Annotated in this window: 49 protein-coding genes, 1 tRNA gene and 1 pseudogene (1 of these 51 running past the window's edge); 25 read left to right on the top strand and 26 right to left on the bottom strand. The window is 64.9% G+C overall.

Annotated elements, in window-relative coordinates; translation table 11 throughout:
- Window positions 1-364: the 5' portion of a helix-turn-helix transcriptional regulator gene (locus tag VDP74_RS07800; RefSeq protein WP_322999064.1), read on the bottom strand. It extends 479 nt beyond the left edge of the window; only the first 364 of its 843 coding nucleotides appear in the window; it begins with the start codon at window positions 362-364; its stop codon lies off the left edge, out of view.
- An 80-nt stretch (window positions 365-444) separates the two neighbouring features.
- On the opposite strand from VDP74_RS07800, the gene VDP74_RS07795 reads away from it, so the two are divergent.
- From VDP74_RS07795 to VDP74_RS07780, 4 genes are all read left to right on the top strand, one after another.
- Window positions 445-1,467 carry a bile acid:sodium symporter family protein gene (locus VDP74_RS07795; RefSeq protein WP_322999063.1) on the top strand — a complete coding sequence of 341 codons (1,023 nt, stop codon included), beginning with the start codon at window positions 445-447 and terminating at the stop codon, window positions 1,465-1,467.
- Between the two features lie 102 nt (window positions 1,468-1,569).
- Window positions 1,570-1,896 carry a 2Fe-2S iron-sulfur cluster-binding protein gene (locus VDP74_RS07790; RefSeq protein ID WP_322999062.1) on the top strand — a complete coding sequence of 109 codons (327 nt, stop codon included), beginning with the start codon at window positions 1,570-1,572 and terminating at the stop codon, window positions 1,894-1,896.
- A gap of 15 nt (window positions 1,897-1,911) precedes the next feature.
- Complete coding sequence (locus VDP74_RS07785; protein WP_322999061.1) at window positions 1,912-2,226, top strand: ferredoxin; 315 nt, start codon at window positions 1,912-1,914, stop codon at window positions 2,224-2,226.
- Window positions 2,227-2,237: 11 nt separating this feature from the next.
- Window positions 2,238-2,516, top strand: coding sequence for a 2Fe-2S iron-sulfur cluster binding domain-containing protein (locus VDP74_RS07780; RefSeq protein ID WP_322999060.1), 279 nt, complete (start codon window positions 2,238-2,240; stop codon window positions 2,514-2,516).
- A gap of 19 nt (window positions 2,517-2,535) precedes the next feature.
- On the opposite strand, the gene VDP74_RS07775 is transcribed toward VDP74_RS07780, so the two are convergent.
- Window positions 2,536-3,252 (bottom strand): GntR family transcriptional regulator, encoded by a 717-nt coding sequence (locus tag VDP74_RS07775; protein WP_322999100.1) that lies wholly within the window; start codon window positions 3,250-3,252, stop codon window positions 2,536-2,538.
- A gap of 113 nt (window positions 3,253-3,365) precedes the next feature.
- On the bottom strand, window positions 3,366-4,112 hold the full coding sequence (locus tag VDP74_RS07770) for a sulfite exporter TauE/SafE family protein (protein ID WP_322999059.1): 747 nt from the start codon (window positions 4,110-4,112) through the stop codon (window positions 3,366-3,368).
- 349 nt (window positions 4,113-4,461) lie between these two features.
- Here VDP74_RS07770 and VDP74_RS07765 point away from each other — a divergent pair, with 349 nt between their 5' ends.
- The 8 genes from VDP74_RS07765 (at window position 4,462) to VDP74_RS07730 (ending at window position 13,469) form a co-directional block, all read left to right on the top strand.
- On the top strand, window positions 4,462-5,985 hold the full coding sequence (locus tag VDP74_RS07765) for a hypothetical protein (protein ID WP_322999058.1): 1,524 nt from the start codon (window positions 4,462-4,464) through the stop codon (window positions 5,983-5,985).
- A gap of 98 nt (window positions 5,986-6,083) precedes the next feature.
- Entirely contained in the window at window positions 6,084-6,494 is a 411-nt protein-coding gene (locus VDP74_RS07760; protein ID WP_322999057.1) for a RidA family protein, read from the top strand.
- A gap of 243 nt (window positions 6,495-6,737) precedes the next feature.
- Window positions 6,738-7,868 carry a porin gene (locus tag VDP74_RS07755; RefSeq protein WP_322999056.1) on the top strand — a complete coding sequence of 377 codons (1,131 nt, stop codon included), beginning with the start codon at window positions 6,738-6,740 and terminating at the stop codon, window positions 7,866-7,868.
- Window positions 7,869-7,915: 47 nt separating this feature from the next.
- Window positions 7,916-9,382: a gamma-glutamyltransferase family protein gene (locus VDP74_RS07750; RefSeq protein ID WP_322999055.1), complete on the top strand. Its 1,467-nt coding sequence runs from the start codon at window positions 7,916-7,918 to the stop codon at window positions 9,380-9,382.
- A 163-nt stretch (window positions 9,383-9,545) separates the two neighbouring features.
- Window positions 9,546-10,277 carry an iron-containing redox enzyme family protein gene (locus VDP74_RS07745; protein WP_322999099.1) on the top strand — a complete coding sequence of 244 codons (732 nt, stop codon included), beginning with the start codon at window positions 9,546-9,548 and terminating at the stop codon, window positions 10,275-10,277.
- 130 nt (window positions 10,278-10,407) lie between these two features.
- Window positions 10,408-11,868, top strand: coding sequence for an aldehyde dehydrogenase family protein (locus tag VDP74_RS07740; protein ID WP_322999054.1), 1,461 nt, complete (start codon window positions 10,408-10,410; stop codon window positions 11,866-11,868).
- 65 nt (window positions 11,869-11,933) lie between these two features.
- Window positions 11,934-12,413: a heme-binding protein gene (locus tag VDP74_RS07735; RefSeq protein WP_322999053.1), complete on the top strand. Its 480-nt coding sequence runs from the start codon at window positions 11,934-11,936 to the stop codon at window positions 12,411-12,413.
- Window positions 12,414-12,449: 36 nt separating this feature from the next.
- Window positions 12,450-13,469, top strand: a complete 1,020-nt coding sequence (locus VDP74_RS07730; protein ID WP_322999052.1) for a 2Fe-2S iron-sulfur cluster-binding protein — start codon at window positions 12,450-12,452, stop codon at window positions 13,467-13,469.
- A gap of 53 nt (window positions 13,470-13,522) precedes the next feature.
- On the opposite strand, the gene VDP74_RS07725 is transcribed toward VDP74_RS07730, so the two are convergent.
- On the bottom strand, window positions 13,523-13,771 hold the full coding sequence (locus tag VDP74_RS07725; protein ID WP_322999051.1) for a hypothetical protein: 249 nt from the start codon (window positions 13,769-13,771) through the stop codon (window positions 13,523-13,525).
- A 181-nt stretch (window positions 13,772-13,952) separates the two neighbouring features.
- On the opposite strand from VDP74_RS07725, the gene VDP74_RS07720 reads away from it, so the two are divergent.
- Both VDP74_RS07720 and VDP74_RS07715 read left to right on the top strand, forming a co-directional pair.
- Window positions 13,953-15,308, top strand: coding sequence for an esterase-like activity of phytase family protein (locus tag VDP74_RS07720; protein ID WP_322999050.1), 1,356 nt, complete (start codon window positions 13,953-13,955; stop codon window positions 15,306-15,308).
- A gap of 5 nt (window positions 15,309-15,313) precedes the next feature.
- Entirely contained in the window at window positions 15,314-17,365 is a 2,052-nt protein-coding gene (locus VDP74_RS07715; RefSeq protein WP_322999049.1) for a PhoX family phosphatase, read from the top strand.
- Between the two features lie 5 nt (window positions 17,366-17,370).
- Here the strand turns inward: VDP74_RS07715 and VDP74_RS07710 are convergent.
- From VDP74_RS07710 to petA, 6 genes are all read right to left on the bottom strand, one after another.
- A tRNA-Thr gene (locus VDP74_RS07710) sits at window positions 17,371-17,446 on the bottom strand.
- Between the two features lie 31 nt (window positions 17,447-17,477).
- Window positions 17,478-17,909, bottom strand: coding sequence for a ClpXP protease specificity-enhancing factor (locus tag VDP74_RS07705; protein WP_322999048.1), 432 nt, complete (start codon window positions 17,907-17,909; stop codon window positions 17,478-17,480).
- 1 nt (window position 17,910) lies between these two features.
- A complete protein-coding gene (locus VDP74_RS07700) occupies window positions 17,911-18,519 on the bottom strand; it encodes a glutathione S-transferase N-terminal domain-containing protein (RefSeq protein WP_322999047.1) in 609 nt (202 codons plus the stop codon).
- 54 nt (window positions 18,520-18,573) lie between these two features.
- Complete coding sequence (locus tag VDP74_RS07695) at window positions 18,574-19,422, bottom strand: cytochrome c1 (RefSeq protein ID WP_322999046.1); 849 nt, start codon at window positions 19,420-19,422, stop codon at window positions 18,574-18,576.
- A 30-nt stretch (window positions 19,423-19,452) separates the two neighbouring features.
- Entirely contained in the window at window positions 19,453-20,838 is a 1,386-nt protein-coding gene (locus tag VDP74_RS07690) for a cytochrome bc complex cytochrome b subunit (RefSeq protein WP_322999045.1), read from the bottom strand.
- 44 nt (window positions 20,839-20,882) lie between these two features.
- Complete coding sequence (gene petA / locus VDP74_RS07685) at window positions 20,883-21,530, bottom strand: ubiquinol-cytochrome c reductase iron-sulfur subunit (protein ID WP_322999044.1); 648 nt, start codon at window positions 21,528-21,530, stop codon at window positions 20,883-20,885.
- Between the two features lie 165 nt (window positions 21,531-21,695).
- Between petA and mscL the strand changes: the two genes are divergently transcribed.
- Entirely contained in the window at window positions 21,696-22,148 is a 453-nt protein-coding gene (gene mscL / locus VDP74_RS07680) for a large conductance mechanosensitive channel protein MscL (protein ID WP_322999043.1), read from the top strand.
- Between the two features lie 321 nt (window positions 22,149-22,469).
- On the opposite strand, the gene VDP74_RS07675 is transcribed toward mscL, so the two are convergent.
- Window positions 22,470-23,249, bottom strand: a complete 780-nt coding sequence (locus tag VDP74_RS07675; protein ID WP_322999042.1) for a Nif3-like dinuclear metal center hexameric protein — start codon at window positions 23,247-23,249, stop codon at window positions 22,470-22,472.
- A 46-nt stretch (window positions 23,250-23,295) separates the two neighbouring features.
- Between VDP74_RS07675 and VDP74_RS07670 the strand changes: the two genes are divergently transcribed.
- Window positions 23,296-24,459 (top strand): S1C family serine protease, encoded by a 1,164-nt coding sequence (locus VDP74_RS07670; RefSeq protein WP_322999041.1) that lies wholly within the window; start codon window positions 23,296-23,298, stop codon window positions 24,457-24,459.
- Window positions 24,460-24,511: 52 nt separating this feature from the next.
- Here the strand turns inward: VDP74_RS07670 and hemB are convergent, their stop codons facing one another.
- Both hemB and yihA read right to left on the bottom strand, forming a co-directional pair.
- Window positions 24,512-25,528: a porphobilinogen synthase gene (gene hemB / locus VDP74_RS07665; protein ID WP_322999040.1), complete on the bottom strand. Its 1,017-nt coding sequence runs from the start codon at window positions 25,526-25,528 to the stop codon at window positions 24,512-24,514.
- Between the two features lie 60 nt (window positions 25,529-25,588).
- Window positions 25,589-26,212, bottom strand: a complete 624-nt coding sequence (gene yihA / locus VDP74_RS07660; protein ID WP_322999039.1) for a ribosome biogenesis GTP-binding protein YihA/YsxC — start codon at window positions 26,210-26,212, stop codon at window positions 25,589-25,591.
- A 228-nt stretch (window positions 26,213-26,440) separates the two neighbouring features.
- Between yihA and VDP74_RS07655 the strand changes: the two genes are divergently transcribed.
- The 3 genes from VDP74_RS07655 to ccsB all read left to right on the top strand — a co-directional run bounded on the left by VDP74_RS07655 (window position 26,441) and on the right by ccsB (window position 30,720).
- On the top strand, window positions 26,441-27,130 hold the full coding sequence (locus VDP74_RS07655; RefSeq protein WP_322999038.1) for a c-type cytochrome: 690 nt from the start codon (window positions 26,441-26,443) through the stop codon (window positions 27,128-27,130).
- A 190-nt stretch (window positions 27,131-27,320) separates the two neighbouring features.
- Window positions 27,321-29,369 (top strand): cytochrome c biogenesis protein ResB, encoded by a 2,049-nt coding sequence (locus VDP74_RS07650; protein ID WP_416232953.1) that lies wholly within the window; start codon window positions 27,321-27,323, stop codon window positions 29,367-29,369.
- Window positions 29,370-29,409: 40 nt separating this feature from the next.
- Window positions 29,410-30,720 (top strand): c-type cytochrome biogenesis protein CcsB, encoded by a 1,311-nt coding sequence (ccsB, locus tag VDP74_RS07645; RefSeq protein ID WP_416232955.1) that lies wholly within the window; start codon window positions 29,410-29,412, stop codon window positions 30,718-30,720.
- Between the two features lie 6 nt (window positions 30,721-30,726).
- Here the strand turns inward: ccsB and VDP74_RS07640 are convergent, their stop codons facing one another.
- From VDP74_RS07640 to VDP74_RS07625, 4 genes are all read right to left on the bottom strand, one after another.
- The gene (locus VDP74_RS07640; RefSeq protein ID WP_322999036.1) at window positions 30,727-33,642 is read right to left on the bottom strand and encodes a bifunctional diguanylate cyclase/phosphodiesterase; all 2,916 of its coding nucleotides are present in this window, start codon (window positions 33,640-33,642) and stop codon (window positions 30,727-30,729) included.
- A 116-nt stretch (window positions 33,643-33,758) separates the two neighbouring features.
- A complete protein-coding gene (lysA, locus tag VDP74_RS07635; RefSeq protein ID WP_322999035.1) occupies window positions 33,759-35,030 on the bottom strand; it encodes a diaminopimelate decarboxylase in 1,272 nt (423 codons plus the stop codon).
- A gap of 8 nt (window positions 35,031-35,038) precedes the next feature.
- Entirely contained in the window at window positions 35,039-35,212 is a 174-nt protein-coding gene (locus VDP74_RS07630; protein ID WP_322999034.1) for a lipoprotein, read from the bottom strand.
- The gene (locus VDP74_RS07625) at window positions 35,212-37,653 is read right to left on the bottom strand and encodes a PBP1A family penicillin-binding protein (protein WP_322999033.1); all 2,442 of its coding nucleotides are present in this window, start codon (window positions 37,651-37,653) and stop codon (window positions 35,212-35,214) included. The genes VDP74_RS07630 and VDP74_RS07625 overlap by 1 nt, the downstream gene beginning before the upstream one ends.
- 182 nt (window positions 37,654-37,835) lie before the next feature.
- Between VDP74_RS07625 and VDP74_RS07620 the strand changes: the two genes are divergently transcribed.
- From VDP74_RS07620 to VDP74_RS07605, 4 genes are all read left to right on the top strand, one after another.
- The gene (locus tag VDP74_RS07620; RefSeq protein ID WP_416232954.1) at window positions 37,836-38,405 is read left to right on the top strand and encodes a shikimate kinase; all 570 of its coding nucleotides are present in this window, start codon (window positions 37,836-37,838) and stop codon (window positions 38,403-38,405) included.
- A 6-nt stretch (window positions 38,406-38,411) separates the two neighbouring features.
- Window positions 38,412-39,491, top strand: a complete 1,080-nt coding sequence (aroB, locus tag VDP74_RS07615; RefSeq protein WP_322999031.1) for a 3-dehydroquinate synthase — start codon at window positions 38,412-38,414, stop codon at window positions 39,489-39,491.
- 2 nt (window positions 39,492-39,493) lie between these two features.
- On the top strand, window positions 39,494-40,621 hold the full coding sequence (locus VDP74_RS07610; protein ID WP_322999030.1) for a deoxyguanosinetriphosphate triphosphohydrolase: 1,128 nt from the start codon (window positions 39,494-39,496) through the stop codon (window positions 40,619-40,621).
- Window positions 40,622-40,907: 286 nt separating this feature from the next.
- Window positions 40,908-42,383 carry a CoA transferase gene (locus VDP74_RS07605; RefSeq protein ID WP_322999029.1) on the top strand — a complete coding sequence of 492 codons (1,476 nt, stop codon included), beginning with the start codon at window positions 40,908-40,910 and terminating at the stop codon, window positions 42,381-42,383.
- Window positions 42,384-42,466: 83 nt separating this feature from the next.
- On the opposite strand, the gene VDP74_RS07600 is transcribed toward VDP74_RS07605, so the two are convergent.
- The 3 genes from VDP74_RS07600 to VDP74_RS07590 are packed head-to-tail and all read right to left on the bottom strand — an operon-like array spanning window position 42,467 to window position 45,445.
- Entirely contained in the window at window positions 42,467-44,011 is a 1,545-nt protein-coding gene (locus tag VDP74_RS07600) for a tripartite tricarboxylate transporter permease (protein WP_322999028.1), read from the bottom strand.
- On the bottom strand, window positions 44,008-44,445 hold the full coding sequence (locus tag VDP74_RS07595) for a tripartite tricarboxylate transporter TctB family protein (RefSeq protein WP_322999027.1): 438 nt from the start codon (window positions 44,443-44,445) through the stop codon (window positions 44,008-44,010). The genes VDP74_RS07600 and VDP74_RS07595 overlap by 4 nt, the downstream gene beginning before the upstream one ends.
- 19 nt (window positions 44,446-44,464) lie before the next feature.
- Entirely contained in the window at window positions 44,465-45,445 is a 981-nt protein-coding gene (locus VDP74_RS07590) for a tripartite tricarboxylate transporter substrate binding protein (protein WP_322999026.1), read from the bottom strand.
- A gap of 230 nt (window positions 45,446-45,675) precedes the next feature.
- Between VDP74_RS07590 and VDP74_RS07585 the strand changes: the two genes are divergently transcribed.
- Window positions 45,676-48,465 carry a diguanylate cyclase gene (locus tag VDP74_RS07585; RefSeq protein WP_322999025.1) on the top strand — a complete coding sequence of 930 codons (2,790 nt, stop codon included), beginning with the start codon at window positions 45,676-45,678 and terminating at the stop codon, window positions 48,463-48,465.
- Here the strand turns inward: VDP74_RS07585 and VDP74_RS07580 are convergent.
- The 3 genes from VDP74_RS07580 to uvrA are packed head-to-tail and all read right to left on the bottom strand — an operon-like array spanning window position 48,403 to window position 53,395.
- Window positions 48,403-49,830, bottom strand: a complete 1,428-nt coding sequence (locus VDP74_RS07580) for a sensor histidine kinase (RefSeq protein ID WP_322999024.1) — start codon at window positions 49,828-49,830, stop codon at window positions 48,403-48,405. The two genes, VDP74_RS07585 and VDP74_RS07580, sit on opposite strands and share 63 nt — an antisense overlap.
- The gene (locus VDP74_RS07575) at window positions 49,817-50,500 is read right to left on the bottom strand and encodes a response regulator (RefSeq protein ID WP_322999023.1); all 684 of its coding nucleotides are present in this window, start codon (window positions 50,498-50,500) and stop codon (window positions 49,817-49,819) included. The genes VDP74_RS07580 and VDP74_RS07575 overlap by 14 nt, the downstream gene beginning before the upstream one ends.
- A gap of 33 nt (window positions 50,501-50,533) precedes the next feature.
- Window positions 50,534-53,395, bottom strand: coding sequence for an excinuclease ABC subunit UvrA (gene uvrA / locus VDP74_RS07570; RefSeq protein WP_322999097.1), 2,862 nt, complete (start codon window positions 53,393-53,395; stop codon window positions 50,534-50,536).
- Between the two features lie 88 nt (window positions 53,396-53,483).
- Here uvrA and VDP74_RS07565 point away from each other — a divergent pair, with 88 nt between their 5' ends.
- Complete coding sequence (locus VDP74_RS07565; protein ID WP_322999022.1) at window positions 53,484-54,683, top strand: MFS transporter; 1,200 nt, start codon at window positions 53,484-53,486, stop codon at window positions 54,681-54,683.
- 34 nt (window positions 54,684-54,717) lie between these two features.
- Here VDP74_RS07565 and VDP74_RS07560 read toward each other — a convergent pair whose 3' ends face one another.
- From VDP74_RS07560 to VDP74_RS07550, 3 genes and pseudogenes are all read right to left on the bottom strand, one after another.
- Entirely contained in the window at window positions 54,718-55,746 is a 1,029-nt protein-coding gene (locus VDP74_RS07560; RefSeq protein WP_322999021.1) for a peptide ABC transporter ATP-binding protein, read from the bottom strand.
- Window positions 55,743-56,738 carry a dipeptide ABC transporter ATP-binding protein gene (gene dppD, locus VDP74_RS07555; RefSeq protein ID WP_322999020.1) on the bottom strand — a complete coding sequence of 332 codons (996 nt, stop codon included), beginning with the start codon at window positions 56,736-56,738 and terminating at the stop codon, window positions 55,743-55,745. The genes VDP74_RS07560 and dppD overlap by 4 nt, the downstream gene beginning before the upstream one ends.
- A 10-nt stretch (window positions 56,739-56,748) precedes the next feature.
- Window positions 56,749-56,936, bottom strand: a pseudogene (locus VDP74_RS07550) (dipeptide ABC transporter permease DppC); the annotation flags it as partial.

Here is a 56,936-nt window from a genome sequence, read left to right as displayed (position 1 = left end):
GCAGGGGAGAGACGGTCAGCACGCGCAAGTCAGGCCAGTTCAGGCCCAGTGCGTCGCTGTCCAGGTACAGGCTGCGGATGATGGCTTGCGGCGACTGATGGACCTGGTGCCTGGCGCGGGCAGGAATCCAGACGGCCCGGTGTGGGAGCGCGATGAAGTGGGCCTGGGGGGTCCAGACCTGGAGATGCCCCTGGATGGCGTAGGACAGCTGGGCCCATGGGTGGTGGTGCGGGTGGGTGCGGACGATATTGGGGTGCTGGTCCACGCTGCCGTAGATGGGCCGAGGCAGTGTCCTGGGTTGTGCAGCCGGCTTGTTTCCCGCCGGGAATCCGAGGGGACGGTTGTCGCTTTGGGAATGTTTCATTGTCATTTAGCGCCAGACGTATGCTCGATTGCAGTTTAAGCTGAATCCCCTGGTCCTGAAACTGCTGCGAGATCCATGGCATGTCCACCAAGCTACGTTTACTTTTTGATCGATTCACCCTGACGCTGGTTGCGGTCGTGGCGGCCGCCACCTTGCTGCCTGCACACGGGCAGGGGGCAGTGTTCTTCAAGCACCTGACCTCGGCCGCCATCGCCTTGCTGTTCTTCATGCACGGGGCCAAGCTGTCCCGGCAGGCCATTGTGGCGGGGGTGATGCATTGGCGTCTGCACATCGTCGTGTTCGTCTGGACCTTCGTCATTTTTCCGATTCTGGGGTGGGCTCTGCGTCCGGTGCTGGTGCCGCTGCTGGGCATGCCGCTCTATATCGGCGTGCTGTATCTGTGCGTGCTGCCAGGTACCGTACAGTCGGCGATCGCCTTCACCTCGATCGCCCGGGGCAACATCCCGGCGGCGGTCTGCGCGGCATCCGCGTCCAGCATCCTGGGCATCGTGATCACGCCGTTGCTGCTGCAGTTGCTGCTGGCCGCCGATACATCCGCTCTGGGGTCGGGATCCTTGCTCCACTCCATCGGGCGGATCAGCCTGGAGATCCTGCTGCCCTTCGTCCTGGGTCATCTGGCGCGCCCCTGGCTCGGTCGATGGATGGACGGCCACCGCCGTCTTGTTCGCAATGTCGACCAGAGTTCGATCCTGCTCGTGGTGTATACAGCGTTCAGCGAGTCGGTCATCGGCGGCTTGTGGCATCAGGTGGATACGGTTTCCCTGGTGCTGCTGGTGGTGGTCTGCGCAGTGCTGCTGGCTTTCGTGCTGTGCCTGAACACCTGGTCCACCCGGCGCATGGGATTCCGGCGCGAGGATGAGATCACAATCGTCTTCTGCGGTTCGAAAAAGAGCCTCGCCACCGGGGTGCCGATGGCTGGGGTGTTGTTCAGCGCCGGGGCCATCGGCCCGGTGCTGCTGCCGCTCATGATCTTCCACCAGATCCAGTTGATGGTGTGTGCCGTGCTGGCCCAGCGATACCTGCGCCAGAGCGAGCCTGAGGTGGTCGGATCGGGCGGATTGCCTGCCGGCGCAGGCCGCTGATGTCCCCGGGGGCGGATGCCCCTCAGGGATAGTCCCGATGCACTTCCCTCAAAACGGTATACAATATCCAGAAATCAACATTCTTGTCGTGAGATTGATTTCATGGTGAAAGTTACATTCCACAAAGATGGGCAGATCCATCGGGGCGAAGTGCAGGAGAACACCAATCTGGTCGTTCGTGCCGGCATCCGGCAGTTTCCGCATCCCAACCTGGCCTACAAGTGCGGCATGGGCAAGTGCGCCACGTGCGCCTGCAAGATTCTGGACGGGGCCGAGCATCTGCCCGTGCCGAACTGGAAGGAAAAGAAGCAGCTCGGAGGACTTCTGGACGAGGGCTATAGGCTGGTCTGCCAGCTATGGCTGACGCACGACATCGAACTGACCCAGGATGTCGAGCCAGTCCATCACCGCGTCGGGACCCCTGCCTAGTCTTGGAGAATGCTCATGTATGTCATTTTGACCAGCAAGCCCGGCTTGTATACCGCGACCCTGGAAGCGGAGGACGCCGTGGTGGAATCCTACAAGTATCTGTTTTATGGACGCTGCAAGGCCGTATTTCAGCTTGCGCGTCTGGATGCGGAGGCAAAGGTGCATATCGTCGAGGACGAGCCACCGCACGTTCGCAACGTTGTGTCGACCAAATTCCTGGATCATTTCGATACGTTGGACCAGGCCCGCGCGGAACTGAACCATCTGGTTCGTTTTGGCGGTCTGGATGCCGTTTTGCAGCGCTGCCAGGCCTCTGAAGTCGCTGTTTGAAGGAGGTTGGGATGGTGACGATTACGTTTCTGAATGGCAGCGCCAAAGCTGTGCAGGCGCCCGACAACAGCAATCTGTTGCGGATATCGATTCGCGAAAAAGGCGGAATCCCGTTCAAGTGCGGCGGGGGCCTGTGTGGCACCTGCAAATGCCTGATCGAGGAAGGGCAGGAAAACACCGACAAGATCAAGCCCAAGGAGCGTCGGCATCTGAAGCCGGAAGACTTCGAGGCCGGCTACCGGATGGCGTGCCAGACATTCGTCACGGGCGACATCAAGGTGTCCTGGTAGTCTCGCCGCCCGGGGGCCGTCAGCGCGCCCATTGCGGGGGCACGCCCCCGCGTTCCTCTACGTAGGCGCGAGCCGCGTTATGCACGTGCTGGGTGGCCAGCAGGCCGGCGAGTTCGACGTTGCCGGCGATGACGGCCCGCAGGATCTGTGCGTGGTCGGCCCAGTTTTCCTTGACCCGGCGCATGTTGCTGGGTGCAAACACCAGCGCGGTGCGGTCACGCAGGGAATTCATCAGGTCCATGAGCACCGGGTTCCCCGTCACGGTGGCCAGCGTCTCGTGGAAGATCCGGTTCAAGTGGCGGCAGGCGTCCGTGTCCTCGCGCTCGGCAGCCTGCATGCCTTCTTCCAGGATGATCTGGAGTTCCGCGATGGCGTCGTCGTCGCGGCGTTCCGCAGCCAGGCGGGCGTTCAGGCCCTCGAGCGCCGCGCGGACTTCCACCATGTTGTAGGCCAATTCGTCGGACAGGACGGCGACGGAAGCCCCTCGGCGGGGCTCGATCGTGACCAGTCCCTCGGCGGCGAGTGCTCTCAGGGCCTCGCGGATGGGGATCCTGGATACGGCCATCTCATCGGACAGACGACTTTCGACCAGGCGTGCGCCGGGCCTGAATTCGCCTTGCAGTATCCGGTCGCGCAGTTTGTCGCGGATGACGGCGAAGAGGGGTGAATACTGTTCACCGATCTTCAGGTCTTCACCCCCTCGGGTGTTGCCATGCGCGTAGTTGTTGAGTCTCATTGTTGTCGTGCCCATGGTCCAGCTCTCGACGCTTCTTGAACAATTTCTTAGTATACAAGTCCCCGGGCGGGCAGCCTGGGGAAGATGAGAAGGGCTATGACGGCAGCCCGTAGTCAATGCCAGAGCGTTTTGGCGATCAGGCCCAACGCGCTGAGCGCGCAGAACGTCAGCAGGCCGTAGCGCAGGGCGGGCCCACTGACGTAGTAGCGCGCCTTGTTGGATAGCCGGAAGCCGAAGAGCAGGAAAGGAACCAGGCTGGCGCTCAGCAGGACATCGCGCAGCCCGTAGTGTCCTGCGATGGCGAGGGCGACGAGCGACACTGTGGCGCCGCACGCAAGAATGGCGCCGATGGTGGCGCGGATGGTGGGCGGTGCGCTGTGTTGCATGATGATTGCCAGAGGGGGAGATCCGACGGAGGTCAGGGTGCCCATGACGCCCGAGATCAGGCCGGCAATGCTGGCGTTGGACGGGGACACCTTGAGTTTCAGGCCCGAAGCGCTCAGGATGACGGCCATCAGGATGAGGCCTGCAAATACCAGACCCATGGATCGTGGGGCCAGCTGGCTCAGTGCGAAGACCGCAATCAGTGCGCCGACGACCCGCCCCCCCAGTGCAAAGGACGCCGGCTGCCAGGCGATGTGCCGTCGCTCTCGCAGCGCGGTCAGCATTGTTGCCATGCCGCCCAAGGTGAGCAATGGGCCGGGAACCAGGTCGGGACTGACGATCAGGGCGATAGGAGCTGCGAACATGGTGAAGCCGACCCCGCCAATACCTTGAAGGAATGCCGAGCCGACGATCAGGCATGCCATCAGTGCGTAGATCCATGGGTCGGTGAAAGGCAGTAGGTCAAGAGATGTCATGGTGCTTCCAGACGAAAGGGACGTTCTTATGTTACTGGATTCTGTATACTATTTGCGTACATTGTTTAGATGCATATCTTTACTTCGCAGACCGATACATCACAGATGACATTGAGCGAGATTCTTGTAAGTACTTTGATTTATATATAATAATTATCAGACAAGATGCTTGAGGCTTGCAGGATCTAGGGGAAACCCCGCGTACACATCTTAAGCTTCAAGAATATAATATAAAGTATACAGGATACGAGATATCTATTCGTACCCTGATCTCCGCCGTCAGATTGTCCATCTCTGCAATTTCCATCCTCGAAATTCAATTCCGGGATTCGCCTACAAGGGGAGGCTCATGGGTTCAGAAGTCACACTCAACCTATCGCATTGGCTATATCTGGCCAGTGTGGTGGTCATCATCGTCACGATGATTTTTCGTGCCAACGTGGTTGTGCCGGCAGTGATCGGCACTTTTCTGGTTGTCACCTCGTTGATGGGCAATCCCATCAACGGGTTCATCGGGATTTTCTCGGCCAGTTTCGTGGCAGCGCGCGAACTGTTCAATATTTTCCTGGTCATCACATTCATGACGGCGCTGCTCAGCGCCTTGAAGGCCACCGGCGCGGATGTGCTGATGGTCCGGCCCTTTCAGAAAGTGATGCGGGGCGGGTTGTCGTCCTATATCGTCATCGCAGTGGTGACATACCTGTTTTCACTGTTCTTCTGGCCTACACCTGCGGTTCCCCTGGTTTCGGCGGTCCTGCTGCCGGCGGCGATCGCGGCCGGCCTGCCTCCGATCACAGGCGCGATGGTGATTGCGATTGCCGGCCAGGGCATGGCACTGTCTTCCGACTACATCATCGGCGTGGCGCCGGGCATCAGCGCCAAGGCGGCAGGTGCCGCCGTCAGCGCGCAGGCCGTGGCCGACAAGGCGCTGGTGCTGTCCCTGATCACCGGGGTGGTGGCCCTGGTGCTGGCCTACGTGTTCACTCGCAAGAGCATCCGCAAGCCCGACCCGGCTCTCCTCGATGAGTGGCAAGCCATGGCAAGCGACGGCAAGCTTGGCTCGGTGGAACGTGCGGGAACTTTCGACAAAGCCGAAATGGCCCAGAGCGCGGATGCCCCGGAAGAAGATGTGCCTGCTGCCTCGCGCGCCAGGACGCACCTGCAGAAATGTGCCCGGACCTTCGCAGTGGTGACGCCACTTGCGTTCCTGGGCGTCATCCTGGTGCTGGTGCTGCCCACCATTTATCCGTCGATGCCCGCGCTGCGTGGCGGCGACGCTGCCGGGCTGGTCGGCGGGGTTGGCTTCGTGTTGATGATGCTGGCCTGTCTGATGTTCGTCGGCCCGCGCAGGATGCTGGACCTCTGTCCGGATTACATGACCGACGGGTTTGTGTTCGCCTTCAAGGCAATGGGTTCTGTGCTGCCGATTGCAGGTTTCTTCTTTCTAGGCACCAGCGACGCGACTGCGCAGATCTTGGGTATTGCCGCCGACAAGGCGCCCAGCCTGCTCTTCGAACTGATCGCTGCGGGTCAGCACTATATTCCGAACAATCCCTTCATGATGGCCTTCGGCGAACTCATCGTCGGGATGGTCACTGGCATCGACGGGTCGGGATTCTCGGGGCTGCCGCTGACGGGTTCCCTGGCGGGCGCCATCGGCCCGGTGATCGGAATGGATCCGGCCACCCTGGCAGCCATCGGCCAGATGGGCGCCATCTGGACGGGCGGCGGCACCCTGATCGCCTGGTCCTCGCTGATTGCGGTGGCAGGTTTCGCCCGCGTGTCGGTGCTGGACCTGGTCCGGCTGCTGACCATGCCGGTGCTGATTGCCCTTGCCGTTTCGACCATCTACGCCTCCATCTGGATGGTCTAGCAGTCCAAAGCCGAGGGGGCGCGGCATGCATGTCGCCGTTCCTCCTGGCTGGCTGTCCGTCATGACCTCTTCAGGATCAAAAAATGTCTTCCTTGCCTGTGTCTCAAGGCCATTACAGCATTGCCTCCAGAATCGGAGAAACCATATTCACTGCCGGGATGACGCCACGAAACAACGGCGTCCTGTCGATGACCGGCAGGGTATCGATGCAGCGGCCGATCGAGGATTATCGGCAGCCGGTCGAACTGGCAGTAGGAAATGCATTGCGGGCTGCGGCCAGTCAATTGCGCCAGGGAGAAACGATCTCCCGAGTCATCAATATGGTGGTGTATGTCGCTGCGGAAGACGGATACGAAGCGCATTCGAAAATAGCCGATTTCGCATCCGATCATCTGTTTTCCGTTCTGGGCGACTCAGGCATCAGCAGCCGGACCGCCGTGGGCGTGCATTCCCTGCCGGGCGGCGCGCCGGTCGAGATATCCCTGGTGGTTTCCGTCAGGGACCCGTGACGACGCGCCCCTGATCCACGCCGTCCTTCACTGATTATCCAGTCGCGATTTTCTTGCGTGCAGGGCTTCTGCCTGCGTGCGGGACGGGTGTTTTCAATCAAAAGCCAAAGGGAGGTGATGCCGACGCAGTCTTGAGCAAAGGAGTGCAGCAGCGCTGCATGTCATTCATTGTTGGACTGGTGCTCCGGTTCACGGGAATCGGGCGAACAGCAATTTATAAATAAGATGGAGACTCGAAATATCATGAAGAGGGAAACTCTTATCCTGTCGCTGATCGGCAGTTTCGCGGCCATCGGCGTCGCACAAGCGGAAACGTCCGTGACCCTGTATGGCGTCGTCGATACCGGCTATGGTTACAGCCAGCGGACACTCAACAAATCGGGCATCGACTATTCCAGCAAGTCCTCTGGCTTGCACGACAGCTATTTGTCGGGCAGCCGGTTCGGCTTCCAGGGGGTGGAAGACCTGGGGGATGGCTTGCGCGCCGTATTCGTGCTGGAATCCGGCATCAACCCCAGCGATGGGACGACGGTGACCCCGCGGATGTTCCACCGGGAATCCAATGTCGGTCTGTCCAGCGATGACTGGGGGACGTTCATGATGGGGCGCCAATACAATCTTGCCGATCCGTTCTTCGGTATCAACAGCACCTCGTCGATGGGCGATATCGACAAGACCTTCGGGGCGGCATCCGTGCGTGTGGACAATATGTTCCGGTATACGACGCCCAATTTCTCGGGGTTCCAGGCAGGCATCGGCTATGCCGCCAATGGGGTGATCGTGCGCAACGACCAGGATCCCGACACCAACAAAGACCGCGACAGCTATCTGTCCTTGGGGGTGCAGTATACGGACCAGACGATCCACGCGGTGGCGACCTATGATCGGGCCGGTACGGGGAAATTTGAACACGCGGCGACCAGCTGGGCTTTGGTGGGCTCGTACGACTTTGCAGTTGCGAAGCTGGCCCTGGGGTACGGGCAGGATCGATATGCGAAGATCAACGGCGTGGGGGCCTTTGGTGACAGAGCCCTGTTCGCCCAGGTCTTTGCAAAGGCGGGGTCGCCCATCGCCGATTATGATGAATTCCTGATGGCGCATGACTTCAAGGCCAGCAACTACTACGTTGGTCTGTCCGTGCCGTTCGGCGGCGGGACCGCCGGTTTCGCCTGGGCGCGCACGGCATCCAATCTGGATGACGCGGACAAGCTGGGGGATTTCGCGGGTGACCAGACCATATACAGCGCCCGGTACGTGTATCCATTGTCCAAGCGCACCAGCGTGTACGTCTATGGCTCCTACGGTACGAACATCGCCTATATCGACAGCCTGAAGGCGACCGAGGCAGGCCTGGGCCTGAACCATAGTTTCTGACGATCTGGCAGGTGCGCAGCTCGCCTGCACGGCATGGGAGTGAAGTCATGAACGGAAGTCAAAGCAAGCCGGGCGCCATGGTGTCCACTGGCAACCCCCTGGCGGCGCAGGCAGCCCGGGAAATCCTGGAGGCCGGCGGTTCTGCCGTGGATGCCGCCATTGCGGCCGATGCCGTCATGGGGGTCGTCGAGCCCATGGCGACGAGCATTGGTGGCGACCTGCTGGCGATGATTCATCAGGCCGGACAACCTGTGCTGAGCTATAACGGGACCGGTCGCGCGCCTCTTGCGCTGGATGCCGGCATGGTGAGCGCGCTGCCAGGCGCCCGGATTCCCGAGCGCCACCCCTTGTCGGTCACCACGCCGGGTGCCGTCATGGGCTGGCGGGACTTGCACCAGCGCTTTGGTCGCCTGGAATGGCGTCGCCTGTTCGCCCCGGCGATTCGTCATGCACGTGACGGGTTTGCCGTGGCCAGCGTGGCCGCGCACGAATGGGCGATCTTCGACTTCGTCCTGCGCGCGGATCCCGTGTGCGCCCGGATGTTCCATGCCGGGCGGCCTCCGGCGCCGGGGGACCGCTTCCAGAATCCTGAACTGGCCGACTCGCTGGAACGCATCGCGATGGACGGCCCCGACTATTTCTATCATGGACCTCTGGCCGAAGCGGCTGCGCAGGCCGTCCAGCGGATGGGGGGGGTTCTGGCAGCCGAGGATTTCCAGCGGCATAGTGGTGATTTCGCGACGCCGTTGTCCCTGGATTTCCACGGAGCCCGGATTCACGAATGTCCACCCAACACGCATGGCATTGCGATTCTGGATGCGCTGTCGGCCATTCAGGATCAGGGCGGCGCCCCGGATGATCCAGGAACCTGGGTGCGGATGGTCCAGGCCACCGCAGCAGCAATGGAGAAGGCCAAGCGCACGGTCGCGGACCCGGCAGGCAACACCGTCTGCACTGTCGTGGTGGATGCGCAGGGCCTGGCGATCACGCTCATGTCCAGTGTCTTCAAGCGCTTTGGATCCGGCATTGCCGTGCCCGGTGGAGGGTTTTGCATGCAGAACCGAGGTTTCGGGTTTTCCGGACCAGGCCATGTCAATGGTCCGGCGCCGGGCAAGCGCCCCTACCATACCGTGGTTCCGGGACTGACGACCCGGGATGGCGAGTTCTTCCTGGGCATGGGGGTCGTCGGCGGCCTGATGCAGCCCCAGGGCCAGATCCAGATACTGACGCGAGTCCTGGCGTGGGGCTGGGATATCCAGAAGGCCCTGGATGCTCCGCGCTGGCGGCTGGAGGCGGGCGACGCCCTCGCAATCGAGAAGGGCTTTCCCGATGATCTGGCACGCGTGCTGCGGTCCGCAGGCTACGCAGAACCCCATGCCGCCGCCGGTGAATTGGCGGGCCGCAGCGATTTCGGGGGCGCGCACGCGATCCTTCGCTTGCAGAGCGGAGAGCTGCAGGGGGCGGCGGATCCGAGGAAGGACGGCCAGTGGCTGAGAGCCTTCAGGCTTCAATGATTCAGGGTTCGAAATTCTCGGGATAACCCTTATTTTCTATAACAGTATACGGTATACAATAGTCCGTACATGCTGCTCAATCGACCCGCTGGACATGCGGATCTTCCTGGGCGAGGTCTTGAGACCATCTACTTTTATGTTGTGTTTTGATACAGGAATGGAAATGGCTACATTGATGAACCAAGATGAATTCCGCACCGCCCTGGAATTGGCGATCAAGGGCAATAGCGCGAATAAGGCTCCCTTCAGCGTGGCTTGGGCGACCGGTAAACTGAGCCGGGCCCATATGGCACGCTGGGCCGAGAACCACTACCACTATGTCGGACCGTTCGCAGACTACCTGGCCTATGTCTATGCACGCATGCCCGACAATTTCACCGAAGCAAAGGACTTCCTGCTGGCCAATATGTACGAAGAGGAAATCGGCGGCGATCGTCATACCGATCTGCTGATCCGATTTGCCGAGGCCTGCGGCACGACGCGTGAACGCGTGGAAAGCCCGGACAATATGTCGCCGACGACGCGCGCGCTGCAGTCCTGGTGTTATTGCGTGGCGATGCGGGAGGACCCCATCGTCGCGGTGGCTGGTCTGGTGGTCGGGCTGGAATCCCAGGTGCCGTCGATCTACCGCAAGCAATCGCCAATCCTGAAGGATAAATACGGCTTCACCGACGAAGAAGCGGAATTCTTCGATCTGCACATCGTGTCCGATGAAATCCACGGCGAGCGCGGCTACCAGATCGTCCTGGAGCATGCCAATACCGTCGAGCTGCAGCAGAAATGCCTGCACATCTGCGAAATTGGCGCAAAGATGCGGTATCTGTATACCACGGCCCTGTACAACGATTACGTGAAGGACGAGATCTCTCTCGAAGAACTGGAAATGGCGGCGTAAATCGGATGGTGCGCGGCCGGCCTGGATTCAGTGGGGCCGTGCGCCGCCGACAAGTTCATTCCTCATGGAATCGATCCGGATTCCGCGACATCCATGGATGTCGCTTGGTCCGGCAACAGGATGATTGGCTGTGGGCAATATCAATACGCAGGTTTTCAAGAACTACATCGGTGGGAAGTGGCAGGCGGCGGCCTCGGGCGACACCTACCCCAACCCTAACCCGGCCGACACGTCGGATATCGTCGGTCACTTCCAGGATTCTGACCAACAGGATGCCCGGGCTGCGATCGAGGCGGCCCATGCAGCATTCCCGGCCTGGTTCGCCACGCCGATTTCCAGGCGCGCGGCCATCCTGATCCGGGCGGCTGAATTGCTGCGCGAACGAGTCGACCAGATTGCCGAAGAGCTCACCCGGGAAGAAGGCAAACAGCTGTCCCAGGCCAAGGCCGAAGTGCTCAGGTCCGCCAGCACATTGCAGTTCTATGCGATCGAGGGCCAGACTTATTCCGGTGAGACTTTCCCCCAGGACGATCCTGACATGGTGGTCTATACCCAGCGTGAGCCGCTGGGCGTCGTGACTGTGATCTCGCCCTGGAATTTCCCCATCTCCATCCCATCTCGCAAGATCGCTCCGGCGCTGATCATGGGGAACACCGTGGTCTTCAAGCCATCGACGGACACACCCCTGTCAGGCTATAGGCTGGCAGAAGCCCTGGTCGATGCCGGCATACCGGCCGGCGTCCTGAATTTCCTGACGGGGCGGGCGTCCAGGGTCGGCGGCGTCCTGACGCAGTCGGCCGAGGTCCGCGCCATCACCTTCACCGGTTCGACGCAGGCGGGCGAGGCCATTCATCGCGGCGCATCGATGACGACGCGCCTGCAGATGGAGCTGGGCGGCAAGAACCCCTTGATCGTGATGGCGGATGCCGATATCGATCTGGCGGTGGATCTGACCATCAAGGGCGGCCTGTCGCTGACGGGGCAGGCCTGTACCGGCACCAGCCGGGTGCTGGTCGACCGGGCGGTCAGCCAGTCGTTCACCGACAAGCTGCTGCAGCGGGTCGCCCTGCTGAAGGTGGGCTCCGGCATGCAGGCCGGCAACGACCTGGGGCCTTTGGCGACCGCCAGTCAGATGAAGACCGTCCTGGAGTACGTCGCAATCGGCAAGGCGGAAGCCACCCATCTGGTGGGAGGGGATCGTCTGAGTGGCGCCGCGTATGACAAGGGCTACTTCGTGACGCCGGCGATCTTCACCGACGTGAAGCCCGACATGCGGATCGCGCGCGAGGAGATCTTCGGTCCCGTCATCGCGATTCTCGTGGTGGACGGTTACGAGCAGGCGCTGGAAATCGCCAACGACACCGAATACGGTCTGTCGGCCGGCATCGTGACGCGCGACGCGCGGCTGGCTCATCGGTTCGCGCACGACATTCAGGCCGGGACCGTCAAGATCAACCGCACGACGACCGGGAATCTGGTGAATGCGCCGTTTGGCGGCATCAAGCGATCCAGCACGGCAACGTTCAGAGAGTCCGGGCGCGCTGGTCTGGAGTTCTTCACCCAGATCAAGACCGTGTATCGCGGCGTTTGAGCATTCATTTTGACGACGGCTTCGCATCGGAGCCATCGCAGCACTTATGTCATTGGAGGACAGAGATGAAAAAGACCCTGCAACTGGAACTGGAAGAAGCCCGACTGATGGTGGATGCGGCCATCGCGAGATCCAAGGAAATCGGAGTCCTGGAGACCGTATGCGTGGTGGATGCCGGTGGCTTTCCGATTGTGCTGGAGCGCATGAATGGCGCTCGGATCACCGGGCCGCAGATCGCCATGAACAAGGCATTCACAGCCGCAGGACACAAGCGCTCGACGCATTTGTTCACCACTCCGCCCAACGGGCCGGCACTGCCGGGCAACGAGGCCTTTGGCATTCAGCTCAGCTTCGAAGGGCGCTTTGCGGCGTTCGTGGGCGGCTTCCCGATTGTGGTGGATGACGAGGTCGTCGGTGGCCTCGGGTTGAGCGGCGGCAATGGCAAGCAGGATACAGAGGCCGGGCTGGCCGGCCTGCGGGCACTGGCTGACGCCCTGAAGGCCAAGGGCATGGCCGTGCTGGTGGAAGCCGACATCAAGAAATAAGCCCGTCAATCGGCGAGAACAGTCTGGAGAGTCGCCATGAGTCATCGGATAGTGGTATCGGATACCCAAGAGGCATTCGAAGTTGCGGGTCAGGAAACCATTCTGGATGCAGCCCTGCGGGCCGGCGTCAGGCTGCCGCACGAGTGCACCTTCGGGAGCTGCGGCACGTGCAGGATCAAGGTCCAGGAGGGATCTGCCCACTACGATGAGTTCCCGATGGCGCTCACCGAGGAAGAAGCGGCCCAGGGCTATGCCCTGGCCTGCCAGGCCCACCCCGATTGCGATATGGTGATCACGCCTGCCAGCAAGGGGCCGGAATTGCCGGAACCTATCCGTACGCAAGCCGAGGTCAGGGCGGTGGAACCGCTGACTGCCGATATTTCGCGCCTGGTGCTTCAGCTCCCGGAAGATCTGGATTGTGATTACCGGCCCGGCCAGCACATGAATGTACTGCTCGAAGGCATCGGCGAGCGCAGTTTTTCGATGGCTGGCGCGTATCCGTTTGGCAACGAGGTCGAGTTCCACATCCGGCGCGTGCCGGGGGGGCATTTCACTCAGGGTCTTCTGGGCTCGCTCGCCGCAGGCAGCATGTTGGACGTCGAAATCCCTCGCGGGACGTTCTGCTACCATGCCGAGGACTACCGGCCCATGATTTTCGTCGCGACAGGCACCGGCCTGGCACCGATTCGCGCCATCCTGGAATCGCTGCTGGACGACGAGGATTGTCCGCCGGTATCGCTGTATTGGGGGATGCGCACTGAAGACGATCTATATGCGCGCGAGGAACTCGATTCGTGGGCGGACCGGCTGTATGAATTCAATTTCGTGCCGGTCCTGTCCCGGGCTGCCGATACCTGGCAAGGCCGGTGCGGACATGTGCAGCAGGCCATTGCCCAGGACTTCGAGGATGTGTCCGAATTTGCCTTCTACCTGTGCGGATCGCCCGGAATGGTGACGGATACCAAGCGGCTGCTGCTGGGCTTGGGGGCCGAGCTGGACTACATCTATTCAGACAGCTTCACCTTCCATCACCGCGAGGATTCAGTGGAGGCCTGATGGCCCCCACCGAGAGAAGGGCAGGCAGGCGGGCTGCCCCGCCCCGTTTGCAATTACGAAGAGGCATGCGCGGGCCGGCGACTGCTGTGCGGTGCCACGGTCCGCTGGTGCGGCGTGCTGCCGGGAGTAGCGGGGGTGGATTGGCCGGGTTTCATGGCCGCTTCGCCTCGCAAGGCCTTGACCACGTCTTTTGGTGTGATGGCAAATAGCGGAATGGTGCGCCTGAGAACCGAGCGGTGATTGTAGAAGCGGCCCAGCAGTTCGCCCACGGGCGTGGAGGGGTAGGATTTAGGGGATGCCATGATGGTTCTCCTGTGCGGGTTCGTCCCGATTGACTTGTATTTAGTATACCGTTTGTTGGTGGGTTTGACTAGTGTTAACCCTAATATTTGTGGGTGATTTACCCGGTCAGCCTGTCACATGCGCGTCATATGCGCTCGCTAGACTGCATGCTCCTCTCTCAGTCATGTCAAGGACGAGCCCATGCAGTTTCGCCATTTGCCGATCATTGCCGCAATCATCGGCGCCCTTCCATTTGTCGCTGCCGCCCAGCAGGAAACCCCTGCCGAACTACAGGGGCATGCCGTGCTGCCCGCCAAAAGTGTGGTGTCGGCCCCGGCGGATGCGCCGGATGACCTGAAATCGTCCGGTAAATACACGACTGCGGTCCACGTCGAGAAGCCCGAGACCGTGATGGGGCGTTCGGCCGACCGGGCGACCGGCATGGCCTTGCCGATCCAGGGCCAGCCCCGCCAGGGGCATTCCGGCATCCGGGTGCTGGACGACGGAACGGCCTGGATTCTGACCGACAATGGTTTCGGCGCCAAGGCCAATTCCATGGATTCGATGCTGTACCTGAACCGGTATCGCATCGATTGGGCTGCCGGCACCCTGGCTCCATTGCAGACGGTCTTCCTGAGTGATCCCGACAAGAAAATTCCGTTTCGCATCGTGCACGAAGACACGAAGCAGCGCTATCTGACCGGCTCGGACCTGGACACGGAAAGCTTCCAGCCCATCGGCGATCATTTCTGGATCGGGGACGAGTTCGGGCCGTACCTGATCAAGACCGACCGCAGCGGCAAGGTGCTGGCGTTCTTTGAAACGGAGGTTGACGGCAAGGCAATCCGGTCGCCGGATCACTACCGCGTGGCGACACCCGGTGAGCCAGGGCAGTCGTACAAGGGCGTGAACCTGAAGCGCTCCAAGGGCTTCGAAGGCATGGCCGCTTCGCCGGACGGGAAGTTTTTGTATCCCCTGCTGAAAGGTCCTGTGTGGGACGAAGGCGCCGGAGGCTGGGAAATGAAGGACGGCAAGACGGTGCTGCGCGTCCTGGAATTCAGTGTGGCCGACGAAAAATGGACGGGCCGTTCCTGGTTCTATCCCCTGGAAGGCAAGAACCATGCCATTGGCGACTTCAACATGATTGACGCGAAGACCGCTCTGGTGATCGAGCGCGACAACGGCGAGGGCACGCCCGACAAGGCCTGCGCGCCTGCGGCGAAGGACACGACGGTCTGCTTTTCGAACCTGCCGGCTTTCAAGCGCGTCTACAAGGTCGTGTTCCCGGATGGGGATGCCGGCCAGGCAATGCGCAAGATCGCGTATATCGATCTGCTGAAGATCCAGGACCCCAAGGGCGTCGCCCGCAAGCCCCTGACCGACGGCGTCCTGCAGTTCCCGTTCTTCACCATCGAGAACGTCGATGTCGTGGACGCCGCGCACATCGTCGTCGGCAATGACAACAATTTTCCCTTCTCGTCCAGCCGAGAGCCCAACCGCCAGGATGACAACGAGCTGGTGCTGCTGCGCGTCGAACAACTGCTGAACAGCCGGTGATGACCATGAAAAAACTGGACCTGGACGATATCCCCGTCAACCCTTCGAGTCGGGAATCCCTGACGCAGCTGCAGGCGCGTCTCAGCCGTCGCCGCTTCCTGGCGGGCGGTCTGGGCATGGGGGCCGTCGGTTTCCTGGGCGGCATGCTGCCGGTCACGCAGGCGCTGGCCGCTGCCGGCTCGGTGCCTGCCGCGCCCGTGCTGGGTTTCAGTCCCGTGCCCATGAGCACGGCTGATACCGTGGTCGTGCCCCCGGAGTATGCCCATGCCGTGATCAAGCGCTGGGGGGATCCCCTGCATGCTGGCGCGCCGGCGTTTCTGGGCGATGCCAGTGACAACGGCGCCGCCCAGGAACAGCAGGTCGGCTACAACCACGACGGCATGCATTTCTTTCCCATCGATGGCAAGAACGGGGCCTCCGGCAGCAGCACGGAAGGCCTGCTGGTCACCAACCATGAATACGTCACGCCCCACTATTTCTTTCCTGCCGGGGTGCAGCCCGGCGGTCCCGGCTGGACGCTGGACTGGGTTCGCAAGGCTCAGCATGCGCAGGGCGTGTCCGTCACCCACATCCGTCTGGATACGCAGGGCCGGTGGCAACTGGTCGAGGATTCGCCCTACAACCGCAGTATCCACGCCAATTCCCCCATCGACATGGCCGGCCCGGCCGCCGGGCATGCGCTGCTGCGCACCCAGGCGGATGCTACCGGCCGGCGTGTGCGCGGCACTTTCGGCAATTGCGGCAATGGCTGGACGCCCTGGAACACCTACCTGACCTGCGAGGAAAACTTCACCGATTACTTTGGCGTCGGGCACCGGGATGCGCAGGCAGTCGACTACCCGGATGAAGCGTATCGCGGACACATGCAGCGCTACAAAGGCGGCGCCAAGGCCTCCGACCCGGACTATGCCTGGGATCTGCACGACAAGCGCTTCGATTGGACGCAGGAACCCAACGAATACAATCGCCACGGCTGGATCGTCGAGATCGATCCTTTCGATCCCAAGGCCGCGCCGCGCAAACTGACTGCCCTGGGTCGCTTCAAGCACGAGAATGCCGCCCTGTCGATCGCCCCCGACGGCCACGTGGTCGTCTATATGGGAGACGACCAGCAAAGCGAATATCTCTATAAGTTCGTGTCGGAGCAGACCTTTCGCTCCGGCGATGCGTCCCATAACCGACAATTGCTGGAACGGGGCGTCCTGTACGTGGCGCGTTTCGATGCCGGCGCGGATGGCCAGGGTGTTGGCCGCTGGATTCCCTTGGCGCTGGATACCGCCACGCCTGACGGCAGCCGGCTGGGCGCCCTGTTCAACGAGGACATGGGTGAATTGCTGATCAAGACCCGCCAGGCGGCCGATGCGGTGGGTGCGACGCCCATGGACCGGCCCGAATGGGTGGCCGTGCATCCGGACCGGCGCGAAGCCTATGTCACGCTGACCAACAACAGTGCGCGCGGCAGCGGCAAGCCGCGCTGGCCGGGAGGCCCGCTGCACCCCGGCGCTGATGCGGCCAATCCGCGCGAGAAGAACATCTACGGCCAGATCGTGCGCTGGCGCGAGACGGGCGAGAATGCATCCAGCCGGGCATTCACCTGGGACATCTTCCTGCTGGCGGGCAATCCGGGCGTGTATGGGCAGGGCGATCCCCGCCACGGTTCCCGGAACATCACGCCGGAGAACACCTTCAACAGCCCCGACGGCCTGGGGTTCGATCCGCAGGGTCGGCTGTGGATCCAGACGGACGGAAAATACGGCAACGATGGGGATTATGCCGGCCAGGGCAACAACCAGATGCTGGTCGCCGATCCGGCGTCCGGCGAACTGCGCCGCTTTCTGACAGGCCCCAGGGGCTGTGAAGTGACCGGCATCACCTGGACGCCCGATCAGCGCTTCGTCTTCATCAACATCCAGCATCCCGGGGAAGGTCCGGATCTGGACGAGGCCCAGGCCAGGCCGCTGTCCGCATCCCGTTGGCCGGATGGCGACCGGGCGACACGCCCGCGTCCTGCGACCGTGGTGATCTGGAAGCAGGACGGGGGGATGGTGGGCAGTTGAATTTTTGGTGCCGGCTAAAGGAATCGAACCCTCGACCTTCTCATTACAAGTGAGCTGCTCTACCAACTGAGCTAAGCCGGCGAAAGACCGCCATTCTACAGGAACGGCGGTCTTATTTGACGATCTTCAGATGGGACGGCTTGGGGCCCCCGGAGGGGGGAGTGTCGTCCGGTGCCAAGGCCGTAGAGGCAGTCTCGGGGGCTGCATCGCCGCCACCCGGGTAGGGCTGGGAGGCTACGACCTCGAAGCCCATGCCGGCGCCGGTTTCCCGGGCGTAGACCGCCGAAACCGCCGCCACCGGGATGAACAGATGCTCGACTGCGCCGTTGAATCGGGATTCGAATTCGATGTATTCGTTGCCCAGCGTCAGTCGGTTGGTGGCCAGGTGGCTGACGTTCAGCGTGATCTGCCCGTCGTGCACATGCGCGGCGGGCACGACCGTGTTGGCATCCACCGTGACGACCAGATAGGGCGTGTAGCCGTTGTCCGTGCACCATTCGTGCAGTGCACGGATCAGGTACGGTTTGGTCGAGGTTTCCTGCATATCAGCGGCGCATGACCTTTTCGGAAGGCGTCAGGGCTTCGATGTAGGCGGGGCGGGAGAACAGGCGCTCGGCGTACTTCTGGATCGGGGCTGCGCTTTTCGGCAGTTCGATGCCGTAGTGGGCCAGGCGCCATAGCAAGGGGGCCACGGCCACGTCCAGCATCGAGAACTCGTCGCCCAGCATGAACTTGTTCTTCACCAGCAGCGGGGCCAGCTGAGCCAGCCGGTCGCGGATGTTGGCGCGGGCGACGTCACGGGTTTTTTCATCCGTGATGTTGCGGTTTTCCAGCGTCGACACGTGGACGAACAGTTCTTTCTCGAAGTTGTACAGGAACAGGCGCGTGCGGGCGCGCATGATCGGGTCGGCCGGCATCAGCTGGGGATGCGGGAAGCGCTCGTCGATGTACTCGTTGATGATGTTCGACTCGTACAGGACCAGGTCGCGTTCCACCAGGATCGGCACCTGGCCGTAGGGGTTCATGACCGCGATGTCTTCCGGTTTGTTGTACAGGTCGATATCGCGGATTTCGAAGTCCATGCCTTTTTCGAACAGCACGAAGCGGCAGCGTTGCGAAAAGGGGCAGGTCGTCCCGGAATAGAGCACCATCATGTCGTGGATTCCAATACAGAAAAAGCAGGGGATGCGCCCCGAAGGGCGCACGGTTTACCGGACATGCTTCCAGTAGGCGTGGTTCATGCGGATGGCCACGAACAGGAACAGGAACAGGAACAGCATCACCCAGACGCCGATCTGCTTGCGTATCAGCTGGCCGGGTTCCGCCATCCAGCCCAGGAAGTTGCTGAGGTCGGCCACGTTGCTTTCGAACTGGCTGAAGGTCTTGGCGTCGGCCGAATCAAAGCGTCCGGACACGGAGGATTCGCCCTCGTAGCCGGGCATGGCTTCGTTCTTGACGGTGGGGATGCCGGAGTCGTCGAACACCGTGGTGGTGCGCGTCCAGTGGGCGGCGCCCTTGTCGTCGGACACTTCGTGGACCTGGACGCGGGTGTAGCTGCGCGGGCCTTCGAGTTGCCAGAGCACGTTGGGCATGGCGACGCTGGGGAACACGGTGTTGTCCCAGCCGGTCTTCTTCGTGGAGTCGCGGTAGAAGCTGCGCAGGTACGTGTAGATGTAGTCTACGCCCGAGGGGCCGAAGTTGCTGTTTTTCGCGCGGGCGATCACGGACAGGTCCGGAGGCGCGGCGCCAAACCATTTCTTGCCGTCTTCGGGGGTCATGGAGATCGTCATCAGATCGCCGACCTTGTCGCGCGAGAACAGCAGGTTTTTCTTGATTTCGGCTTCCGTCAGGCCCAGGTCCATGAGTTTGTTGTAGCGCATGGAGCTGGCGCTGTGACAGTTCAGGCAGTAGTTGACGAACAGTTTGGCGCCGTTTTGCAGGGCAGCCAGGTCGGTGATGCGGTCGGGGGCGCGATCCAGGTGCACACCGCCTTCGGCGGCGAAGGTCAGCGTGCAGGTCAGGGAAAGGGCCAGGGCACCGAGCAGTTTTTTGATCATGATCTTTCCGTAGCAGTCAGTGATGGGCCATTAGTGAGCGCGGAACGTAACGCGGTCGGGGACCGGCTTGAACGTGCCAAGGCGGCTCCAGACAGGCATCAGCAGGAAGAACGCCAGGTAGATCACCGTGCAGATCTGACCCATCAGGGTGAAGGTCGGGGTCACAGGTTGCGTGCCCAGCCAGCCCAGGATCAGGAAGTTGACGATGAAGACGCCATACAGGAACTTATGCCACGACGGACGGTAGCGGATCGATTTCACCGGGGAATGATCCAGCCAGGGCAGGAAGAACAGGATGACCACGGCGCCGCCCATGGACACCACGCCCCAGAACTTCGCATCCAGGGTCTTCATCAGGATGGCCACGACGATCAGGATGGCCGGGATGGCCAGGCGCCAGATACCCGAGAGTTTGCCCTTTGCGAACAGCGCCACGGCAGCCACGGCGGCAGCAGCCGACAGGACCCAGGTGAAGTCGCTGGTGGTGGCGCGCAGCATGGTGTAGAACGGCGTGAAATACCAGACCGGCGCGATGTGCGGCGGGGTCTTCAGCGGGTCGGCCGGGATGAAGTTGTTGTATTCCAGGAAGTAGCCGCCCATTTCGGGGCCGAAGAAGATGATGGCCGCGAAGACGATCAGGAAGCCCGCCACGCCCACGATGTCATGCACGGAATAGTAGGGGTGGAAGGGGATGCCGTCGACAGGACGCCCGTATTTGTCTTTGGGACCCTGTTTGATTTCCACGCCGTCGGGATTGTTGGAGCCCACCTCGTGCAAGGCGATGATGTGCGCCACGACCAGGCCGATCAGCACCAGCGGGATCGCGATCACGTGGAACGAGAAGAAGCGGTTCAGCGTGGCATCGGACACGACGTAGTCGCCGCGGATCCACAGGGACAGGTCGGGACCGATGAACGGGATGGCGGAGAACAGGTTCACGATCACCTGGGCGCCCCAGTAGGACATCTGGCCCCAGGGCAGCAGGTAGCCGAAGAAGGCCTCGCCCATCAGGCACAGGAAGATGCCCACGCCGAAGATCCAGACCAGTTCGCGCGGCTTGCGGTAGGAGCCGTAGAACAGGCCGCGCAGCATGTGCAGATAGACCACGATGAAGAACATCGAGGCGCCGGTGGAGTGCATGTAGCGGATGAACCAGCCGCCCGGCACTTCGCGCATGATGTATTCGACGGACTCGAAGGCGAAGCGCGCGTCGGGCTTGTAGTTCATCACCAGGAAGATCCCGGTGACGACCTGGATCACCAGCACCAGCAGCGCCAGCGACCCGAAGAAATACCAGAAATTGAAGTTTTTCGGAGCATAGTATTCGGACATATGCTCTTTGAACATTTTGCTCAGGGGGAAGCGGCGGTCTACCCAGCCCAGCAACCCGGTCGTCTCGACATTATTTTCGGCCATGAACGGCTCCTATCAGTATCACGAAAAGATGAACAGCGCGTTCATCAGGCCTTGTTGGGGTATTCGTCTACCCCGATCATGACGTGTGACCCGTCGGGAGAAAACGCGTAGGGCGGGACTTCGAGATTGTCCGGCGCGGGTTTGTTCTTGAACACGCGGCCGGCCAGGTCGAAAGTGGAGCCGTGGCAGGGGCACAGCCAGCCGCCTGGCCAATCGTTGGGCAGGCCCGGCTGGGCGCCTGGCTGAAGATGGGCGGTCGGCGAGCAGCCCAGATGGGTGCAGATACCGATGCAGATGAAATATTCGGGCTTGCGCGAGCGCCATTCGTTTTCGGCGAACGCCGGTGTGAAACCGGGGCGCTTGGACTGGGGGTCGGCGAGTTCAGCGTCGTGTTTGGGCAGGGCTTCGAGTTCGGCCTTTGTGCGGCGCACGATCCAGATCGGCTTGCCGCGCCATTCGACGACCATCATCTGGCCTTCAGGCAGAGCCGAGATGTCGGCCTCGACCGGCGCGCCAGCCGCCTTTGCCTTTTCCGACGGGGCAAACGATCCGACCAACGGAACCGCCGCCGCAACGCCAGCCACCCCGCCCAGGGTACAGGCCGAAGCCACCCAGAAGCGTCGAGAAGGATCGGGGGGCAGGTTCGGGTCGACTGCGCCCTGCTCGTCGGACTGTGTCGGATTCTGACTCATTTGTTATCCCTGATAGCCGCCCAGCGGGCGGAGCGGTTTGACAATAATCTGCGTACGCGTGGGCTACGGCGGCCAACCAGGCCCTGCCGACGCATTCCACGGAGGTCTTCAACCGCGTATTATAGCGTTACGACCAATGGGGTAAATGCCAAGGAGACACGCAACATGGCCGGAGCACGTGGTTTCATCAAGGAATTCCAGGAATTTGCCGTCAAAGGCAACATGATGGACCTGGCGATCGGGGTCATCATCGGTGGCGCCTTCGGCAAGATCATCGATTCCATCGTCAATGACCTGGTCATGCCGGTCATCAACTTCATCCTGGGCGGCCAGGTCAATTTCGACAACCTGTTCTGGGTCCTGCGCCTGCCCGCCGGCTACGCCGGCGCCATGACCGCCGCCGAACTCACCAAGGCCGGCGCCGTCGTCTTCGCCTGGGGCCATTTCCTGACCATCTTCGTCAACTTCATCCTGCTGGCCCTGGTGGTCTTCATCCTGGTGAAAATGGTGAACAACGCCCGCCGCCGCCTGGAAGCACCCCCCCCGCCCGCCGAGGCCCCCGCCACCCCCGAAGACATCGCCCTGCTGCGCGAAATCCGCGATTCCTTGAAGAAATAGCGACCCGTGCAGCCAGCGTCTCCATGATGGGCGCGCTGGCAGGCGCACACCGCTGCCCCCGCCGGTTGGCACCAATCCACACGCCGGCAGGGGCCGGAAGGAACTCATCTTCCGCCCTCTGCTTCTCGCTGCCCCCAACCAGCACCAGCAGCGCCCCAATGTGCGTCAATCGTCGTGCCCAGGGGCTTGCCGGCCCTGTTGGAGCTTACTCGTCCACGTCCGGCGCAGCCGCCAAATCGCGACCGGGGCCGGCAAGCCCCTGGGCGCGACGATGAGATCTCACACAAACGATCTCCCGCAAGCACCCTCCCGCAAGCACCCTCAAACCGGATTATCAATATCCACGAACGTGCAGCGAACCCCGAACTGCGCCTCGATCGCCGCCCCCAACGCCTGCACCCCATAGCGCTCCGTAGCATGATGCCCCGCGCTGATGTAGGCACTGCCCGTCTCCCGCGCCAGATGCACCGTCGGCTCGGAGATCTCCCCGCTGACATAACAGTCCGCCCCCGCCGCCAGCGCCGCGTCCATCATCCCCTGGGCCGCTCCCGTGCACCACGCCAGCCGACGCACCATATGGCCCAGTTCGCCGATCACCATCGGCTTGCGGCCCAGCCGTTGCGCAATATCGGTCGCCAGCTCGCCCACCGTGCAGTCCCAGGCCGGCGTCCCCAGCCAGACCAGATTTTCCGGCCCGCAGCGGCGTGGCGTGCCATCCGGTTGAATTTCGGGTGTCCAATCCATCACCCGCGCCAACTGCGCGTTATTGCCCCATTCCGGGTGCGCGTCCAGCGGCAGGTGGTAGGCGAACAGATTGATGCCCTGGGCCAATAGCGCCGACAGCCGCCGGTGCTTCGGGCCGCGAATGCAGGGGTCCTCGTTCTTCCAGAACCAGCCGTGGTGCACCAGGATCGCATCGGCGCCGCGCGCCACTGCCGCCTCGATCAGCGCCTGGGACGCCGTCACGCCCGTGACGATATGGCGGATCTCGGCGCGGCCCTCGACCTGCAGCCCATTGGGACAGTAGTCCTTGAAGCGTTCGGGATGCAGCGTGCTGCTCAGCCAACTTTCCAATTCCTGGCGGGAAATCTGTGGTTTCATTGCGGGTATGTCCATTTTGCGGCGGTATCGCCCGGAGTCTGTATCAATGAGACGATTGTGGCTGATTTTCACCCAGACCGTCACGGTGTGCCTGGGCGCCCTGTTTCTGGTGTCCACGCTGCGGCCGGGCTGGCTGTCTGGCCAGGACGTTCCATCTGCCGGTTCGACCGTCCTGCCGACCTCGGGTGCAGGCGCTGCGGCAGGGACGGCGATCCTCAGTTACGCCCCGGCCGTAGCCCGGGCCGCGCCGTCCGTGGTCAACGTCTACACCCGCAAGCACGTCGACGTCCCGCTGATCCCCCTGCCGTCTGACCCTGGCCTGCAGCAGCTGTTGCGCAGCATGCCTGGCTTCACCCAGCGGCGCAATTCCACCAGCCTGGGGTCCGGCGTGATCGTGCGCGCCGACGGCTACATCCTGACCAACAACCACGTGATCGAATCCGCCGACGCCATTGAAGTCAGCCTGAAGGACGGCCGCCAGGCCACGGCCAGGCTGGTGGGCGCGGACCCCGAAAGCGACCTGGCGGTGCTGAAGGTCGACCTCGACAAACTGCCCACCATCGTCTTTGACCCCGAACAGTCCGTGAAGGTGGGGGACGTGGTGCTGGCCATCGGCAACCCCTTTGGCGTGGGCCAGACCACCACCCAGGGCATCGTGTCCGCCCTGGGGCGCAACCGCCTGGGCATCAATACCTACGAGGACTTCATCCAGACCGACGCAGCCATCAATCCGGGCAATTCCGGCGGAGCGTTGATCGACTCCCAGGGGCGCCTGGTGGGGATCAATACCGCCATCTATTCCGAAACCGGCGGATCCCTGGGCATCGGCTTTGCGATTCCCTCGGGACCTGCGCACCAGATCCTGGACCAGATCATCGAACATGGCCGCGTGCAGCGCGGCTGGCTGGGGCTGGAACCACAGGACATCACCCCCGACCTGGCCCAGGCATTTCAGTTGCGGGATGACCAGGGGGTGATCGTGGCCCGGGTGATTCCACGCGGGCCGGCCGCCCGGGCGGGCGTCCAGGTGGGCGATATCCTGCAGTCGCTGGATGATCAGCCGGTGCGCGATACCTTTGATCTGCTGAACCGCCTGGCGCCCATGAAAGCCGGCAGCACGGCGCATCTGAAGGTATTGCGCGGCGGCAGGAGCCGGTCGCTGGACGTCACGGTCGGAACGCGGCCGGCCGTGCGACGACCCGCGCATTGAGCGTCTCGGGGCGTCGCACGGCAGCACCCCGGATGCCGGGGCGGGCCGGGACCTAGTCCTGCAGTTTCAGCAGCTTGGCCGCTGCGACGGCGAAGTACGTCAGGATGCCGTCGCCGCCCGCCCGCTTGAAGGCCAGCAGCGATTCCATCATGACCTTGTCGTGGTCCAGCCAGCCGTTGGCCGCTGCGGCCTTGATCATGGCGTATTCGCCGCTGACCTGGTAGGCGTAGGTCGGCATGCCGAAGGCGTTCTTGACTTCGCGCAGCACGTCCAGATAAGGCAGGCCCGGCTTCACCATCACCATGTCGGCGCCTTCGCGGATATCGGCGGCGACCTCGCGCAGGGCCTCCAGGCGGTTGGCCGGGTCCATCTGGTAGGTGGCCTTGTTGGACGCGCCCAGATTGGCGGCCGAGCCCACCGCGTCGCGGAAGGGGCCGTAGAAGGCGCTGGCGTATTTCGCCGAATACGCCATGATGCGGGTGTGGATGAGTTCGTGGGTGTCCAGGGCCTGGCGCACGGCGCCGATGCGCCCGTCCATCATGTCGCTGGGGGCGACGATGTCCACGCCGGCGCCTGCGTGGGTCAGCGCCTGGCGCACCAGCATCGACACGGTCGGCTCGTTCAGCAGCTGGCCGTCGGCGTCGATCAGCCCGTCCTGGCCGTGGCTGGTATAGGGGTCCAGCGCCACGTCGGTCAGCACGCCCAGTTCGGGGAAATGCTGTTTCAGCAGCGCCACCGTGCGCGGGATCAGGCCGTCCGGATTGGCGGCTTCGGCGCCGTCCGGCGTCTTCAGCGCCGGATCGATGTGCGGAAACAGGGCCAGCACCGGGATGCCCAGCTTCAGGCATTCTTCGGCCGTCTGCAGCAGCGTGTCGGGGGAATGGCGCACGACTTCGGGCATGGAGGCCACCGGCACGCGCACGTTGTGGCCTTCCTGGACGAAGACGGGATAGATCAGATCGTCGACGGACAGGCGGTTCTCGCGCACCAGGCGGCGCGAGAAATCGTCGCGCCGGTTGCGGCGCAGGCGAGCGGTGGGAAAGTCGACGGGAGGCAGAAAATCAGTCATGTCGGAACCCTGGAAAGGAGTCGGATGGGAATGCGGTGGCCCGCCACGGGCCAGGCTGGATCAGGGCACGACCTGCGGCGAGATCCAGTTCTCGATGTGGGCGGCGGCCTCTTCCAGGCCGATGCGGTGGGTGGCCGAGAAGGGCAGCGCGGTCAGCGTGCCGATCTCTGCCAGTTCCTTTCGGACCTGGGCGACGGCGCGGATTCGTTGTCCGTAGGGCAGTTTGTCGGCTTTGGTCAGCAGGGCCAGCGTGGGCAGGCCGCGCAGGCCGATCCAGTGGGCCAGGCGTCGGTCCAGGTCGGTGACGCCCCGACGGATGTCGATCAGCAGCACCACGCCGGCCAGGCTGCTGCGTTCGTGCAGATAGCCGCCCAGGACTTCCGCCCACTCGTCGCGTGCGGCGCGGTCCACTGCGGCGTATCCGTAGCCCGGCAGGTCGACCAGGAACCCCAGCCATGCGTCAGTCGTGATCGGATCGGGGATGCCGAACAGATTGATCAGGCGCGTGCGCCCGGGAGTCTTGCTGGAAAAGGCCAGGCGGCGCTGATTGGTCAGCACGTTGATGGCGGATGATTTGCCGGAATTGGACCGGCCCGCGAAACAGACCTCTGCGGTGGTCGGAGCGGGCAGCTGGTCCAGGCGGGCGGCGGAGACCGTGAAACGGGCGCGATGGAGAAGGGACACGGCGGATCGATGAAGGCGCGGATGGCGCGAAGGACAAGGGGCAGGCGCATCGGGTGTCGGCCTGCGGTGGCGGCGTCGGCCGCATCGGGCGGCAAAAGCATCTGGGGCCTATTGTATAATCTTCGCTTGTATTTGTTACGCCGGCTGTCTCGGGCTTTTTTCCGCAGGTGGTCTGGCCTCATGACCTGATGGTGCCTCGCGGCGCCAGTACCCACATCCGAGGACCTCATGAAGCGTGCGCTTTCCAGTATGTTCATGGCCGGCAGCCTGGTGCTCGTCGGCGCCCTGCCTGGTTTGACCCACGCTCAAGACGCCGTCAAACCCGATGCCAAGGCCGGCGAACAGCTGTACGTCAACGGCGACATGTCGCGCGGCGTGCTGGCCTGTGTGACCTGTCACGGCGATGCTGGCAACAGCACCATCCCGGCCAACCCGAACCTGGCCGCCATGCCGCATGAATATCTCGCCAAACAGCTGCGCGATTTCGTGCCGCAGGGCGACAAGCGCGCCGTGCGCACCGGGGCCGATGGCGCGCCGTCCATCATGTCCACCATCGCGCCGTCGCTGACTCCGCAGGACATCCAGAACGTCACGCTGTACCTGTCGCATCAGAAAATGGATTGGGACAAGGCAGGCACCGCCACCAGCGAAGCCTCGATGGAACGCGGCCAGCATATCTGGCGCGCGGGTATCGCGGATCGCCAGGTGCCGGCCTGTGCGGCCTGCCACTCGGCCAATGGCGCCGGGTTGCCGGGTGAATTCCCGCGCCTGGCGGGCCAGCATCCGGAATACATCCTGGAACAGCTCAAGCTGTTCCGTTCGGGCGACCGGGCCAACAGCATCATGTATGACATCACCAGTCGCATGACGGATCCCGATCTGGCCGCCGTGGCGGATTTCGCGGCCGGGCTGCGCTGATCGGTAACCGGCGGGCGGGGCGCGCAGGCTGCATGGATGGCCGCGCGATTCTTTGCCTGCCGGGGCATTTCCCGGTTGCGTCTGGGGTTTTGGGAAGGATCCTGGCGCAGTCGGTGTAAGGTTGAACTTTAAAAAATATACAGGGGGGACGCGCTGGCGCGCCTCCCTTTTTTTCTTGAGTCGGGCAGCCGTGACGTCTTCTTCCAGTTCCCGTGTGCGGGGCGCAGACATCGTCGAACTTCTGGGTTCGATGCGTTTCGCCATCAGCTTGCTGGTGTTCATCTGCGTGGCCAGCCTGATCGGCACCGTTTTGCCGCAGAACCAGGCCACCAACACCTATATCGATCAGTTCGGTCCGTTCTGGTATGCGGTGTTCGATCAGTTTTCCATCTGGCATATCTACAACAGCCCGTGGTTCCTGCTGATCATGGCGTTTCTGGTCGTGTCCACGACCCTGTGCGTCATGCGCAATACGCCCAAGATGCTGCGCGACATGCGTACTTTCCGGGAATATGTGCGCGGGTCCAGCCTGAAGGCCTTCCACCACAAGGTAGATGTGGATAGCGCGCTGAACCCCGATCAGGCCGTGGAGCAGGTCGGGGCGCTGTTGCGCAGCCAGGGATTCCGCTACCGGGTGCGGGCCGACGGCGACAGCCGCATGGTGGCGGCGAAAAAGGGCGCGGCCAACCGCCTGGGGTACATTTTCGCGCACGTGGCCATCGTCGTGATCTGCCTGGGCGGGCTGCTGGACAGCGAACTGCCCGTGCGGATCCAGACCTGGCTGTTCGACAAACAGCCGGTCGTGGGCAACATGCTGATTTCCGATGTGCCCGAATCGGGGCGATTGTCAGCGCGCAACCCCAGTTTCCGCGCCAACATGCTGATTCCCGATGGCAAGCAAAGCAGCATGGGCATTGTTTCGGTCGGCCAGGGCGTGCTGCTGCAGCCGCTGCCGTTTTCGGTCCGGCTGAAGAAATTCTACGTTGAATACTACGACACCGGCATGCCCAGCGATTTTCGCAGCGATGTGGTCGTGACGGACCTGGCCACCGGCAAATCCTTCGACCGCACCATCAAGGTCAACGAGCCCCTGCGCTATCAGGGCGTGACCGTCTATCAGTCCAGCTTCGACGATGGCGGCAGCACCTTGCAGTTAAAGGCCTGGCCGCTGTCGGGCTCGGCATCGCAGCCGGTGGACCTGTCCGGCACGGTCGGCGGCAATGCGCAGCTGCCGGCCGGCCTGGGCGCACAGACCGTCGACTACACCGGCCTGCGCGTCATCAACGTCGAAAATATGGGGGGGGCGGGCGACCCGCAGCCCGTCGACCTGATGCGCGACGTTGCGGCCGTGACCGGCAGTGCGGTGCGTCCGCGCAGCGACAGCCTGCGCAACGTCGGCCCCAGCGTCCAGTACCGTCTGGTCGGGTCCGATGGGCAGGCCCATGAATTTACCCAATACATGCTGCCGGTGAGCATCGACGATTTCCCGATGTTCCTGCTGGGGACGCGCAATACCGCCGCCGAACCCTACCGTTACCTGCGCATCCCGGCCGACGACCAGGGGACGATGCAGGAATTCATGCAGCTGCGCGCCGCCCTGGCGGACCCGAATCTGCGCGATCAGGCGGCCCGACGTTTTGCCGACGGCAATGCGCCGGCCGGCGAGCAGCGCGATCTGATGTTCCAGGCGGCCCAGGGGGCGCTGCGCACGTTCTCGCAACGGGGCTTCAACGGCATCATCGATTCCGCTCCGCCGGACCAGCGGGAAAAGATCCTGAACTTCGCCGTGCCCATGATTCAGCTCAGCCTGCGCGAATTGCGCACCCTGATGCGCGAACAGCAGCATCTGCCGGCGCTGCCCGACAGCGGGCCGCAGGCCGAACGCGATGCCCAGTGGCTGCGCCTGTCGGTGCTGGCGCTGGCCTCGCTGCCGGACTATCCGGCCCCGGTCGCCCTGCAGCTGTCCAATTTTCACCAAGTCCAGGCCAGCGTATTCCAGGTGGCCCGCAGCCCCGGCAAGAACACGGTCTATCTTGGTTGCCTGCTGCTGGTGCTGGGAGTGTTCTCGATGTTCTATATTCGGGAAAGGCGGATATGGGTCTGGATCCGTCCAACGGATGCCGGCGGCAGCAGCTGGCTGGCGGCCATGACCACTCAACGCCGCAACCTGGATTTCAATCACGAATTTGAGCGCCTGCGCGATGCGCTGCGCCGTCTCGGAGGATCCCATGACAACTGACATCCTGACGCCTGATGCGACGGCCCTCTGGGCCCGGGATATGAACACCAGCGGCGATCGCCGGGGCCGGCGCGGCCGGCCCGACTGGACGGATTTTGCCTTCTTCCTGCTGTTGGCGGTGGGGGCAGGCCATGTGCTGACCAGCTACGGCCAGTTCATGGACTACTACGAGAAGCTGATCCTGATCGGCGCCGTGGGCCTGTTCAGCTGGATGGGTTGGCTGTGGCGCCCCCTGCGCGTGCTGATGATCGCGGCAGGCGCCAGCGCCCTGCTGGCCATCTGGCTCTACAGCCCCACGGGTGCCCTGTTGCAGGGCGATCTGTCGCGGGCGGAATCCAGCTTCCTGCTGAAATACCTGCTGTCCTCGCAGTCGGCCATCCTGTGGATGTGCGCCCTGTTCGTGCTGGCCACGGTCTGCTATTGGATCGGCTTCGCCAGCAATACCGCCGCCTGGCTGGGTACGGTCCTGACCTGGAGCGCGGTCTACGCCGGTCTGACAGGGCTGCTGGTGCGCTGGCGCGAAGGCCACCTGATGGGGCCGGACATCGGCCACATCCCCGTCAGCAACCTGTACGAGGTCTTCGTCCTGATGTCGCTGATCACGGCCCTGTTCTACCTGTACTACGAACGCCGCTACGCTACCCGGGCGCTGGGCGGCTTCGTGCTGCTGGTCATCAGTTCCCTGGTGGTGTTCCTGCTGTGGTATTCCTTCACCCGCGACGCCTACCAGATCCAGCCCCTGGTCCCGGCCCTGAAAAGCTGGTGGATGAAACTGCACGTGCCGGCCAACTTCATCGGCTACGGCACCTTCAGCCTGGCGGCCATGGTGGGCTTTGCCTACCTGGTCAAATCGCATGGCGAGACTCGCAACTGGAAACCCCTGATCCCGGTGTTCCTGCTGGGTGCGGTGCTGTGCGCCGAGCCCTTTGTCTTTGGTTCACGGGAACTGTCAGCCACCTGGATGCTGTATTTCGGCATCGGCGCGTTGATCGTCGGCGCCATCCTGGCATTCCGGGCGCCGATCGCCCAGCGCCTGCCATCGCTGGAACTGCTCGACGACATCATGTATCGGGCCATTGCGGTGGGCTTTGCTTTTTTCACGGTAGCGACCATCCTGGGCGCCCTGTGGGCGGCCGATGCCTGGGGCACGTACTGGCAATGGGACCCGAAGGAAACCTGGGCGCTGATCGTCTGGCTGAACTATGCCGCCTGGCTGCACATGCGCCTGATGAAAGGGCTGCGCGGGTCTATGGCGGCGTACTGGGCGCTCAGCGGCCTGCTGGTCACGAGTTTCGCCTTCCTGGGCGTGAACATGTTCCTGTCCGGCCTGCATTCCTACGGCGAACTGTGATGTAGATCAGACCCGCCGGCCGCTGATTTCCTCGATGTAGGTCTGGGCGGCCGGGTTGCTGATCAGCGGCATGATGTTGTCGTGGGCCAGGATGTCCGCCGGCATCCGGGCGGCTGAAATCACATAGCCCTGCACGTAGTCGACCCCCATCTCGGCCAGGGTGCGTAGCGTAGCTACGTCTTCCACCCATTCGGCGATGCACTCCATCCCCAGGTTGTGGGCCAGATCCACGATGCTGTTGACGATGGCGATGTTGGCCTCGCTGCTCAGCATGTCGCGGATCAGGGTGCCGTCGATCTTGATCGTATCGGCGGGCAGTTCCTTCAGGTAGGAAAACGAGGTGTAACCCGCACCGAAATCGTCCAGCGCCACGCGGGCGCCCATGCGCTGCAGTCGGCGCATGAACTGGCGGGTGCGTTCCAGGTCCTGCAACGCCACGCCTTCGGTGATTTCCACGCACAGGCGGCGCGTGAACTGCGGCTGCAGGTTCAGGATGCCGAACAGCGTATCGATGAAGCGGTCGTCGTTCAGCGACACGCCGCTGAGATTGACGTTCACCTGGTGGGTCTGGCCCAGCTTCAGGTGGTGCTTCGCCATCCATTCCAGCGTGGTCGAGAACACCCATTTGTCGATCATGGTGATCATGCCGCTGTCTTCGGCGGCCTGGATGATCTTGTGCGTCTGCAACGGGTGCTCGCCGTCGCTGCGCGCGCGCAACAGCACCTCGAAATTCAAGGTCTGCAAGGGATGGCGCAGCGACATGATGGGCTGCATGGCCAGGTAGATGTCGTCCGGGGGCGAGCCCTGTTCCAGTTGTTCGAAGACCCGCAATTCACTGATGTGGTCGAACAGTTCGTGGGCGTTTTCCTCGTACAGCACGATGTCCTGGTGCTGTTTCCGGGCATCGCGACAGGCGCGGGTCGCTGCGGCGATGGCGTCTTTCGGGCGCATGCGGGCATCCAGGTCGATCAGGCCCATCGCGCTCTTGATCTGGAAGGCCCGGTCGCCCACGTAGAAGGGCGAACTGTTCAGGCTTTCGATCATGTCCTGGGCGATGCGCCTGGCCTCCCGGGCGCGGATCTGAGGAAACAGGAGGATGAATTCATCACTGCCGATGCGGCCCAGTCTGTGCTGCTCGGACAGCGCGTATCTCAGGCGGTCACAGGCCAGTTGCAGCAATTGGTCGCCGGCCGAGTGGCCGAACAGGTCGTTGACCCGCTTCAGGTGGTCCAGGCTCAGGAAGGCCAGGGCGCAGGGCGTGCCGGATGTCTGCAGTTCCTGGATCGCGGTCTGCATGGCGTCTTCGATTCCGCGCCGGTTCAGGGTGTTGGTCAGCGCGTCATGATCGGTCATCAGCCGCAGATTGCGCAGCGTTTCGGTGCGCGCGGTGACGTCCTGCAAGGAACCCTCGATGCGGCTGCCCGCCAGGGTGGCGCGCAACAGGAAGCTGCGGGTGGGTACCGTGGGGTCGGTGCCGTGTTGGTGGATCTCGGTGTCGCGCCCCTGTTCCGTGGCCAGCGAGACCGCCACCCAATCGACGTCGGGGAAAAAGGCGCTCCAGCCCAGCGCAGGGATCTCGATGTCGTTGCGCACCTGCAGCATGGCGCGCGCATTGGGGTTCAGGTGTTCGAAGTGGCGCGTGGCGCCCAGCGTGAACAGCCCCAGCGGAGACAGTGAATCATGGGCGATCAGTTCGTTGCGCTGGCGCAGCCGCATTTGCCGGTCTTCGCGGGTGCGGTTGGCGGTGGCCAGCGCCACCAGCAGGTTGCAGGCCAGGAACAGCGCCACGGCCAGCCAGGTTCCCAGCACGGCCTGTCGGTCCAGGGCGATCAGCAGCAGCCCTGTGACCAGGATGCCGGCGGCCAGACAGACGCCCAGGGTGTGCCAGAACAGGGAACGAGTCGTGTAGCGGAACAGCGCGTGGATCAGGATGGTGGCCGCCAGCGCCGTGCCGGCCCACGCCGCCAGGAAGCTGGCAGCCTGGAAGGCCTCGTAGTAGGGGATCGCCAGGGGGAGCAGCAGCAGAACGGACAGGCCCACGCCAATCATCTGCAGCCGGCGGTGCATGACGGCGCCCAGGCTTTGCCGGAACAGGCGGGTGAACAGCAGCCAGGTCGTGGTGAAGGACAGCAGCAAGGTCAGCTGGCGCGACCAGATCAGTTCACGCGGCGACAGCAGGTGGCCCAGCCACAGGTGGTCCCAGCCCAGTGCCCAGGCGCCCAGGCGCAGGTTACACAGGATCCAGCAGGTCAGCAGCACGTACAGGTGATCGCGAGTCGTCAGGGCGATGGCGGCGATGAAGGCGGCCAGCATCAGCAGCCCGCCTTCCAGCAGGCCCAGCGCATGCGTGTGATGGGCACGGGTCGCGGCCAGGTCCTGGGCGTGCCATTGTTCGATGGACAGCAGGCCGGGGATCGTCTGATTCAGCTGGCAGACGATTTGATCCAGGTTTTTCGTGTCCGGAGGGATGACGGCAGCCTGGCCCAGGATGTTGGTCTGGAAGCTCAGGGCGGTCAACGGGCCGGGATTGCGGCTGTCCAGTAGCCAGCAATGGGGCATGTCCGCCAGGGGGCTGCGCAGGAGCAATGCAATCGGCGGTGCGCCGGCGGATCCGGTGGCGGGCGCCAGGTCAGCCAGCAGCCATGTCGGGCCGGCCGGCATCTGCTGGGCCAGGCGCGTCGGGCCGGCGCCCAGGGCCGCAATGGCAGCATGGGGGTCGTCGAAGGACCCCGCCAGGAAATGCGTGGTCATGCCCTGGCCCGGCTGGCTGGTGTGGTACGTGGGGAATAACAAGGCGCTGGCGAGCAGACCCAGCCCCAGCAACAGCGGCGCCAGGAAAAACATCAGGAAGACGCGGGGACCGCCGGGCTGCGGGACCAGCGATGTGGGGGGCGTGGAGGCGAAAACCTTCGGTGGAGACATGCAGCGGGTCGATAAGGACGGGAAACCGCAAGTGTGTCAGTTTCCCGGTAGGTTACAGCGATATACGGTTTACGACAAAGCGCCTGCGGACTTTAACCCGACCCGTGGTCCGCCGATCAGTTGCGCGGCGGGATGCGTTCGTGAGCGTAGAGGTCTTCTATCGATTCGCGCGGGCGGATCAGCCAGTGCTGCGAACCGTCGACCAGCACCTCGGCAGCCCGGGGGCGGGTGTTGTATTGGCTCGACATGGAAAACCCGTAGGCGCCGGCCGACAGGATGGCCAGCAGGTCGCCTTGTTCCAGGGGCAGCTTGCGCCCCCTGGCCAGCCAGTCGCCGCTCTCGCAGATCGGGCCGACGACGTCGTAGGTATCGGTGCGGGTGCCGCTGCGCGGCTGCACCGGAACGACGTCGTGCCAGGCCTCGTACAGCGCCGGCCGCATCAGGTCGTTCATGGCGGCATCCACGATGGCGAAATTGCGCACGTCGCCGTGCTTCAGGTATTCCACGCGCGTCAGCAGCACCCCGGCGTTGCCCACCAGGGACCGGCCAGGTTCCAGGATGACCTGCAGATGATCCAGGCCGCGCGCCTGCAGGGCAGCGAATACCGGGTCGAGCAGTTCGGCCGGGTGTGGCGGGGTTTCGTCGGTGTAGCGGATGCCCAGGCCACCGCCCAGGTCCAGGTGGCGCAATGTGATGCCTTCAGCGGCCAGGATGTCGATCAGGGCCAGCAGCTTGTCCAGGGCGTCCAGATATGGACTGATCTCTGTGATCTGCGAGCCGATGTGGCAATCCACGCCGACGATCTCCAGCCCTTGCATCTGCCGGGCCTGGCGGTACAGGGCAGGTGCCTTCAGGATGTCGATGCCGAACTTGTTTTCTTTCAGGCCGGTAGAGATGTAGGGGTGGGTCTTGGCGTCCACGTCCGGGTTCACGCGCAGCGACACCGGGGCGCGCACGCCCATTTCCTGGGCGATGTCGGCCAGGCGCTCGAGTTCGGCGGCCGATTCGACGTTGAAGCACTTGATGCCGGCGGACAGCGCTTTGCGGATTTCCCAGCCCTGCTTGCCCACCCCGGAAAACACGATGCGGTTGGGGGCGGCGCCCGCCGCCAGCACGCGGGCCAGCTCGCCGCCCGAGACGATGTCGAAACCGGACCCCAGTTGCCGGAATTCGTGCAGCACTGCCAGATTGGAATTGGCCTTGACGCCGTAGCAGATCAGCGCGTCGCGCCCGGCAATGGCCGTCTCGTAGCGGTGCCAGGCCTCGTGCAGCGCGGCGCGGGAATAGACGTAGAGCGGGCTGCCGTAGCGGTCGGCAAGATCGGTCAGCGGCAGGTTTTCGGCGTGCAGGATACCGTCCCGGATCGGGAAATGAGGGGCAGCGGTCATGGGCTCGGTCAGGGCTTGGTGGTGGCGGGGGCGATGGAGGGAGGTGCCGCCAGGGCTGCGTCGGCGGGCGGAGGCGGCGTGGCCGGCTTGAGCGGGCCCTTCATGCCGCAGCCGGCCAACAGCAGCGCCAGGCAGACGCCCGCCAGGCTCGTGGAAAAACGGTTATGAGTTCGGGTCATCATCAGAAGGGGACGCGCACGGGTTGAGGGACGGCGGCCTCGTTGTCGTTTCGCCCGTGCAGCTGGTCGAGCAAGGCGCCGATCCCGTCCTGGCCGGACGCCGGGGCGCCGGGGTCGGAGTCGCCCGGAGCGGGCAGGCCGACGCGCGCGATGGCGGTGCCGGGCGGAAATTCGGAGAAATAGAAGTCGCCGTCGGTGCGGGCCAGGCCGCTGGGCATGGGGCCGGGCGGGATTTCCGGCTGGCCGGCCAGCGCCGTGCGCATGTAGCCTACCCAGATCGGCAGCGCGGCGCCGCCCCCGGTTTCCCCCTGGCCCATGGATTTGGGCTGGTCGAAGCCCATCCAGGCCACGGCCACCAGTTTTGGCGTGAAGCCCGCGAACCAGGCGTCCTGGGAGTCGTTTGTGGTGCCGGTCTTGCCGCCGATGTCGTTGCGTTTCAATTCGCGGTGTGCGCGGGCGCCTGTGCCCACGGTGGCCACGCCGCGCAGCATGTCGTCCATGACATAGGCGGTGCGCGGGTCGATCACCCGGGCCAGCGTGTCGCCGGCGATGGTCGGCCGGGCGCGCATGATGACCTTGCCGCTGCTGTCGGTCACGTGATCGATCAGGTAGGGCGGCACGCGGTAGCCGCCGTTGGCGAATACGGCGTAGCCGCCGGCCAGCTGCAGGGGGGTGACGCTGCCGGCCCCCAGGGCCAGCGGCAGCACGGCCGGCTGGCGGGACCGGTCGAAGCCGAATCGCGTGATGTAGTCCTGCACGTACTGCGGGCCGACGGCCTGCATGATGCGAATGGACACCATGTTCTTGGATTTGTACAAACCCTGGCGCATGGTCAGCATGGGTTCGTAGGATCGGCCGTAGTTTTTCGGGTTCCAGGCCTTGGAGCCTGTCTGTTCGGCCGTCAGGGAAAAGGGTTCGTCGGAAATCTGCGTGGCCGGCGTCAGGCCGCGCTCCAGGGCCGATGCGTAGATGAAGGGCTTGAACGAAGAGCCCGGCTGGCGCCAGGCCTGTGTCACCCGGTTGAACTTGCCTTCCTCGAAGTCGAACCCGCCCACCATGGCGACGACGCCGCCGTCCTGGGCGCGCAGCGACACCAGGGCCGCCTGGATGCTGGGCTTGTTCAGCAGTTCCCAGTAGTCGTCCTGCTGGTGGATATACACCACGGAGCCGCGCTGGATGCGCACGGCGGCCTTGGCATTGGCCACCAGGCCGCGCGCCACGACCCGCAGGGCGCGCTTGTCGGAAATGGTGACGATGTCGGTGGGGCTGCGGGCGACCTTGACCTCGGTCGGACTGGCCGACAGCACGATGCCGGTCAGCAGGTCGCCGTTGTCCGGGTATTTTTCCTGGACAGTGTCCAGGATGTCGTTGAAGGCCTCGGGCTGGCTCTCGATGCCGGCGGGCAGGTCGATGGTTTCCTCGGGCCCGGGGTAGGGTGCGCGGCGCGTGTAGTCCAGCACCCCGGCGCGCAGCGATTCGTAGGCGGCTTCCTGGTCCTTGGAGTCGATGGTGGTGTAGATGTTGAAGCCGCGCGAGTAGATGTCGTCCTGGTAGACGCCGTACAGCAGCTGGCGGGCCAGTTCGGCGGGGTATTCGCCGTGCACGGCGTAGCGCCCGGTGGGCGTGCCGGCGGCCGATCGGATGACGATGGGCTGGTCTTTGGCCTTCTGGTATTCGGCGTCGTTCAGGTAGCCCAGGCTGTGCATGCGGCCCAGGACGTAGGCCTGCCGGGACTTCGCGCGGTCGAAGTTCGCGATCGGGTTGAAGCGCGACGGGGCCTTGGGGATGCCGGCCAGCATGGCGGCCTCGGCCGGGGTGATCTCGGACAGCGGCTTGCCGAAGTAGGTGCGGCTGGCGGCGGCGAAGCCGTAGGCCCGGTGGCCCAGGAAGATCTGGTTCATGTAGAGATCGAGGATCTGATCCTTGGTCAGGGTGGCCTCGATCTTGAAGGTCAGCAGCAGTTCGTAGAATTTGCGCGTGTAGGTCTTTTCGGACGATAGATAGAAGTTGCGCGCGACCTGCATGGTGATGGTGCTGGCGCCCTGGGTCTTGGACATGTGCACCATGTTGGCGATGGCCGCGCGCAGCACGCCAGTCCAGTCGATGCCGCCGTGCTGGTAGAAACGGTCGTCTTCGGCGGCCAGAATCGCGGACTTCATGATGTCCGGGATTTCGTCGAAACGCATCACGTTGCGGCGTTCCTCGCCGAATTCGCCGATCAGCACATTGTCAGCGGTGTAGATGCGCAGCGGCACGCGTGGCCGGTAATCGGTCATGGCGTGCAGATCGGGCAGGTTGGGCCACGCCAACGCCAGCGCCAGAGAAAGCAGCAGGGCTGCGCAGACGCCCAGGCCGGCGCACAGGACGAGCGCCTTCACGACCAGGCGCGTGAGCCAGGAACGGGCAGGCGCCTTGGGCTTGGTGGGAGTTTTGGTGGTTCTCATCAGAGGCGATTGTAAGGCCTGGCGCGGGCAGACCAGAGATCAGAGGCGGAGTCTATGTAACTGGATGCTGCGAATGCGCGCCATGAAGCGGCTGCCGGGGCGTCGTTGACAGGGGGCCGGTGTGGCCAATCAGCCAATGCGATAATACACGCAAACCAACCTTGCACCGCACCCACATGTCGATGGAATCAGTCCCCACCGCCGCCATTGCCTCATGCCCAGAACGGGACGCCGCTGCGCCGATCTTCCTGGTCGGCATGATGGGGGTGGGCAAGACGACCATCGGTCGCCAGCTGGCTGCCGCTCTGGGCCGGGAATTCGTCGATCTGGACCATGCCATCGAGGCCCGTTGCGGGGTGCGGGTGGCCACTATCTTCGACATCGAGGGCGAGGCCGGTTTCCGCCGGCGTGAAACCGCCCTGCTGGATGAATACACCCAGGTGCCGGGGCTGGTGCTGGCCACTGGCGGCGGCGCCGTGCTGGCCGAGGAAAACCGCCGCATGCTCAGCGAGCGCGGCTGCGTGGTCTATCTGTGCGCCAGCGTGGATGAACTGTATCGGCGCGTGGCGCGGGACCGCAATCGGCCCTTGCTGCGCACCGACAATCCCCGTCAGCGCATCGCCGACCTGCTGGCCCAGCGCGAACCCCTGTATGACAGCGTGGCCAACATCCGCCAGGACACGGCGGACCAGCCTGTCGCCCATGTCGTGCGCAGCCTGCTGCCCCTGCTGCCGGCCCATCTTCCCCATTAGGACCCCATGCATACCGTTCAAGTCGCAACCCCTGGCGGGCACTATCCCATCCACATCGGGCCCGGTCGGCTGGATGCCCTGGCCGCCAGTCTGCCGGCCGATGCCACAGCGCTGGCCGTCGTCACCAACACCACGGTGGCTGGTCTGTATGGCGATCGGGTGCGCGCTGCGCTGGCCGGCACCGACGCCCCGCTGTGCTGGGTTGAACTGCCCGATGGCGAGCAATTCAAGACCTGGGAATCGCTGAACCGGATTTTCGATGCGCTGCTGGGCGCAGGGCTGGACCGCAAGGCCGTGCTGGTCGCCCTGGGCGGCGGCGTGGTGGGCGACATGTGCGGTTTTGCCGCCGCCTGCTACATGCGTGGCGTGCGCTTCATCCAGGTGCCGACCACGCTGCTGGCGCAGGTCGATTCGTCGGTCGGGGGCAAGACCGCCATCAATCACCCGCTGGGCAAGAACATGATCGGCGCCTTCTACCAGCCTCAGGCCGTCGAGATCGACACCCGGGTGCTGGCCACGCTGCCCGCCCGCGAGATTTCCGCCGGCCTGGCCGAACTGATCAAATACGGCATGATCGCCGATGCACCGTTCTTCGACTGGTGCGAAACCCATGTGCAGGCCTTGCGGGACCTGGACGACGACGCCATCCAGTACGCAGTGCGTCGCGCCTGCGAACTGAAGGCCTGGGTCGTGTCTCAGGACGAACGAGAATCCGGCCTGCGGGCCATCCTGAACTTCGGCCATACCTTCGGACATGCCATCGAGTCCGGGCTGGGCTATGGCAATTGGCTGCACGGCGAGGCCGTGGGCTGCGGCATGGTGCTGGCAGCGGAACTCTCCGCCCGGGTCTGTGGCCTGGACCGAGCGGCAGTGGACCGTATCCGCGCCCTGGTCCAGGCGATCGGCTGCCCCGTCCAGGCGCCCGATCTGGGGCCGGACCGCTGGCTGGACCTGATGCGGGTAGACAAGAAAACCGAAGGGCGGCACATCCGCTACGTGCTGCTGCCGGAACTGGGCCGCGCCAGCGTACAGGCCGTGGACGACGATCGGGTCCGCCCCGTGCTGCCCGCCGGGGCGAGGGCCTGATCATGGCGACCCTGGCCCCGTATGCCTGCCATCCGGAAGCCACGCGCGGGCGCCTGCACCCGGAACCCACGCCCCAGGGGCGCAGCGATTTTCAGCGCGATCGCGACCGCATCGTGCATTGCTCCGCCTTCCGGCGCCTGGAATACAAGACCCAGGTCTTCCTGAATCACGAAGGCGACCTGTTTCGTACCCGCCTGACCCACAGCATCGAGGTCGCGCAGATCGCCCGCACGTTGGCGCGCAACCTGGGCGTGCAGGAAGACCTGATCGAGGCCATTGCCCTGGCGCACGATCTGGGGCACACGCCGTTTGGCCATGCGGGCCAGGACGAACTGAACGCCTGTCTGCGCGAACTCGCGCCGGCGGCCGGCGGTTTTGAGCACAACCTGCAAAGCCTGCGGGTGGTGGACGAACTCGAGGAACGATACGCGGCCTTCAACGGCCTGAACCTGTGTTTCGAGACCCGCGAAGGCATCCTGAAGCACTGCTCGCGCCGGCATGCCCGCCAGCTGGGGCCGGTGGCGGCCCGATTCCTGGACGGCAGCCAGCCGTCCCTGGAAGCCCAGCTGACCAACCTGGCCGACGAAATCGCCTACAACAATCACGATATCGACGACGGCCTGCGTTCGGGCCTGATCACCGTGCCGCAGCTGCTGGATCTGGACATCTTCGCCGCGCACCACGAGCAGGTGCGCCGTCGCTATCCCGACGTGGACGCCAAGCGCGTAGTGTCCGAGATCATCCGCGCCATGATCAACACGCTGGTGCTGGACCTGACGCAGACCACGGCCGACAACATCGCACGGCTGCGGCCCGACAGCGTCGAAGCCGTGCGGGCGGGGCCGCCGCTGGCGGCATTTTCCGAGGCGCTGCGGGCCCAGGCCGATGCCCTGAAGCAGTTCCTGCTGAACAATCTGTACCGTCATGCCCAGGTCATGCGCATGACGCACAAGGCGCGGCGCATCGTGCGGGACCTGTTCTGCGCCTTCCTGGACGATCCCCGCCTGCTGGCCGATGAATACCGGCGCGACGATCCCGTCGGGCAGGCGCGCGCCATCGCCGACTACATCGCAGGCATGACCGACCGCTACGCCATCCGCGAGCACCACGCAATCTTCCGCATGGATTAATCTGGACACGCAGCAGTCCCTGCGGACTGCTGTGTGCCTGATTAATCCGAGCCGCCTGCAAGCGGCGAGGTGGATGAGGCCGGACATATAGCAGTCCCCTGCGGACTGCCCCGCGCCTGATTAATCCGAGCCGCCTGCAAGCGGCGAGGTGGATGAGGCTGGACACGCAGCAGTCCCTGCGGACTGCTGCGTGCCTGATGAATCCGAGCGGCATGCAGGCCGCGAGGTGGAGGGATCTGGGCAAGAGACAGACCCCTGCAACGCCCGGTAACCAGGAGGTGCCTCCATGAACCCCGGTAATTCCGCCCCTCACTTCTTCCTCCACGCCTTCCTGACTGCGCTGGACGAACCCTGGGCCGCCGGCCGCATCCGCATCGAGGGCAGGGGCGCCTGGGCCGCGCGCTATCCCGTCACCGACCTGGCCTGCGCCAGCATCGGCGCGGCGGCCATGCTGCTGGCCCGCTGGGTCGATCCCGATCATCCGCCGCTCGTGCAGCTGGACCGGCCCCTGGCGTCCTGGTGGTTCGGCACCAGCCTGCAGCCGCTGGGCTGGGTGGTGCCCAAGGTGCGCGATGCCGTCACCGGCGACTACGCCGCCCGCGACGGCTGGATCCGCATCCACGCCAATGCCGCCCATCACCGGCAACGCGCCTTGCGGGTGATGGATCTGCCCGCCGATGCCACCCGCGAAGCCGTTCAGGCGCGGGTGCAGGCCTGGTCGGCCGGGGCGCTGGAAGACGCGCTGGTGGATCAGGCGGCGTGCGCCGCCGCCCTGCGCACGCCGGCGCAATGGCGGCAGCATCCACAGGGCGAGGCCGTGGCGGCCGAACCGCTGCTGCATCGGGGGGACGGCCTGTCCTGCGCGGGCATTCACCGTGCAGGCCGCAGCGCCGACGGAGCCCGCGCCTGGACGTCTCCAGGCAGCGGCGCCGCAGGCCCGGCGGGTGAAGACAGCGATCATCCCGTCGATCCTGCCCGCCCGTTGGCCGGCCTGCGGGTGCTGGACCTGACCCGGGTGCTGGCCGGCCCGGCAGCTACCCGCTTCCTCGCTGCCTACGGCGCCCAGGTGCTGCGGCTGGACCCGGCTGACTGGGACGAGCCCGGCATGGTGCCGGAAGTCGCGGTGGGTAAGCGGTGTGCCCTGCTGGATCTGCATGAGCCTGCCGGGCGCGCGCAGTTCGAACGCCTGCTGGCGCAGGCCGATGTGCTGGTGCACGGCTACCGGCCCGATGCGCTCGACCGATTGGGCCTGGGGGCCGATGTTCGCCAGCAGATGCGTCCCGGCCTGGTGGACGTGTGCCTGGATGCCTGGGGCTGGACGGGGCCCTGGCGGCTGCGCCGGGGCTTCGACAGCCTGGTGCAGATGAGCGCGGGCATCGCCTGGCCGGGCAGCCCGGACCGGGCGCCCGATCCGCTGCCGGTGCAGGCGCTGGACCAGGCCACCGGTTATTGGATGGCGGCGTGCGTGTTGAAGGGCCTGATCCAGCGCCGCGAGCGGCGCTGCGGCAGCGCGTGGCGCGTGTCGCTGGCCCGCACGGCGGCCCTCCTGGCGCAGGGCGCCGAGGCCCTGGGCGCTGCGGCCTCCGGGCCGTCCGAACCGATCCTGGGACCGGCGGCGCCGGATGCATACGCTGCCGCCATCGAAGCCACCGCCTGGGGGCCGGCGCGCCGCATGCGGGCGCCCTGCCGGGTCGGGCCGGCCGATTGGGCCTGGGACCGGCCGTCGGGCGACTTGCGCAGCAGCCCGCCGGTCTGGGAATAGCAACGCCGCCCGGAAAGGGCGGCGTGCGGCGGGGGTGTCGAAAAGGGTGCCGCCCCACGAGAGGGGCAGCACCTGGGAATTGATTATTCCTCGCCTTCCAACGCGGCAGCAGCCGTGGCCGAGAGCTTGTTGCGGGACCGGCGGCGCAGGATCGGCGGGATGATCACGATGGCCAGGGACACGATCCACAGCCCCATGGCGATCGGGCTGCTCCACAGGATGCCCAGGTCGCCGTCGGTGATCGACAGCGCCCGGCGCAGGTTCTGTTCCATCATGTCGCCCAGCACCACGCCCAGCACCATGGGCGCCATGGGCACGCCGCCCTTGCGCAGCAGATAGCCGATCAGGCCCAGGAACGCCGCCATCGTCAGGTCGAAGGTCCCGGCATTGATGGCGTAGACGCCGATGTAGCTGATGCACAGGATGCCGGGGACCAGCAGCCAGTTGGGCAGCGACAGCACCTTGGAGAACACCCGCACCATGGGGATGTTCATCAGGAACAGCAGCACGTTGGCGATGAACAGCGAGGCGACCAGGCCCCAGACCAGTTCCGGCTTGGTGTCGAACAGCACCGGGCCGGGGGTGATGTTGTACAGGGTCAGCGCGCCCATCATCACGGCCGTGGTCCCGGAGCCGGGCACGCCCAGGGTCAGCATGGGCACGAAGGAGCCCACGGCCGACGCGGTCGAGGCGGCTTCCGGCGCGGTCACGCCGCGCAGGTCGCCTTCGCCGAAGCAGGCGTTGGGGTCGCGGCCTTCCTGGTAGCGCTTTTCGTTCGAATACGCCACGGCCGATGCCACGCTGGCGCCTGCGCCCGGCAGCACGCCGATGAAAAAGCCCAGAATCGAACTGCGCAGCACCGTCCATTTGGTGTAGAGCAGTTCCTGCAGATTGAATAGTTTGCGCTGGTTGGGCGGGACTTCGGGGGATTCGCCGCGAATGGCGGATTCCAGCAGTTCCAGCAGTTCGGCGATGGCGAACAGAGCGATCACCACGACCACGAAGTCGATGCCGTCGAACAGGTGGACGGAATCGAAGGTGTAGCGGTAGACCCCGGAATTGGCGTCCACGCCCACCGTGGCGATTGCCAGGCCCAGCATGGCCGACAGCGTGCCCTTGACCGGCTGGCGGCCCAGCAGGCTGGTCAGGCAGCAGAAGGCGAAGACGATCAGCACGAAGTATTCGGCCGGGCCGAAGGCCAGCGCCCAGCGGGCCAGCAAGGGAGCCAGCATGATCACGCCGATGGTGGCCACCAGCGAGCCGCAGAACGCCGACCAGCCCGACAGCGACAGGGCCACGTTGGACAGGCCCTTGCGCGACAGCGGATAGCCGTCCAGCGTGGTCATGATGGCGCTGGCTTCGCCCGGCACGTTGATCAGGATGGCGCTGATGCGCCCGCCGTATTCGGCGCCCACATACACGGCCGCCAGCAGGATCAGCGCGGTTTCCGGAGGCAGGTTCAGGGCGTAGGCGATGGGGATGAGCATGGCCACGCCGTTGATGGGCCCCAGCCCGGGCAGCACGCCCACCATGGTGCCCAGGAAGGCGCCCAGGGCCGCGACCAGCAGGTTCATCCAGGAAAACGCCACATCGAAACCGATGCTCAGATGGCTAAGGATTTCGTTCATGACAGGAACTCCAGGGGGCCCATGGGCAGCACGACGTCCAGCGCGACGTCAAACAGCAGGAAGAACAGTACGCCCATCACGACGCCGCCGATGATCATCTTGCCCCAGCCGCCGCCGAACAGGCGGCCGATCAGCACGGTGACGACGGCGGTGGCGATGATGAAGCCCAGGGATTCGAACAGCAGCGCGTAGCCGAAGATGTAGACCACCATCAGCAGCAGGCGCGGCCAGTCGATGGGCTCGCCCTTGCGGTGCTCGTGCCAGTGCTTGACCATCAGCCAGATACCGCACAGGGCGATGATCAGGGCGATCAGCATGGGGAATGCCCGCGGGCCCACCGGTTCGTAGGAAAAGGGGGCCTGCAGGTCGTGGCCGAACCACGCCATCAGGCCGGCAAAGATCAGGGCGCAAAAGCCCAGGGTGCGATCACTCATGGCGAGGTCCGGTCGGTGCTTATTGACGAATCAGGCCAAATTCATTGGCCAGCTTGGTGTAGTCGGCGACGCGTTCCTTGATGTATTTGTCCAGTTCGGCGCCCGACTTGTTGAAGGGGAACAGGCCCTGTTTGTCGCGGATGGCGGCAAACGACGGATCAGCCTGGGTCTTGTTGAAGGCTTCCACCCACCACTGGTAATCGGCGTCCGAGACCTTCGGGCCGACGTAGAAGCCGCGGATGATGGGCCACTGGATGTCGAAGCCTTCTTCCTGGGCCGTGGGCACGGAGGCGAGCTTGCCCGGCAGGCGTTCGTCGTTGAAGACGGCCAGCACGCGGATCGGCGCGCCGCCTTCCAGCATGGTGAAGGCCTCGGCCGCATCGCCCATGTAGGCCTGAATGTGGCCGCCGCGCAGGGCCGTCAGGGCATCACCGCCGCCTTCGAAGGCCACGAAACGCATTTTGCGGTAGTCCACGCCGGCCGCGCGGGCGGTCAGGGCGGCTTTCATCCAGTCCTGGCTGCCCACGGTGCCGCCGGCGCCCAGCACGATCTTGGTGGGATCCTGCTTGAAGGCGGCCATCAGGTCCTTCAGGTTCTTGTAGGGCGAATCGTTGCGCACCACGGCCACGCCGTAGTCCGAACCGACGGCAGCCAGCCAGCGCACGTCATTGACGTTGTAGCGGCCGAATTTCTTCTGTGCCAGGTTCAGCAGCGAACCGCCGGAAAACGCCACGATGGAATTGGGGTCGTCGGGCTTTTGCGCGATCACGTGGTTGTAGGCTACGGCGCCGATGCCGCCGGGCATGTAGACGATGCGCATCGGGTCGGTCAGGGCGCCCGAGGCCTTCAGGCCTTCCTGGGCCAGGCGGCAGGTCAGGTCGAAGCCGCCGCCGGGATTGGCCGGGGCGATGCATTCGGGTTTGGTCGGGGCGGCCGAGGCGGCCAGGCCCAGTGACAGCAAGGCGCCGCCCAGCAGCAGCGACAGGGAGCGAGGGGTCATGATCGGAGTCTCCTGATGATGGAAGGGCCTGGCGTGCGTGTGTCCGCATCGGCCAGGTACCTTCGCACCTTAAGCAGCCCAGGCTTTCCGAATGCTTTCAAAAGAACACGAATTCGGGATAACCCTAGGCAAAAATCTGCGATTCGCCGTCATGTCCGCTATTTTTGGCTGGTCAGGCCGGGCGGTTGGTGACACACTTTCATACAAAGCTGCCTCAGTAGAGAAATCGATTGAACAGGATCCTGTCCGTCGTGATGTTGCTGGTGTTGGCAGGGCTGGGAGCCACGCTGGGGCTGGAGTCCTGGGATCGTTCACGCCATGACGCCGCCGTCATGACGCAGGTGCGCCAGCAGCTTGATCTGCATGCGCGCCGCCTGTCCGATGATCTGTACGGCCTGCTGGCCTTGAATCAGCAGTTGGCCGAGACCCTGGATGCGGTGGAACCGGGGCAGGAAGCCCGGCCCTTTGCCGCGCTGGCCACGCAGATGGTGCGGCAAAGAGCCGATATCCGCAGCGTCGTCTATGTCGATGGGCTGAAGATCACCCAGGTCTATCCCATCGCCGGCAATGAAAACGTGATCGGCATGGATTACAGCCTGCATCCCGAATTCATGGCCAAGATCAAACAGATGATCCAGCAGCGGGTGCCGGTCATCGACGGCAGCGCGCGCCTGGTGCAGACCGGCCGACCGGGCCTGATCGTGCGCACGCCGCTCTTTCTGGATAGCGCCGCAGACAGCCCGCCCCGCTACCGGGGCATGGCGGCCCTGACGGTCGATCTGGACAGGACCTTGCAGCAGGTGGGCCTGCAGGGGCCCGATGTCCTGTTCGACCTGGCCATCCGTAGCCGCCCGGCGGTGGATCAGGCCCCCTATGTCCTGTATGGCGATGCCGCCCTGTTCGATCAGGCGCACGCCCAGCAACGGATTTCCCTGCCCGACGGCGACTGGACGCTGGCCGCCGTCCCCCGGCCGGATCTGGCGTACGACGGGGCGCGGCTCTGGCTCATCCGGGGGGTGGGCGGCGGCCTGACCATGGCGGGCGTGCTGCTGTTCCTGTATCGCAGCAGCGTGTGGGCCTATCGGTCCCGGGGCCGCAGGCCGGAGGCCGGGATGATGTCGCTGCGCACCCTGCTGCTGCTGGCGACGCTGATCCCCCTGCCGCTGATCGTGGGGCTGGCCGGCTGGCTGGTCTTCACCGCGTCCATCCAGACCGTGCAGCGCATGGAACAGCAGCGGGTGGACGAACTGGCCGGCCAGTTGCGGGGCAAGGTCGCGGCGTTCTTCGAGGTGCCCCGCGCCGCAGCCACCTTCAATGTCCGGCAGCTGCAGGACGGCCTGTTGTCGCTGGATGCGCGAGGCCCCCTGCTGCGCAGCTTCCTGCTGCAGCTGCGCCAGCAGCCCTTGCTGACGTACCTGTCCGTGGGCACCGTCGATGGCGATTATCTGGCGGCCAGCCGCCCGCCGCGCGAGCCCGGCCAAAGCCTGCAGATCCTGGAAGCCGGCCAGAAAGACGGTGGTGTCCTGCATCTCTTCCGGGTGGACGACGCCAATCGCCGCAGCACCCGCCTGCCGGCGGGCAACGCCCATTTCGATCCCCGCGCGCGGCCCTGGTTCAAGGCCGCCGTCGAGGCCGGCGCCCTGCACTGGTATATGGCCTATCAGTACGACGTGCAGGCGCAAGACGGCGGCTACGACGATATGGGTCTGGGCATGGCCGTACCCCTGTACGACGCCCGGCGGCAGTTGCTGGGCGTGTTGACCGCCGACATCGCCCTGACGCAGGTCGGCCGCTTCCTGGCGGCTGAAATGGACGGCCTGGGCGGCGTGTCGTTCCTGATGGAGCCCGACGGCCGCCTGCTGGCCAGATCCGATGGCGAACCGGTCTACACCCGGCGGGCCGGCCAGGCGCGGCAGATGCAGGCTGTCGACAGTCGGCAGCCCATGATCCAGCAGCTGGGCGCCTTGATCAAGGCGACCGGCCGGCCGTTCGGCCACCAGCGGCTCGTCGTGCGGGATCGGCGCTACCAGGCCCACTGGCAATCGATTCAGCTGCCCGACGGGCCGGTGCTGATCCTGGCGCTGGCCTTGCCGGAAAGCCGTTATGCCGTGCCGATGGAACACTCCATCCAGCGCATCGGGCTGTTGATCCTGGGCTTTTGGGTGCTGGGGCTGATGGCCGCATCGCTGGCGGCCTGGTGGCTGTCGCGGCCCCTGCAGTCGCTGATGCGCTGGGCCCGCTGCCTGGCTGATGGCCAGTGGCAGGCTCCGCCGCAGGTCCGCAGCCCCGTCCGGGAAGTCGTGATGCTGGTGCGGGCGTTGGGCAGCATGGCCGACCGCCTGCGCAGCAATCACCAGGCTCTGGAACAGCAGGTGGCCGAACGCACCCGGGCGCTGGTGCTGGTCAATCAGCAGCTGACGGAACTGTCCGTCACGGATGGCTTGACCGGGGTGGCCAACCGGCGCCATCTCGACGACGTGCTGGCCCAGGAATGGCAGCGCGCGCGGCGCGGTGGTTTGCCCATCAGCCTGCTGATGATCGACGTGGACTGGTTCAAGCTCTACAACGACGCCTACGGGCACCAGGCCGGGGACGCCATCCTGCAGCAGGTTGCGCAGGTGCTGCGACAGGCCTTTCGCCGTCCCGGCGATCTGGTGGCACGTTACGGCGGCGAGGAATTCGCCGTGATCCTGGCGGAAACCGGCGAGGATGCCGCCTGCAGGCTGGCCCATCAGGTCTGCGATCACATCGCGCAGCTGGGCCTGCCCCATGTGCACGGACTGGATGGCCGCGTGACGGTCAGCATCGGGGTGGCGACCCAGGATGGCGGTGGTGAACAAGCCGCCAAATGGCTGGTCGGCCAGGCGGACGGCGCCCTGTATCGCGCCAAGGCGGCCGGTCGCAACCGGGTCGAATGCCGGGCCTGTCATGGCCCGGCTGTGTGGGTCGGGCCGGACTCAAACCGTGGGGAAGACCAGGGACACCTCGCAACCCTGCCCGGGGGACCGGATGCCCAGTGACCCCTGGTGGCGTTGCATGATGGTGTGCACGATGGCCAGTCCCAGCCCGGCCCCGTGGCTGTGCTTGCCGGCCTGCCCGCGCCGGAAGCGTCGGCCGGCCTTGCGGATATCGGCATCCGACATGCCCGGGCCCGTATCCTGGACGCTCAGGATGGTCTGATCGGGCGTCCGCAGGATGCGCAGGATGATGGCGCCGCCCGCCGGGGTGTATTTGATGGCGTTGTCCATCAGGTTGACCACGGCCTCGCGCAGCAGCCATTCGATGCCCGGCACGACCGCGTCCAGTTCCGCGCCCTCCAGGGCGATGGACTGCTGCTTCTGCCGGGCCAGGCTATAGAGCTGGCGGATGACGTCCTGGGCCAGCGGCGTCAGGGCCACGGGCTGCAGGGTCTCGCTGTGTTCATCGGCTTCGCGCGCGCGCGCCAGCGCCAGCAGCTGGGCGGCGGTGCGCTGGGCCTGGGTCAGGCCCAGGCGCATGGCCAGCAGGGCGGTACGGGCCTCGGCGGGGTCGGATTCTCGCAGGGCATAGTCCAGCTGGGTGTTCAGCACGGCCAGCGGCGTGCGCAGCTGGTGCGAGGCGTCGTCCAGGAACTGGCGCTGTCGCCGGGCCTGTCGGGCGTGGCGGGCCACGTGCTGGTTTACGGCGCGCACCAGCGGCTGGACTTCGCGGGGCAGTTCGGGGGCCAGGATGGGGCTCAGGTCGTCGGCCTTGCGGTCCTTCAGCCTGCGGTACAGGCGCGTCAGCGGCCGCAGCCCGATCAGCACCCCCAGGAAGATCAGGCCGGACGACGCCAGCACTTCGATCGCATCGCGGGCGATGCTGCGCAGCATCATGTCGCGGATCACGCTGTCGCGGCCGCTGCGGTCTTCGCCGACCATGACGATCACGCGGCCTTTCTCCTGGCCGTACAGGGGTGGGTTCATGCGCCTCGCCAGCGCGGCGATACGGATGGGCGTGCCCAGGTAGTCGCGGTCATAGAACACCGGCACGTCCGACTGCAGGCGCTGGTCGGGCAGGGGCAGCGCCTGGTTGCCGATGTCCGCCAGGCCGTCCTCGGTCAGGATGCGGTAGTACACCGTGTTGTTGGACGTCAGCTCGAAGAATTCCAGCATCAGGTAGGGCAGTTCCACCGCCAGGCCGCCACTGGCCGTGGAAATGTTGTGGTCGATGGCCCGCAGGGCGCCGATCAGCGAACGGTCGTAGGCCAGGTCGATCTGCGTGTGCAGCTGGCGGCTGGAATACCACAGCGCGATGCTCAGCACGGCCACCTGGGCCGGGATCAGGATCCACAGCAGCAGCGCCCGCAGGCTGCGCGAACTGCGTTCGGCCGTCCTGCCGGGCGGCGACCGGTCAGCCTCTGTCATGATGGACGGGTTCCAGACAGTAGCCCATGCCGCGCAGGGTGACGATCTGCACCCCGGTGTCGCCCAGTTTCTTGCGCAGCCGATGCACCAGGACTTCGATGGCTTCCAGGTTGATGCTGGTGTCGTCCGGGATGATGCGGTCCAGAATCTGCTGCTTGGTCACGGGTTCACCGGCCTTTTGCATCAGGACTTTCAGGGCCGCATATTCGCGTGGCGACAGGGCCAGGGGGGCATCCCGGAACAGGAATCGCTGGCTGCCGATGTCCAGCGCCAGATCGCCCAGGGTCCAGCGCGGGTGTTCGCGGCCCCGGCTGCGGCGGATCAGGGCGTTCAGCCGGGCTTCCAGTTCCTCGATGGCGAAGGGTTTCTGCATGAAATCGTCGGCGCCTTCGTGCAGGGATCCGATGCGCTCGGCCATGGCGTCGCGCGCCGTCAGCACCAGCACGGGACAGCGGTCGTCGCGGCTGCGCAGGCGGCGCAGGAATTCGTGGCCGTTCATGCCCGGCAGGCCCAGATCCAGCACGATGGCGTCGAATTCCTCGACTGCCAGGCGGCGCTCGGCCAGTTCGGCATCGTCGGCCCAATCGACCATGAAGCCGCCGTGCCGCGCCAGGCTGCGCGACAGCCAGTTGGCCAGTTCCGATTCGTCTTCGATCAGCAGGATGCGCATGATGTCGATGATAGGGCGCGACGGCGGCTTTGCCTAGCGAGATTCCAGCGCGTGCTTCAGCCAGGCCCCCGTGTGGCTGCCGGGGGTCGCGGCGACGGTTTCGGGCGTGCCCTGGGCCACGATCCGTCCACCCCCCGCGCCGCCTTCCGGCCCCAGGTCCACCACCCAGTCGGCGGTCTTGATCACGTCCAGGTTGTGTTCGATCACCAGCACCGTGCTGCCGGCCTGCGCCAGTTGCTGCAGCACGTCCAGCAGGACCGAGATATCGTGGAAATGCAGGCCGGTGGTGGGCTCGTCCAGCACATACAGCGTGCGGTCCGAGCCGCGCCGCGACAGTTCCTGGGACAGTTTGATGCGCTGCGCCTCGCCGCCCGACAAGGTGGTCGCGCTTTGTCCCAGGCGGATGTAGGACAGGCCCACGTCCATCAGGGTCTGCAGCTTGCGGGCCACCACGGGCACGGCCGCGAACAGGTCCAGCGCCTGGGCCACGGTCAGGTCCAGGATGTCGCTGATGGTGTGGCCCCGGTAGCGGATGTCCAGGGTTTCACGGTTGTAGCGCAGCCCCTCGCAGACCTCGCAGGGGACATACATGTCGGGCAGGAAATGCATTTCCACCCGCACCATGCCGTCGCCCTGGCAGGCCTCGCAGCGCCCGCCCTTGACGTTGAAGGAAAAGCGTCCGGCGTCGTAGCCGCGCAGGCGGGCTTCGGGCACGCCCGCGAACAGCTCGCGGATCGGCGTGAACAGGCCCGTGTAGGTGGCCGGGTTGCTGCGCGGTGTGCGGCCGATGGGGTTCTGGTCGATGCTGATGATCTTGTCGAAGTGCTCCAGGCCTTCCAGGCGGTCGAAGGGCGCCGGTGTGGTCTGGGCGCGGTGCAGGCGCTGGCTCATGGCCGCCACCAGCGTGTCGTTGATCAACGTCGATTTGCCCGACCCCGACACCCCGGTCACGCAGGTGAAGCGCCCGGTCGGAATGGCCAGGTCCACGCCCTGCAGATTGTGGCCGCGACAGCCCAGCGCCCGCAGCCAGTGCTGGTCCGGATCATCGGGCGCGACGGGACGGCGCTGCGGGATGGCGATGCGCTGCGTGCCTGCCAGGTACTGACCGGTCAGCGACTGCGGCTGGGCGGCGATGTCCTGCGGCGTGCCCTGGGCGACCACATAGCCGCCCTGTTCGCCGGCGCCCGGCCCCATGTCCAGCACGTGATCGGCGGCGCGGATCATGTCCTCGTCGTGTTCCACCACGATCACGCTGTTGCCCAGGTCGCGCAGCTGCTGCAAGGTGTCGATCAGGCGCCGATTGTCGCGCTGGTGCAGCCCGATGGATGGTTCGTCCAGTACGTACATCACCCCCGTCAGACCCGATCCGATCTGGCTGGCCAGGCGGATGCGCTGGGCCTCGCCGCCCGACAGCGTGTCGGCGCTGCGATCCAGCGACAGATAGCCCAGGCCGACGTTGTCCAGAAAATCCAGGCGGGCGCGGATCTCGTGGACGATGCGCTCGGCGACTTCGCGCCGCGCGCCGCCCAGATCCGAGTCCTGGAACCAGCGCCGGCAGTCGGCCAGCGACAGGGCCTCGAGTTCGAAAATGGCTCGGCCGCGCCGCTGGCCGGGGCCCGGATCCGATCCGATCAGCACGTGACGGGCCTCGGTGCACAGTCGCGCCCCGTGGCAGTCCGGGCAGTTCGTGGTGTGGCGCAGCCGGCTCAGTTCCTCGCGCACGGCGTTGGAATGGGTTTCGCGCCAGCGCCGTTCCAGATTGGGGATCACGCCCTCGAAGGCGTGGCGGCGGATCGCCGGGATGCCGCCTTCGCCCAGGTACTGAAAGGCGATCTCCTCCGTGCCCGAACCGTGCAGGATATGGTCGCGAGTGGCGGCATCCAGGTCCTGGAACGGCGCATCCAGGCTGAAGTGATAGTGCTGCGCAAGGCTGGCCATCATGGCGTAGCTGAAGGCATTGCGCCGGTCCCAGCCGTGGATGGCGCCGGCCGCCAGGCTGAGTTCCGGAAAGGCCACCACGCGGGACGGGTCGAAGGAATCCACCTGGCCCAGGCCATTGCAGGTGGTACAGGCGCCCACCGGGTTGTTGAAGCTGAACAGGCGCGGTTCCAGATTGCCCATGCCCCGGGCGCAGACCGGGCAGGCGTAGGCAGCGGAAAACGCCCATTCTTCCTGTGTATCCAGGTCCAGCACCCCCGCGCGGCCCTGGGCCAGGTCCAGGGCCGTCTCGAAGCTCTCGGCCAGCCGCTGGCGGCTGTCGGCGCGCGCGCGCAGGCGGTCGACCACCACGTCCAGGTTCCAGGGGCCGTCGGGTGCGGGCAGCGGAGCGCTGCCGTCGATGGGGTGGATGACGCCGTCGATGCGGGCGCGCACGAAACCCAGGGCCTGCAGCCGCCGGCATTCGGCGGCCAGGTCGTCCTGGCGGTGGCGGGCCAGCGGGGCCAGGATGGCCAGGCGGCTGCCTTCGGGGCGGGTCAGCACCTGGTCCACCATCTGGCTGACGCTTTGCGCCCGCAGCGGCAGGTCGTGGTCCGGGCAGTAGGGCGTGCCCACGCGGGCGTACAGCAGGCGCAGGTAGTCGTGGATTTCGGTGATCGTGCCGACCGTGGAACGCGGGTTGTGGCCGGCGGTCTTCTGCTCGATGGCGATGGCTGGCGACAGGCCCGTGATCACGTCCACGTCGGGCTTGTCCATCATCTGCAGGAACTGGCGCGCGTAGGCCGACAGGCTTTCGACGTAGCGCCTCTGGCCTTCGGCGTATAACGTATCAAAGGCCAGCGACGATTTGCCCGAGCCCGACAGGCCGGTGATGACCACCAGCTGACGGCGCGGCAGGTCGACCGAAATGTTCTTCAGATTGTGCGTGCGAGCACCGCGTATGCAGATGGCGTCCATGCCGATAGGGGAGTTCAGGTTTTTCAAAGGCCAACTTGCTACTATAACGCGCAGCCTTTCCTCATCCTTATTGCGGTATGCCCTGATTATGTCGTCTCGTTCCTCTTCCCCGGGCTTGAAGCTGACCGCCCTCGAGCGGCGCAGCAGCGTGGCGCTGGCCACCCTGTTCGCCGCCCGCATGCTGGGCCTGTTCCTGCTGACCCCGATTTTTGCCGTGGCGGCCCGCACCCTGGTGGGCGGCGACGACCCGGTGCGGGTGGGGCTGGCGCTGGGGGCCTACGGCCTGACGCAGGCCGTGATGCAGATTCCGCTGGGCATGGCGTCCGATCGCTACGGCCGGCGGCCCATCATCGTGTTCGGCATGCTGCTGTTCGTCGTGGGCGGCATCATCTGCGCCCTGACCAATGACGTGGACTGGGTCACGGTCGGGCGCGTGGTGCAGGGCCTGGGCGCGGTGTCGGCCGCCATCACGGCCTGGATCGCGGATGCAACCCGGCCAGAAGTCCGCACCCGCGCCATGGCCATGGTGGGCGGGTCCATCGGCGTGTCCTTCGCCCTGTCGCTGGTGCTGTCCCCCCTGCTGGTGGGCGAGTTCGGCCTGTCGGGGCTGTTCTGGGCCATCAGCCTGCTGGGTTTCGTCTGCCTGCTGATCGCCATGTTCTTCGTGCCCGACGTCCCCAAATCCGAGGCCGACATCATCCAGGCCACGCCGCACGACGTTCTGGCTCACCGCGACCTGCTGCGCCTGAATTTCGGCGTGTTCTGCCTGCATTTCATCCTGATGGCGCTGTTCATGGTGGCGCCCGGCCTGCTGGGCCGCCTGGGCGGCTTTGATTCCGCCACCCTGTGGCAGGTGTACCTGCCGGTGATCCTGGCGTCCTTCGTGCTGATGGTGCCGGCGGTGTTCTACACCGAAACCCGCAAGGCCCATAAGCCCGCCCTGGAATGGGCCGTGCTGGGCCTGGCCGTCGTGCTGGGGGCGTTGCCCTGGCTGATGGACTCCTTCGCCCTGGTGGTGGCGGCCCTGATCGGCTTTTTCGTCTGCTTCAACATCCTGGAAGCCCTGCAGCCGTCCCTGGTGTCGCGCGTGGCGCCCCCTGCCTATAAAGGCCTGGCCCTGGGCTTCTACAACACTGCGCAGTCCCTGGGGGTGTTCGCCGGCGGCGTGCTGGGCGGCATCCTGGTGCGCAGCGGCGGGCCGTCCATGGTGTTCTGGGTCAGCGCCATGATGGCGGTGCTCTGGCTGTACACCGCGCGCGGCTTCAAGGAAATCCGGCCGGGGCGCTAGGCGCCGGGCGCCCCGCACGGCCCAAGCCCCCGACTCATCCCAGGTCCTGTTCCACCGCATGGCAGGCCACCAGCCGCCCACCCTGCGTCTTCAGGTCGGGCATCCGTTCGCGGCAGATCGGCATGACGCGCGGGCAGCGGCTGCTGAACGGACAGCCGGGCGGCGGGTTCAGCGGGCTGGGCAGTTCGCCGGAAATGCGGATGCGTTCGCCGTGGCCTTCGGCATTCAGCCGAGGCGTGGCCGACAGCAGCGCCTGGGTGTAGGGATGCAGGGGCTGGCCGAAGATCGCCGCCTTGGCGCCTTGTTCCACCACTCGGCCCAGGTACATCACCATGACCTCGTCGGCCAGGTGTTCCACCACCGACAGGTCGTGGGAAATGAAGACGTAGGACAGGCCCAGGTCGTGCTGCAGGTCCTTCATCAGGTTCAGCACCTGCGCCCGCACGGACACGTCCAGGGCCGACACGGCCTCGTCGGCCACCAGGATTTCCGGTTCCAGCATCAGGCCGCGCGCGATGGCGATGCGCTGGCGCTGGCCGCCGGAGAACATGTGCGGATAGCGGCTGTAGTGTTCCGGGCGCAGGCCGACGCGTTCCATCATGGACTGGCCACGCGCCCGGCGCTGGGCGGCATCCATGTCGGTGTTGATCAGCAGCGGTTCTTCCAGGATGGCGCTGATGCGCTTGCGCGGGTTCAGCGAGGCATAGGGGTTCTGGAAAATGATCTGGATCTTCTTGCGGCGCAGACGGGTCAGTTCGGCGCTGGTGTGGGACACGTCCTGGCCGCGATACAGCAATTGCCCGGCGGTGGGCGGTTCGATCATGGTCAGCACCCGGGCCAGCGTCGATTTGCCGCAGCCCGATTCGCCGACGACCGCCAGCGTCTTGCCGGCATGCAGTGAAAAGGACACGCCATCCAGCGCCTTGACGGACCGCTTCGGTTTCAGGAAGCCGGTCTCGACCGGATAGTGGCGTTTCAGGTCGATGGCCTGCAGGACGACGTCGTCGCCGTTGGCAGGGGATCGTCCGGCTGCGGCTGCAGTCGATAGGGGGGGTGTGTTCATGCGGAAATCTCGGTGGGCCGTACCGTCGGCAGGCCCTGGTCGTCCAGCGGCGTGTGGCATTTCACCTGGCGGCCTTCCGGCCCGCTCAGTTCAGGTTCCACGGCGCGGCAATGTTCAGTGGCGTAGGGGCAGCGCGGGCTGAGCAGGCAGCCCTGTGGGCGGTCGTAGCGCCCCGGCACCACGCCGGGCAGCGAGACCAGCCGGTCCGCGTCCTTGGAAAATTCCGGCAGGGCCCGCAGCAGCGCCTGGGTATAGGGGTGGCGCGGGCGCTTGAAGATCTCGGCGGCCGGGCCCGATTCCACGATCTGTCCCGCGTACATCACCAGGATGCGGTCGGCGGCCTGGGCGACCAGCGCCAGGTCGTGGGTGATCAGCACCAGCCCCAGGCCCTGCTGGCGCTGCAGCGACAGCAGCAGGTCCATGATCTGCGCCTGGATGGTGACGTCCAGCGCTGTGGTCGGTTCGTCGGCGATCAGCAGGCGGGGGTTGCAGGCGATCGCCATGGCGATCATCACCCGCTGGCTCATGCCGCCCGACAGCTGGTGCGGGTAGGCCTTCAGGCGCGATGCCGGGTCGGGGATGCCGACCTGTTCCAGCAGTTCCAGCACGCGGGCTCGCAGTACGTGCCGCGATCCGCCCTGGTGGACCCGCAGGGCCTCGGCGATCTGGTATTCGACCGTGTAGCAGGGGTTCAGGCTGGTCATCGGGTCCTGGAAGATCATGGAGACCTTCGACCCGACGATGGCGCGGCGTTGCCTGTCGGGCAGCGACAGCAGGTCCTGGCCCTCGAACCGCAGGGCGTCGGCCTGCACGCGGCCCGGGAAATCGATCAGGCCCATCAGCGCCAGGGAACTGACCGATTTGCCCGAACCCGATTCCCCCACCAGGCCGACGACTTCGCCGGCATTGACGTGATAGCTGATGCGGTCGACGGCCTTGAAGGGCGCCGATGCGTCGCCGAAATGCACGGACAGATTGTGAACTTCCAGCATGATCCGTCCCCTAGACTTTCAGGCGCGGGTCCAGCGCGTCGCGCAGCCCGTCACCCATCAGATTGAACGCCAGCACCGCCAGCAGGATGGCCAGGCCGGGAAAGGTCACGACCCACCAGGCGCTCTGGGCGAACTGCAACACGTTGGCCAGCATCGTGCCCCATTCCGGGGTCGGCGGCTGGGCGCCCATGCCCAGGA

This window comes from Castellaniella sp. (genome assembly GCF_034674885.1).
Taxonomy (GTDB): domain Bacteria; phylum Pseudomonadota; class Gammaproteobacteria; order Burkholderiales; family Burkholderiaceae_B; genus Castellaniella.
This window is presented reverse-complemented; position numbering and strand designations above follow the sequence as displayed.

Bases quoted from the DNA above. Each gene is read 5' to 3' on its own strand.
- VDP74_RS07795 (WP_322999063.1), top strand. From the start codon at position 445: ATGTCCACCAAGCTACGTTTACTTTTTGATCGATTCACCCTGACGCTG.
- VDP74_RS07790 (WP_322999062.1), top strand. From the start codon at position 1,570: ATGGTGAAAGTTACATTCCACAAAGATGGGCAGATCCATCGGGGCGAA.
- VDP74_RS07785 (WP_322999061.1), top strand. From the start codon at position 1,912: ATGTATGTCATTTTGACCAGCAAGCCCGGCTTGTATACCGCGACCCTG.
- VDP74_RS07780 (WP_322999060.1), top strand. From the start codon at position 2,238: ATGGTGACGATTACGTTTCTGAATGGCAGCGCCAAAGCTGTGCAGGCG.
- VDP74_RS07775 (WP_322999100.1), bottom strand. From the start codon at position 3,252: ATGAGACTCAACAACTACGCGCATGGCAACACCCGAGGGGGTGAAGAC.
- VDP74_RS07770 (WP_322999059.1), bottom strand. From the start codon at position 4,112: ATGACATCTCTTGACCTACTGCCTTTCACCGACCCATGGATCTACGCA.
- VDP74_RS07765 (WP_322999058.1), top strand. From the start codon at position 4,462: ATGGGTTCAGAAGTCACACTCAACCTATCGCATTGGCTATATCTGGCC.
- VDP74_RS07755 (WP_322999056.1), top strand. From the start codon at position 6,738: ATGAAGAGGGAAACTCTTATCCTGTCGCTGATCGGCAGTTTCGCGGCC.
- VDP74_RS07750 (WP_322999055.1), top strand. From the start codon at position 7,916: ATGAACGGAAGTCAAAGCAAGCCGGGCGCCATGGTGTCCACTGGCAAC.
- VDP74_RS07745 (WP_322999099.1), top strand. From the start codon at position 9,546: ATGGCTACATTGATGAACCAAGATGAATTCCGCACCGCCCTGGAATTG.
- VDP74_RS07735 (WP_322999053.1), top strand. From the start codon at position 11,934: ATGAAAAAGACCCTGCAACTGGAACTGGAAGAAGCCCGACTGATGGTG.
- VDP74_RS07730 (WP_322999052.1), top strand. From the start codon at position 12,450: ATGAGTCATCGGATAGTGGTATCGGATACCCAAGAGGCATTCGAAGTT.
- VDP74_RS07725 (WP_322999051.1), bottom strand. From the start codon at position 13,771: ATGGCATCCCCTAAATCCTACCCCTCCACGCCCGTGGGCGAACTGCTG.
- VDP74_RS07720 (WP_322999050.1), top strand. From the start codon at position 13,953: ATGCAGTTTCGCCATTTGCCGATCATTGCCGCAATCATCGGCGCCCTT.
- VDP74_RS07715 (WP_322999049.1), top strand. From the start codon at position 15,314: ATGAAAAAACTGGACCTGGACGATATCCCCGTCAACCCTTCGAGTCGG.
- VDP74_RS07705 (WP_322999048.1), bottom strand. From the start codon at position 17,909: ATGCAGGAAACCTCGACCAAACCGTACCTGATCCGTGCACTGCACGAA.
- VDP74_RS07700 (WP_322999047.1), bottom strand. From the start codon at position 18,519: ATGATGGTGCTCTATTCCGGGACGACCTGCCCCTTTTCGCAACGCTGC.
- VDP74_RS07695 (WP_322999046.1), bottom strand. From the start codon at position 19,422: ATGATCAAAAAACTGCTCGGTGCCCTGGCCCTTTCCCTGACCTGCACG.
- VDP74_RS07690 (WP_322999045.1), bottom strand. From the start codon at position 20,838: ATGGCCGAAAATAATGTCGAGACGACCGGGTTGCTGGGCTGGGTAGAC.
- petA (WP_322999044.1), bottom strand. From the start codon at position 21,530: ATGAGTCAGAATCCGACACAGTCCGACGAGCAGGGCGCAGTCGACCCG.
- mscL (WP_322999043.1), top strand. From the start codon at position 21,696: ATGGCCGGAGCACGTGGTTTCATCAAGGAATTCCAGGAATTTGCCGTC.
- VDP74_RS07675 (WP_322999042.1), bottom strand. From the start codon at position 23,249: ATGAAACCACAGATTTCCCGCCAGGAATTGGAAAGTTGGCTGAGCAGC.
- VDP74_RS07670 (WP_322999041.1), top strand. From the start codon at position 23,296: ATGAGACGATTGTGGCTGATTTTCACCCAGACCGTCACGGTGTGCCTG.
- hemB (WP_322999040.1), bottom strand. From the start codon at position 25,528: ATGACTGATTTTCTGCCTCCCGTCGACTTTCCCACCGCTCGCCTGCGC.
- VDP74_RS07655 (WP_322999038.1), top strand. From the start codon at position 26,441: ATGAAGCGTGCGCTTTCCAGTATGTTCATGGCCGGCAGCCTGGTGCTC.
- ccsB (WP_416232955.1), top strand. From the start codon at position 29,410: ATGAACACCAGCGGCGATCGCCGGGGCCGGCGCGGCCGGCCCGACTGG.
- VDP74_RS07640 (WP_322999036.1), bottom strand. From the start codon at position 33,642: ATGTCTCCACCGAAGGTTTTCGCCTCCACGCCCCCCACATCGCTGGTC.
- lysA (WP_322999035.1), bottom strand. From the start codon at position 35,030: ATGACCGCTGCCCCTCATTTCCCGATCCGGGACGGTATCCTGCACGCC.
- VDP74_RS07630 (WP_322999034.1), bottom strand. From the start codon at position 35,212: ATGATGACCCGAACTCATAACCGTTTTTCCACGAGCCTGGCGGGCGTC.
- VDP74_RS07625 (WP_322999033.1), bottom strand. From the start codon at position 37,653: ATGAGAACCACCAAAACTCCCACCAAGCCCAAGGCGCCTGCCCGTTCC.
- VDP74_RS07620 (WP_416232954.1), top strand. From the start codon at position 37,836: ATGGAATCAGTCCCCACCGCCGCCATTGCCTCATGCCCAGAACGGGAC.
- aroB (WP_322999031.1), top strand. From the start codon at position 38,412: ATGCATACCGTTCAAGTCGCAACCCCTGGCGGGCACTATCCCATCCAC.
- VDP74_RS07610 (WP_322999030.1), top strand. From the start codon at position 39,494: ATGGCGACCCTGGCCCCGTATGCCTGCCATCCGGAAGCCACGCGCGGG.
- VDP74_RS07605 (WP_322999029.1), top strand. From the start codon at position 40,908: ATGAACCCCGGTAATTCCGCCCCTCACTTCTTCCTCCACGCCTTCCTG.
- VDP74_RS07600 (WP_322999028.1), bottom strand. From the start codon at position 44,011: ATGAACGAAATCCTTAGCCATCTGAGCATCGGTTTCGATGTGGCGTTT.
- VDP74_RS07595 (WP_322999027.1), bottom strand. From the start codon at position 44,445: ATGAGTGATCGCACCCTGGGCTTTTGCGCCCTGATCTTTGCCGGCCTG.
- VDP74_RS07590 (WP_322999026.1), bottom strand. From the start codon at position 45,445: ATGACCCCTCGCTCCCTGTCGCTGCTGCTGGGCGGCGCCTTGCTGTCA.
- VDP74_RS07580 (WP_322999024.1), bottom strand. From the start codon at position 49,830: ATGACAGAGGCTGACCGGTCGCCGCCCGGCAGGACGGCCGAACGCAGT.
- VDP74_RS07575 (WP_322999023.1), bottom strand. From the start codon at position 50,500: ATGCGCATCCTGCTGATCGAAGACGAATCGGAACTGGCCAACTGGCTG.
- uvrA (WP_322999097.1), bottom strand. From the start codon at position 53,395: ATGGACGCCATCTGCATACGCGGTGCTCGCACGCACAATCTGAAGAAC.
- VDP74_RS07565 (WP_322999022.1), top strand. From the start codon at position 53,484: ATGTCGTCTCGTTCCTCTTCCCCGGGCTTGAAGCTGACCGCCCTCGAG.
- VDP74_RS07560 (WP_322999021.1), bottom strand. From the start codon at position 55,746: ATGAACACACCCCCCCTATCGACTGCAGCCGCAGCCGGACGATCCCCT.
- dppD (WP_322999020.1), bottom strand. From the start codon at position 56,738: ATGCTGGAAGTTCACAATCTGTCCGTGCATTTCGGCGACGCATCGGCG.